A 54653-nucleotide genomic window follows, 5' to 3' on the forward strand; every position below is an offset into this window, starting at 1 on the left:
GAAGCTGCCCGCCCACCTGCGGATGCACTTCCGGGTGGTCGACGACAAGGGTCGGGAGATCGGTACCGGGGACGACCTCGCCCAGCTCACGGCGCGCCTGAAGAAGCGGGTGGACGCCTCGGTGTCCACCCGGGCGGACTCCCTCGCCCGCACCGACCTGTCCGGCTTCCCCGAGCAGGGGGTGCCGGCGGTGCACGAGTCCACCGTCGGCGGTCTGAAGGTCGCCGGGTATCCGGCGCTCGTGGCGCGCCGCGCGGCGGACGGCCGGCTCGATCAGGTGGACCTCGCGGTGCTCGCGACCGCCGACGAGCAGGCCCTCGCACATCGCGAGGGCGTCATCGCGATGCTGGACCGGGACCTGGGCGCCGACCTGGGCGCGGTGCTCAACGCCCTGCCGAACCCGACCAAGCTCGCCGTCGCGGGCTCGGACTACGCCTCGACCGCCGCGCTGCTCGCCGACGCCTCCCGCGCGGCGACGGTGCACCTGGCCGGAACCGCCGAGGTGCGCACCGCGGCGGAGTACGCGGCGCTGCTGGACCAGGTCCGCAGCGGGCACGACGCCCTCGCCGCGCAGGCCGTGAAGGATGCCGCGGCCGCGCTCGCGACCTCGGCGAAGCTCCACAAGGAGCTCTCCCGCGCGCCCTCGCTCTCCGTGCTCTCCCATCTCACGCAGATCCGCGAGCACGCCGCCTCGCTGCTCGGCGACGGCTTCATCTCCCGCACCGGGATCGCCCATCTGCCGGATCTGCGCCGTTACCTCGAGGCCGATGCGGTGCGGCTGGACAAGCTGCCCGGCAATCCCCGCCGCGACGAGCAGCTCGCCTGGCAGATCGCGGACCTCACCCAGCACTGGGCGACCCGCCGGGCGGCGCTGTCGGCCCGTCGACGGGCCGAGCCGGACGCGCGCGAGATCGACTGGATGCTCGAGGAGTTCCGGGTGAGCCTCTTCGCCCAGACCCTCGGCACCAGGCAGACGGTCTCGGACAAGCGGATCCGCTCGGCGATCGCGGCGCTGACCGCCTGAGCGCGACCGCGCAGAGGTCGTCCGATGTCGGCCGGCGCCTCCGCGCCGGGGTGACGGGCGCCTCTGGGCCGTGACCTCCGCGTGACCTGCGTCCCTCGGCGGGAGGCCTCCGACGACGCCCACGAAATCTTTACCGAAGACGTCGGTGGGGCCGCGGCGCGGCCGGCCCGTGCCCCGCGGGTCGCCGGCGACACCTGTCCAGGAGGCACTGCGACCGGGGAGGACGCCGCAGGGATCAGCCCGACGGGCACTTCCATGACAAAGTCATGTTCTGATCAAACCGCAGGTCGCAGGGTGATCCGGGGCGCCGGGAAGGTCTTCACAGCGCCCGGCCGGCATCGCTACGTTGGCTCCGCCCTGCCCCGGGAGCTCGACGAGCCCGGAGCTCCCCGCACCGAAGGAACCCCGATGCTCGTCTCCGCGACCACTGCGCTCTCGCGCCGCCACCTGATCCTCGCAGGCGCCTTCGGCGCCACCTCCCTCGCCGCGCTCGGCTCGCTGGCTCCCGCCCGTGCCGACGAGGTCTGGACCGAGGAGTTCATGACGCGGCCCGAGACCCGCGAGGGCTTCGCCCTGGACGCGATGGACGACTGGCAGGTCGAGAACGCGAAGTTCGTCATCGCGGTGATCAAGGGGCACGAGCTCGACGAGCAGGCCGCCGCGATCACCCTCGCCACCGCGATCGTGGAGTCCTGGCTGCGAAACTACGAGCCCGAGGTCGATCTCGACTCCGGCGGCCTGTTCCAGCAGCGCCCCTCGATGGGCTGGGGCACCTACGACGAGGTGCGCCACAAGAAGCGTGCGATCGACGCGTTCCTGGGCCTGGGCGATCACTCCTCGGCGCCGGGTCTCCTGGACCTGTCGCCCGACTTCCGCGAGTGGGCCCCGGGCGAGGCCGCACAGGCCGTGCAGGGTTCGGCCTACCCCGACCGCTACGCCGAGCAGATCCCGGCCGCCCAGACCCTCTGGGAGCGCTACTCCGCGGACGTCGACCCCTACACCGACTGACCCGCTCCCGCGCCGCCGGACCGGTCGCGTGCGGGCCCTTGTCGCCGGCTCGTCGCGACCTCCCAGGAGAGGACTGTTGCGCAGGTCGCGTCCTGTCCCCGCGGAGGCGTCGTCCTCGTTAGGCTGGGGAGCATGTCACCGATGCCATCCGTGAGTTACTCCATCACGATCCGACTGGAGTTCGCCGCACGTTCCGCGGCGGTCAGCGACATCACCGCACGCATCGAGAGCCGCGGGGCCACGGTCACCGCTCTCGACGTCTCCGCCTCCGGGGCGGAGCGCATGCGTGCGGACATCACCGTGCTCACCGCCGGGCACGACCACGCCATGGAGGTCGTGGACGAGCTGCGCGGCCTCGAAGGGGTCGAGCTCGGCAAGGTCTCCGACCGCACCTTCCTCGCACACCTGGGGGGCAAGCTCACCGTCGAGTCGAAGCTCCCGATCCGTCACCGTGACGACCTGTCCATGATCTACACCCCGGGCGTCGCCCGGGTCGTCAAGGCCATCGCCGAGAACCCCGAGGACGCCCGCCGCCTCACCATCAAGCGCAACACCGTCGCCGTCGTCTCCGACGGCTCCGCGATCCTGGGCCTCGGGGACCTCGGCCCGCTCGCCGCGATGCCGGTGATGGAGGGCAAGGCCGCCCTCTTCAAGCGCTTCGCGAACATCGACGCGTTCCCGATCTGCCTGGACGCCCACTCGGTCGACGACATCGTCGCCCACGTCAAGGCGATCGCCCCGGTCTTCGCGGGCATCAACCTCGAGGACATCTCCGCGCCGCGCTGCTTCGAGATCGAGGACCGCCTGCGCGCCGAGCTCGACATCCCCGTCTTCCACGACGACCAGCACGGCACCGCGATCGTGGTCGTCGCCGCTCTGCGCAACGCCCTGCGCGTGGTGGAGAAGGACATCTCCACCGCTCGCATCGTGCTGTCGGGCGCCGGCGCCGCGGGCACCGCGATCCTGCGACTGCTCCGGGCCGCCGGGGCGCGCGACGTGGTCGTCACCGACATCCACGGCATCGTCCACGAGCAGCGTGAGCAGCTCGAGGGGCGCCTCCCGTGGATCGCTGAGGTCACCAACCCCCGCGAGCTCACCGGCACCCTGGCCGACGCGGTCGTGGACGCCGACGTGTTCATCGGCGTCAGCGCCGGCAACATCCTCACCGCCGAGGACGTCTCCACCATGGCGGACCGCTCGATCGTGTTCGCGATGGCGAACCCGACCCCGGAGATCGATCCCGCCGAGGCGGTCAAGCACGCCGAGGTCGTCGCGACCGGTCGCAGCGACTTCGCCAACCAGATCAACAACGTGCTCGCCTTCCCGGGTGTGTTCCGCGGCCTGCTGGACGCCCACGCCACCCGGGTGAGCGACCGGATGCTGCTCGCGGCGGCGAAGGCCCTGGCCGACGTCGTCTCCGCCGAGGAGCTGAACCCCACGTACATCGTGCCGAGCGTCTTCCACGAGGGCGTGACCAAGGCCGTGGCGAACGCCGTCGAGCAGGTCGCCCGCGAGGAAGCCGGCACGGTGGACACCATCACCGGAGCGATGACCGCGGTCTACGCGGACGAGATCACGCTCGAGGGCTGAGCGTCCCCGACAGCGGAGGACAGGGCAGGTGCCGGACGGCACCTGCCCTGTTCCGCGCCCCGGCGGCGAGCGCCCGACGATGAGGTCCCGGCGGCACACCGATTACGTAGGCTGGTTACGTAATCGGTCCAAGATGTGTAACTTGGGAACATGTCGCCCGCATCACATGCTCGCTCCGGCCTCGATCTGCTCCTCGCCGACCCTGCGCTCCTGTCACCGGGCCGCGTCGGCCTGCTGACCCACTTCGCCGCCGTCACGGCGGACCTCTCCCGCGGCGTCGACGCCCTGGTCGCCGCCGGCATCGAGCTGCGGTGCCTGATCTCTCCGGAGCATGGGTACTGGGGGACCGGGCAGGCCGGAGTCGGCAACGACGAGGACACCGATCGCACCACCGGGCTGCCCGTCCTGGATGCATACGGCGTGCAGGGCGAGGAGCTGGACCGCCTGCTCGCCGGGGCGGGGCTGGACCGCGTGGTCGTCGACCTGCAGGACGCCGGCTGCCGCTTCTACACCTACATGTGGAGCATGGTCGACGTCATGGCGTCCTGCGCTCGGCTGGGACTCCCGGTGACCGTCCTGGACCGGCCCGCCCCACTGGCGACGACCGCGATCGGACCGGGACTGGATCCCGCCTGTGCGAGCTTCGTCGGCCGCCTCGGCGTGCCGCTCCGTCACGGCGAGCGGCTCGGGGGCATCGCGCGGATCGTCGCCGCCCACCACCTCGAGCAGGAGCTCGACCTCCAGGTGATCGACGCCCCGGGCGCCGACGGATCCGCCCCCTGGGTGGCACCCTCGCCGAACATGCCGACCCTGACCACCGTGGCCCTCTACCCGGGCACCGGCCTGCTCGAGGGAACCACCCTCAGCGAGGGGCGCGGCACCACCCGTCCCTTCGAGCTGTTCGGCGCCCCCTGGTGCGGTCCGGAGCTGGCCGCGCGGCTGCGGGAGCTCGAGCTCCCGGGCGTCGACTTCCGCGAAGCGGCGTACCGGCCCACCCATGCCGACTTCGCCGGGGAGCGGGTGCACGGCGCCCAGGTGCACCTGCGGGCCGACCTCGACGTCGCGGGCACGGGCACGAGCACGGAGGCGTTCGATCCGCTGGCCGTCGGGCACGCGATCATCAGCACCGCCGCCACCCTCCATCCCGACCGTCCCCTGTGGCGGGAGCAGGTCCCCGGCCGTCCCGACTTCATCGACCTGCTGTGGGGGTCCTCCGCGTTCCGCGAGGGCATCGAGGACGGCGCCGATCTCTCGGAGATCCTCGCGGCCTCGCCCGCGCCGATCGAGATGAGCGCATGACCGTGGTGCCCCTCGCGGACGCGGTTCCGCCTCCCGACGGGACCCGGCTGCGTCGGCTCCCGGCGACCGCTCGGACCGAGCGGGCCGAGGAGCTGGCAGCGCTCACGGCGAGCTCGGCCACTGCGGTGATCGGACCTCGGCGGATGCGCGACCTGCTTCGGGCCGCGCCCGACGAGTCCACCGAGGTGATCGTCGCCGAGCAGGAGGACCGCCTCCTGGGCTATGTCCACCTCAGCACCGGGGCCGACGTCACCTGGCTGGTCAGCGGCGCCGTCGTCCCCGAGCATCGGCGTCGCGGCATCGGCGGGGCCCTCCTGCAGGAGACGATGGCCGCCGCGCGGTCCGCCGGTGCCGAGTCGCTCCGGATCAGCGGCAGGCCCGCGGGATACGCGGTGCCCGGGATCGACCGTGAGCGAGATGGCGGGACCGCGGCCTTCCTCGAGAGGAGCGGAGCGCAGCAGGGGGCTCCCGCCCTGTCGATGACGCGTCCCCTGCTGGACCTCGAGCCCGCGACCGCCCGCCCTGGGACCACGGTCCGGGAGTGCCGCGAGAGCGACCTCCCCGCGCTGCTCGACCTGGTGGCCCAGGAGCTCGATCCCGGCTGGGCCGACGTGCTGCACGAGGCTGCCGGTGAGCAGCGCGGCCAGCAGCGGATCCTGATCGCCCACGGACAGGACGGCGACCTGCTCGGATTCGCCGGATGGGGTCTGGTGGGCCGGGACCCCAGCCGATTCGGGCCGTTCGGCGTCATCCCCGCCGCGCGCGGCCGCGGAGCCGGCGCCGCCCTGCTCGATGCCGCGCTGCGGCGGATGGCGGGGGAGGGCCTCGCCCACGCCTGGTTCCAGTGGACCGCTCCCGGGTCCCCGGCCCATCACCTCTACGCCTCGCGCGGCTTCACGACTCTGCGCACGTACACCCCGTACAGCCTGCCCCTCGCCGGCCCGCTCGGCGACCGCACCTCCCCGCCGGCCCACCAGGAAGGACCCCTCCGATGACACCAGAGGTCACCCGCCGCGCACTCATGCTCGGCACCGCGGGAGCCGCCGGGGCGACGGCTCTCGCCGGCTGCTCCTCCGCGCCGACCGCGGAGCAGGATCTGCCGGTGCGGATCCATGCCAACGACGCCACCACCTTCCAGCCGAACTTCAACCCCTACGGCGGCGTGCCGCTCCAGGGTGCGAGCGGCCTGATCTACGAGAACCTGCGACTCGCCACCGCGATGAACCCCGGGACGTCGGAACCCTGGCTGGCCACCGACTTCGCGTGGAACGAGGACGGCACCGAGATCACTCTGACGCTGCGGGACGACGTCGTCTTCACCGACGGTGAGCCGTTGGATGCAGAGGACGTCGTGTACACCTTCCTCCTGCACCGCGACGTCCCGGCGGTGAACACCGTCGCGCTCGACGTCGTCGACGCCACCGCCCCGGATCCCACCACGGTCCGGCTCCGGTTCGGTCGCACCTCCTTCGCTCAGGAGTCAGACATCCTCACCCGTCCGATCGTCCCCGAGCACGTGTTCTCGACCTTCGAGGACCCCTCGACGGAGCAGATCGCCGAACCGATGGGCAGCGGGCCCTACCTGCTGGACCGCTTCTCGGACCAGCTCTACACCTTCGTCCGCAACGATGACCATTGGGCGGCCGACGAGTTCGAGCCGCGCGAGCTGGCCTGGCCCTCCTTCACCACGCAGACCATGAACACCGCCATGCAGGCGGGCGAGCTGGATTGGTCGGGCGGATTCGTCGCCAACATCGACCGGATCTTCGTGGACCACGATCCGGAGCACCGCGGCTACTGGTACCCGGGCAACGGCTCGGTCAACCTCACCCTGAACCTCGAGAAGGAGCTGTTTCAGGACATCGAGCTGCGGCGCGGGATCAACCTGGCCGTGGACCGCCAGGAGATCGCCGAGATCGCCTACATGTCCTACTTCGGCCCCCCTCATCCCACCGGCCTGCCGCGGCCCACCTACGAGGAGTTCATCGCCGAGGAGTACCGGGATCTCGAGTTCGCCGTGGACGTCGACGGCGCGGAGAAGGTGCTCGACGACGCCGGCTACGAGCGCGGAGCCGACGGCATCCGGGTCGCGCCCGACGGCACCCCGCTCACCTTCGACCTGCCGATCCCCTCGGGATACAACGACTGGGTCACCACCAGCCAGATCCTCTCCTCGCAGCTCTCGAGGGTCGGGATCTCGCTGACCCCGCGCGGCATCTCCTTCGAGCAGTGGCTCGAGGCCCGTGACACCGGGAACTTCGAGGTGACCATCTCCACCGCCGCCGCCGGCCAGAACCCCTGGTACCTGTACCGCTCGATGCTCTCCTCGGAATACCGCACCGAGGGCGACGAGCCCGTGGTGGCGAACTTCCAGCGCTGGTACGACGAGGAGACCGACCATCTGCTGCGCCGCTTCTCCGAGACCGACGACCCCGAGGCGCAGCGCGCCTCGGTCGAGGCCCTGCAGCGGATCATGATCGACCAGCTCCCCACGCTGCCGATCATCACCGCCCCCAACTGGTTCAACTACAACACCGAGTTCTGGAGCGGGTTCCCGGACGAGAGCGACCCCTACGCGCTGGGCGCTCCCGTGCAGAACTCCGACCGGGTCATGGTGCTGCGCAAGCTGACCAGGACCACCCGCTGAGGCGGAGGAGAGAACGATGAGATATCTGCTGAAGAAGCTGGGCCTGTACGCCTTCATCGCCTGGGCGGCGCTGACCCTGAACTTCCTGATCCCTCGGATGATGCCGGGCGACCCGGTGCGCGTGCTGATCGCGGGCTCCGAGGGTCAGATCGAGCCCGAGGCGGCCGAGGCGATCGCCGCGCAGTTCGGGATCACCGACGATCCCCTGATCATCCAGTACGGCCGCTACCTCGCCGATCTGGCCCGATTCGACCTCGGGGTCTCCCTGAGCAACTACCCGGTGCCGGTCATCGACATCATCTCCGGGGCGATGCCCTGGACGGTGGCCCTGGTGGGGGTCTCCACCGTGATCAGCTTCCTGCTGGGCACCGGGCTCGGCGTGCTCCTGGCCTGGCGGCGCGGCACCTGGTCCGACCATGTGCTGCCGGCGCTCACCTTCCTCAACGCCATCCCGTACTTCTGGATGGCCCTGATCCTGGTGCTGGTGCTCGCCGTCACCTTCGGCTGGTTCCCGTACGCGGGCGCGTACGACCGCACCATGTTCCCCGAGCTGTCCGCGCCGTTCATCGGCTCGGTCCTGGCCCATGCGGCGCTGCCCGCCCTGACGATTGTCATCGGCTCCTTCGCGGGCTGGGTGCTGCAGATGCGGAACATGACCGTCACGATCCTCGGCGAGGACTACGTGTCCATGGCCGAGGCGAAGGGGCTGCCGAGGCGGAGCGTGCTGTTCGGCTATGCCGCCCGCAACGCCATCCTGCCGAGCGTCACAGGCTTCGCCCTCGCTCTCGGCGCGGTGGTGGGCGGATCGATGCTCACCGAGGTGATCTTCAACTATCCGGGCCTCGGCTACACCCTCTTCCAGGCCGTCTCCGCCCAGGACTTCCCGCTCATGCAGGGACTGTTCCTGATCATCTCGCTCGCCGTGATCGTCGCCAATCTCATCGCGGACGGCGCCTACGTCCTCCTCGATCCTCGTACCCGACAGGGGGCCTGAGCCATGACCATCTCCACCGTCATCCCCCGGGGCGGGAAGGTCCGCGCGGGCCTGATCATCGTGCTGGTGTTCGCGGCGTTCGCCGTCTTCGGCCCGATGATCTCCCGCTTCGATCCGAACCAGACCTCATTCGACATGCTCGAGGCGCCCTCGGCCCGGCACTGGCTGGGCACCACCCAGACCGGCCAGGACGTGTTCGCCCAGTTCATGACCGGTGCACGCACCTCGCTGCTGGTGGGGCTGCTGGCCGGCGTCGTCTCCCAGGTCGCCTCCGTGGCCGTCGGGCTGCTCGGCGGCTACCTCCGCGGGGCCGCAGATGACCTGCTGTACATCCTCACCGCGGTGTTCCTGGTGATCCCCGGCATGCCGCTGCTCATCGTGCTCACCGGATATCTGCCCTCGCGCGGGCTGCTGTCGATCGCGATCGTCATCGCGATCACCTCCTGGGCCGGATCGGCCCGCGTGATACGTGCCCAGACGCTCTCGCTGCGCAACCGCGAGTTCGTCGAGGCGGCCCGCGCGACCGGCGAGAGCCGACTGCGGATCATGTTCTTCGAGGTCCTGCCCAACATGCTCCCGCTGGTCGCCTCCGGCTTCCTCTTCTCTGTCATCGGCGGCATCCTCGCCGAGGCGGGCCTGGCCTTCCTGGGGCTCGGTTCGCTGACCACCACCAGCTGGGGCTCGATGCTGTACTTCGCCCAGAACTCCCAGGCGCTCCTCGCGGGCGCCTGGTGGTGGTACGTGCCGCCGGGCCTGGCGATCGCCGTGATCGGCGCCGGGCTCGCCCTGATCAACTTCGCGATCGACGAGTACTCCAATCCTCGGCTGCGCACCGGATCGGCGGCGGCGAAGGGCGGCGGCAGCCGTGCCGCGGGCGGAGATCCGGTCAGCGCCGACGCCCAGGCGTCGGGGATCGGTGCGACGGCGTCCGGCGGCTCGGACGCGGCGGGCGCCGCAGCAGAGCAGGCGGCCCGTGCGGCCGACGGTTCCCAGGAGCGCGAGGACCGACAGGACGAGCCCGAGGACGCCCCCAGCATCCAGCCCTCGCCGATGCCCGGCTCGTCGATCATCGAGGTCGACGGGCTGCGGGTGGACTACCCGACCGCCTTCGGCACCGTGCACGCCGTGCAGGACGTCTCGCTGGCCCTGCGCCGCGGGGAGATCCTGGGGCTGGCCGGCGAGTCGGGCTCGGGGAAGTCGACCCTGACCAACTCGATCACCCGCCTGCTGCGACCGCCGGCGGAGATCGTCGACGGCTCGATCACCTATCGGGCGGAGGACGGCACCCCGACTGACCTGCTGCACCTGGAGGATCGGGAGCTGCGCGCCCTGCGATGGAACGAGATCGCCGTCGTGTTCCAGAGCGCCATGAACGCCCTGAACCCGGTGACCTCGATCCACGCGCAGTTCGACGACGTCATCCGGGTGCATCGCCCCGGTCTGACCCCGACGCGGCGCACCGAGATCGCGAAGGAGCATCTGGAGAGGGTGGGGATCGACCCCGAGCGCATCGACGCCTATCCGCACGAGCTCTCCGGCGGTATGAAGCAGCGCGTCGCGATCGCGATCGCGCTGGTGCTGGAACCCGACGTGATCTTCATGGACGAGCCGACCACCGCCCTGGATCTGCTGGTCCAGCGGGACGTGCTCGACCAGATCGTGCGCCTGCGCCAGGAGTACGGGTTCGCGATCGTGTTCACCACGCACGATCTCGCCCTGCTGCTGGAGATCTCCGACTCGATCGCCGTCATGCGCCATGGCCGCCTCGTCGAGTACGGCCCGGCGGTCGACATCTATCGGGACCCGCAGCACCCGTACACCAAGAACCTGCTGTCCTCGCTCGCAGACCTGGGGAGCCTCGCATGACCACGACCGACACCACCCACGGCATCGAGGGCTCCGGCAGCTCGGGCAGCTCCGACGGTGACGACTCGGGACGCGTGGTCCTTGAGGGACGCCATCTGGTCAAGGAGTATCCCGCCGGCACCCGCCGCGGTCTGCTGCGACGTCAGGAGACGATGCGGGCCGTCGACGACGTCTCGCTCCGGCTCGTCCAGGGCCGGGTCACCGCCCTGGTGGGGCAGAGCGGCTCGGGGAAGTCGACCCTGGGAAGGATGCTGGCCCGGCTCATCCCCACCACCTCCGGCGAGATCCTGCTCGAGGGGCGCGCGGTGCCGGCCTCGACCAGCTCCGGCCACCGCGAGTACGTGGGCGACGTGCAGCTCACGCTGCAGGACCCCTTCGCCTCGCTGAACCCGCTGCGCCGCATCGCGTACACGCTGGGCCGGGCGGTGCGGATCCACCAGAGCGCGCGCGGCACCGAGGAGGTGCACGCGCGCTGCCTCGAGCTGCTCGAGCGGGTGGGCCTCACCCCGGCGGAGCGCTACCTGGACCGCTTCCCCCACGAGCTCTCCGGCGGGGAGCGCCAGCGCGTCTCCTTCGCGCGGGCGCTCGCGGCCTCGCCGAAGGTGCTGATCGCGGACGAGCCCGTCTCGATGCTCGACGTCACCATCCGCAAGGAGATGCTCGACCTGATCGACGCCCTGCGACGCGATGAGGATCTCGCGGTCCTCTACATCACCCACGACCTGGGCAGCGCACGGCGCTACTCGGACGAGGTGATGGTGATGCACCAGGGCCGGGTGGTGGAGTCCGGAGAGAGCCGCTCGGTGATCGACGACCCGCAGGAAGAGTACACCCGGCGTCTCCTCGCCGCGGCACCGGATCCGGCGTCCCGCCTGCGGTGAGTCGCGGGCGGGTCAGCCGACGGCGAGCCGCGCGAGCTCCCGTCGGGCGTGGTCGACGGTGAAACGGGTGCGCCGCGGGTGCACCCGGTTGGTCAGCAGCACGGCCACGGCGCCGGTCGACGGATCGGCGAGCACCGAGGTGCCGGTGAAGCCGGGATGTCCCACCACCTGCGGGATCACGGTGCCCGGTGCGGTCTCCTGGCCGATCCGCAGCCCGAAGCCCTGCCGCCACGGTGCACCGGTGCTGATCGTCCCCGACAGCTGATCCCTGGTCAGGAGGTCGAGCACCGGCGCCGAGAACGTCGGGCCCGGCGCCCTGCCGACCAGCACCCGGCCGAGCGCGAGCGCGTCCTCGAGGGTCGCGAAGAGCCCGGCGTTGCCCGCGCCGCCCAGCGACCAGGCGGTCTCGTCGTGGGTCGATCCGCGGACCAGCCCGCGGGGCGGATCGTCCTGGATCTCGGTGGCCGCGGCGCGGGAGGCCTGCTGGGCGGGCGGCGCCCAGCCCGCGCCCGTGGCCCCGGCAGGGTCGAGGACGCGACGCCGGGCGAGCTGCGGCAGCGACAGGCCGGTGAGCTCCTCGAGCAGGGTGCCCAGCAGGATGAAGCCGATGCAGGAGTAGGCGTGCGCCGTGCCCGGCTCCGCGTCGAGGGTCGCGCGCGAGATCGCCTCCAGCTTCGCCCGACGGTCCCCGGGGATCTGCCAGATCGACATCACCGGGGGCAGGCCGGCCGTGTGGGTGAGGAGCTGGCGCGCCGTGATCCGGGGATGCGGCGAGTCCAGGTGCTCGGCGATGGGGGCCTCGGGATCCAGCAGTCCGTCCTCGATGAGGGTGGCCGCGGTCAGCGTCGTGACCACCTTCGTCACCGAGGCCATGTCGAACAGGGTGTCCTCGTGCACCGGCCCGCCCTCGGCGGAACCGGTCGGCAGGCGGGTCCCGTCCCCGGAGAACAGCGTGGTGCTCCCGGCGACGGCGCGGGAGATCCCGCCTCCGGGGCGGTCCACGGCGGCGACGGCCGCGGCAGCTCCCTCGATCGCGACGCCGTCTGCAGGGGCCGCGGCCGCGGCGTCGGTCAGCCTGGTGACCAGGGCGGTGAGGGCCTCTGCGTCCTCGTGGGCAGGATCGGTGGGGGTGCTCATGCTCCGCGGTACTCCTCAAGGGCGTCGTAGGTGCGTCGCAGCGCGTCCACGCTCGTCTCTCGGGCCTGCCCTGCCACGGCCACGAACAGGCAGTCCACGACGAGCAGCTGGGCCGAGCGGGAGGCCATGGCGCCCGAGCGGTAGACGGATTCGCGCACGGTGGTGCGCAGCGGGATGTCGGCGTTCGCCACGACGGGGCCGCCGCTCCCGTTGGTCAGGGCGATGGTCGTGGCGCCGGCGCTCCGAGCGGTGGTGAGGAAGGCGGCGGTCTCCGTGGTGGTGCCGCTGTGCGAGAAGCCGATGGCGACCTCGCCGGGGCCCATCAGGGCGGCGGCGGCCAGCGCGTCGTGGGTGTCCCGCGGGCTGTGGGCGCGGCGGCCGATCCGCTGGAGCTTGCGCTCGAAGTCCCCGGCCACGGAGGCGGAGGCGCCGATGCCGTGCAGGAGCACCACGGGAGCGGCCGCGATCGCCGCGGTAGCCCGCTCGAGAGCATCCATGTCGAGGGAGGCGGCGGTCTCCTCGATGCCGAGCACCTCGGCCAGCGCGACGTCGGCGACGATCTCCGAGAGCGTGCCGCGCACGGGGAGGTCCGCGCCGTGCGCCCCGCCGACGGACGGGCGGCGCACCTGCTCGGAGGCCAGCTCGCCGGCGAGGGTGAGGCGGAGCTCGGCGTATCCCGTCATGCCGAGACGCTGGCACAGGCGCACCACCGTGGGCTCCGAGGTGCGGCACTCCGCGGCGAGCTCCGTGATGGTGGTCCGGAGGATCCGCTGGGGGTCGGCGAGGACCGCCTCGGCGACGCGGCGCATCGAGGGCGGCAGATCCTCCGTCATGCCCTGCAGGAGCGATTGTGTGCTCATGGCCTGATCGTAGGCGTCCTCCAGGAGTCGGCGGCGGGCTTCCGGGGGAGCGGGCCGAATCCCTCAGCGGACCCCGTTCTCGATGCTCTCGGGCAGCGGATCCTCCTGCGGGTCCAGCTCGGCCGCCTCGGCGGTGCGGCGGCGGTATCGCTCGCCGATCCACAGCCCCGCTCCCAGTGCGATGCCAAGGACGTCGAACAGCACGTCGCCCAGGTCGCCGCTGCGCTGGGGGAGCGCCACCCACTGGATCAGCTCGATGAGCAGCGCGTGCGCGATCGCGACCACCACCACCCAGCCCATGGGGAAGCGCCGGCGCGGGGCGAGCAGCCGGCCCGCGGCGAAGACCGTCAGGCCGAAGACGACCAGGTGCACCACCTTGTCCAGACCCGGGACGCCCGCGCCCGGGGTGCCCTCGGGCAGGGAGGGCAGGTAGAAGCCGAGGTTCAGCAGCAGCGCCAGGAGCAGCAGCCCGGCGCGCAGCGGCAGCGAGCCGCCGACCCGTCGGATCTCGTCGGGCAGGCGGCGGAGGAAATCGACCACGGCGTCCATGGGGAGGAGTGTTCCAGGGGGCGGCGGTGTCCCGCGGGAGGCAGGGCCGATAGGCTTCGCGGAGCACGACATCGATCGAGGGAGAGTGCCATGTCCTCCACGTCCGACCCGTCCCGGATGGACCCCTACAGCGACGACCCCGGCGCCGGCCCGGGCAGCACCGCGGTGCTGGACCGTCAGCTGCAGGAGCAGGACCAGAAGACCGACGACGGTGATCACGACCGGTTCGCGCACTACGTGCGCAAGGACAAGATCACCCAGGCCGCCCTCGGCGGCACCCCTGTGATCGCGCTGTGCGGCAAGGTGTGGGTGCCCGGCCGCGATCCTGAGAAGTACCCGGTCTGCCCGGAGTGCAAGGAGATCTACGAAGGCTTCCGTGAGCCGAACGACGGCGGGGACGGGTCCGGCTCCGGAGGGTCCGGCAAGGGCGGCTTCCGCGGCTTCTTCGGCGGGCGGCGCTGAGCCCGCGCCGCGCCCCGTCGGGACGCTCGCAGCGCGGCGACTTCCTCACATCCGTCGCGTCGGCGGGTCGTCACCCGTCGGCGGTACGGTTGTTCTCGCTGTGAACACGACCCCCTCGCTCTTCTCCACGAACGATCCCCGCCAGCCCTCCGAGGCCGCCGCGCGATCGCTCCCTGTCGCCTACCCCGAGCGCGCCGCCTGGGGCACCGTCTCCAAGCTCCGTGCCTGGCAGGCGGAGGCCCTCGAGCTGTACCGGGACCGCGCGCCCAAGGACTTCCTGGCCGTCGCGACCCCCGGCGCCGGCAAGACCACCTTCGCGCTGCAGATCGCGGCGGGCCTGCTGTCCGAGGGCACGGTCCGACGCATCACCGTGGTCGCGCCGACGGAGCATCTGAAGACCCAGTGGGCCGATGCCGCGGCGCGCGTGGGCATCTCCCTGGACCCGAACTTCTCCAACGCCCAGGGCGCGCACGGCTCGCACTACCAGGGCGTCGCGGTCACCTACGCGCAGATCGGCATGCACCCGGCGCTGCACCGCGCCCGCACCGAGGCCGATCGCACGCTGGTGATCCTCGACGAGATCCACCACGCCGGCGACGCGCGGACCTGGGGCGACGGCGTGCGCGATGCCTTCGACCCGGCCACCCGGCGCCTCGCCCTGACCGGAACCCCCTTCCGCTCGGACGACTCCCAGATCCCCTTCGTGGTCTACGAGGAGGACGGCGAGGGCTTCCTGCGCTCGAAGGCGGACTACACCTACGGGTACGGGGAGGCGCTGCGCGACCACGTGGTGCGCCCGGTCCTGTTCATGACCTACTCCGGGCGCATGCACTGGCGCACCAAGAGCGGCGACGAGGTCTCAGCCCAGCTCGGCGCGCTGGAGACCAAGGACATCACCCAGCAGGCCTGGCGCACGGCGCTGGACCCCAAGGGGGAGTGGATCCAGTCCGTGCTCTCCGCGGCGGACCGCCGTCTCACCGAGGTGCGCCGCCACGTGCCCGACGCCGGCGGACTGGTCATCGCCACCGACCAGAAGGCGGCCCGCTCCTATGCGGCGACCCTGAAGGACATCTGCGGCGAGGAGCCCACCGTGGTCCTCTCGGACGACGTCGGCGCCGGCAAGCGGATCGAGGCGTTCTCGGAGTCCGACGACCGCTGGATGGTCGCGGTGCGCATGGTCTCCGAGGGCGTGGACGTGCCGCGCCTGGCCGTCGGCGTCTACGCGACCTCGACCTCGACACCCATGTTCTTCGCGCAGGCGGTGGGCCGCTTCGTGCGCTCCCGGACCCGGGGCGAGACCGCGAGCGTCTTCCTGCCCACCGTCCCGATCCTCATGGGCCACGCCGCCGAGATGGAGGCCGAGCGTGACCATGTGCTCGACCGCCGGCCGAAGACGGGCGACGAGGAGACCGGGCTCGACGAGAGCCTCATCGAGCAGGCCAACCGCCCGGAGAAGACCTCCGACGAGCTGGAGATGAGCTTCGAGGCCCTCGAGTCCGAGGCCTCCTTCGACCGCGTGCTCTTCGACGGCGGCGAGTACGGGGCCGGCGGCACGATCGGCTCCGAGGACGAGCAGGAGTTCCTGGGCATCCCGGGCCTGCTGGACGCCGACCAGATGCGCACCGTGCTCCAGCAGCAGCAGGCCCAGCAGCAGGCCCGACGGCAGAAGAGCGGGAGCGCGGGCGCGCCCGTCACCCCCGGAGTCGTCGATCACCGGCAGCTGATGGACCTGCGCAAGGAGCTCAGCACCCTGGTCTCCGCCTGGTCCAAGAAGTCCGGCACCCCGCACGGCTCGGTGCACAACACCCTGCGCAGCCGCAGCGGCGGCCCGGCCGTCGCCCAGGCCAGCGCGGAGCAGATCCAGGAGCGCATCGGGATCGTGCGAGGCTGGTTCGTCGGCCGCCGCTGAGGCCCGCAGCTGGTGACAGTGCGCCTGCACCCGCTGTCGTCTCCGAGTCCTGCTGAGCCGAGCCGTGGTCGGGTACTGGCGTCAGGGCGATCTGTACGACGATATCGCCGTAGTCATCGCTGACGCGCCGGTCACCGACCAGCTGCGGGCCGGTGCGCAGGCGGGCCGTGCGCCGAGGGCTGGTGCGCAGGCGGGCCGTGCGCCGCGGAGGCCGGCGACCGGAGCAGACTGTGCGCCGAGGTAGGCCGATGTCCAGGTCAGAGCGGTTGCTGGGCCGAACTGGTCCCGGGGCGCACCAGATATCCCGCCCCGAGCTCCCGCCTCAGCCCAGCAGGCGCGCGGCCTCGGTGCCGTCGGTGATGGTGGGGATCGCGACAGGGCCGTCGGGGCCGTCGTCTGCGGCGATCCCGAGCTCCGCCACGGACTCGGCATGCCGGATCCGTGCCGCCTCGACCCGCTCGGGTGCCCGCAGGGTCTCGACGAGCTCCCCGCCCAGGATCAGGGGCTGCTGCAGCGGGCGCAGCGAGGTGCGCGCCCAGTCGGGATGCGAGGTCCCGGAGGTGAGCTCGGCGGTCAGCTCCCGCTCGAACTCGGCCACCTCCTCCTCGCCGGGCAGCACCAGCTCGGCATGGGCACGACCGCCCACCCGCATCCGGTAGGCGGCCTTGCCCGCGCCGAGGGTGGCCTTGGAGGCGGAGCGCTTGCCCACGGGCTGCATGGTGCCGTCGGCGCCCTCGCGCTCGACGAGCTTGTAGACGAAGCCCGGCGCAGGATGCCCGCCGCCGGTGACGAGCTTGGTGCCGATGCCGTAGCCGTCCAGCGGCACGTCCTTCAGCTCCTCGACACGATGCTCGTCCAGATCGCCGGTCGCCGTGATCCGGGTCCCGGTCGCCCCGAGCGAGTCCAGCAGCGCCCGCACCTGGACGGCCTGCTCGCCGAGGTCGCCGGAGTCCAGGCGCACCGCGCCCAGCTCGGGCCCTGCGAGCTCGACGGCGGTGCGCACGGCCTGCTCGACGTCATAGGTGTCCACGAGCACCGTCGTCCCGGCGCCCTGGGAGGCGAGCTGGGAGCGGAACGCCTCCTCCTCGCCGTCGAAGAGGAGGGTGAAGGCGTGTGCGGCGGTTCCGGCGACGGGCACGCGGTAGTGCGCTCCCGCGGCGAGGTTCGAGGTGGAGGCGAAGCCGACCAGGTACGCGGCCCGCGCGGCGGCGATCGCGGCGTCCTCGTGGACCCGTCGGCCGCCCATCTCGATGCAGGGCCGGCCGCGGGCTGCGGTGATCATGCGTGATCCGGCGGAGGCGACGCCGCTGTCGTGGTTCAGGATGGAGAGCACCACCGTCTCGAGCAGCACCGCATTCTCGAAGGTCCCCTCGATGCGCAGCACGGGCGAGTTCGGGAAGTACAGCTCGCCCTCCGCGTAGCCGTGCACGTCCCCGGCGAAGCGGAACTCGGCCAGGTGCTCGAGCGTCTCCTCCGTCAGCACCCCGGCCCCGCGCAGGTAGCGCAGGTCCGCGTCGTCGAATCGGAAGCCGGCGATCGCGTCCAGCACGCGTCCGGTTCCCGCGAGCGCGCCGTAGCGGCGCCCCTCGGGCAGGGAGCGGGTGAACACCTCGAAGACGCAGCGCCGCGACGCGGTGCCGGCCTCGCGGGCGGCCTCCAGCATCGTCAGCTCGTAGAGGTCGGTGAGCAGGGCAGAAGTCACGGTGTCCACCGTAGTGCGTGCCGGCGCGGCAGCCGAGCGGGCACGCCCCGTAGACTCGACCCGCCGCATCCCGAACCCGGGGGAGCGGGAGGATTCAGGAGGATGCGCATGCCGGTGGAGCTGCCGCGGGTCGACCCGCGGACGGAGTCGCTCACCGATCCGCTCGGCAGTGCGCAGGCGACGCTCGAGACGGATGGTCCCTGGTGCACCGTCGTCTGGAACGACGCGGTGAACCTCATGAGCTACGTCGAGTTCGTCTTCCGGCGCTACTTCGGCTACTCGCACCTGGTGGCCGAGCAGCTGATGATGCAGGTCCACGAGGAGGGCCGCGCCATCGTCTCGACCGGATCCCGGGAACGGGTCGAGACCGATGTGCAGGCGATGCATTCCTTCGGACTGCAGGCGACGCTGGAGAAGGCGGGGGAGGCCTGATGGCGCATGCGTTCCGACGCCGTGCGGACGGCACCCTGGCCTGCCGGCTCGATGGCGAGGAGAAGGCGATCATCGCCCAGGTCGCGCAGGAGACCGCGGATCTGATCCGCGGCGACCTGGGCATCGACACCGGGGGCGGGGCGCTGCGACGCGCCGCGCAGAGCGAGGATCCGCTGCGTCGCCTGGAGGCGGAGTTCGCCGGCCGTGATGCTCGGTCCCCCTCGGATTCCGCCGTGCGACGCCTCTTCCCCGAGGCCTCCGAGGACCCGGATCTCGCCGCGGAGTACCGACGCCTGGCCCAGCAGGACCTCGCCGAGGGCAAGCTCGCCGATCTCCGCCTGGTGATGCGGATCCTGGACCGCACGGGCGGCGGCCATGGTGAGGTGGTGCTCGACGACCCCGAGTCGATGGCCATGCTGCGGGCCCTCAACGACGTGCGGATCGTGCTCGCCGACCGGCTCGGACTCGAGCGGGACGGCGACTTCGACACCGTGCGGATGCTCCAGCAGATCGGGGAGCGGGTGGAGGACGCGCCGCCGGTCGGTGATGAGGAGCACGTCGGCTCCGACATCGTCATCGCGGTCTACGAGCTGCTGTCCTGGCTGCAGGAGAGCCTCCTGCGCGCGCTGGACTAGCCTCCCGCCTGGCCCGTCGGCCGAGGTCCAGTCCGTCGATCTCCCCGCGGCGGGACCACCGGAGTTGTGTTCGAACTGTGAAACGGCACGCAGTGAGCGTGCCGTCACTGCCCTTGACGGCTGTCGAGATTAGCCTTGCACGGATGAACAACGCGCCGATCGGGATCTTCGACTCCGGGGTGGGTGGCCTCACCGTCGCCCGCGCCGTCCTCGACCAGCTGCCCCAGGAGGAGCTGGTCTACATCGGCGACACCGCGAACGGCCCCTACGGCCCGCGTCCCATCGCCGAGGTGCGTTCGCTGGCGCTGGGGATCATGGACGAGCTGGTCGAGCACGGCGTGAAGATGCTCGTCATCGCGTGCAACACCGCATCCGCCGCCGTGCTGCGCGATGCCCGAGAGCGGTACCGGGTGCCGGTGGTCGAGGTGATCCAGCCGGCCGTGCGCCGTGCCGTCGCCGCGACCCGCAACCGCCGGGTGGGCGTGATCGCCACCCAGGGCACGGTCACCTCCCGCGCCTACGAGGACGCCCTCGCCGCCGCGCCCGAGCTGTCGCTCACCACGCAGGCCTGCCCCCGCTTCGTCGAGTTCGTCGAGAACGGCGTGGTCACCGGCCACGAGGTGCTCGAGGCGGCGGAGGAGTACCTGGCCCCGGTGAAGGCGGCCGGAGTGGACACCCTCGTGCTGGGCTGCACGCACTACCCGATGCTCGCCGGCCCCATCAGCTATGTCATGGGCCCGGACGTCACCCTCGTCTCCTCCGCCGAGGAGACCGCGCTGGACGTCTACCGCCAGCTCCAGGCCGCCGACGCGCTGCGCGAGACGGCCCGGGCGCCGCACCACGTCTTCGCCCAGACCGCCGTCGGCGCGGGCAGCGAGAACTTCGCGCGGCTCTCCCGCCGGTTCCTCGGCCCCACGCTCGAGATGACAGGCACTCTGCCGGTGGTGCCGGCATGAGGGTCCACGTCATCGGCTGCAGCGGCAGCTTCGCCGGCCCCGAGAGCGCCGCCTCGAGCTACCTCATCGAGCAGGAGGACGCCGACGGCCGCGTCTGGCGGGTGCTGATGGACCTGGGGTCCGGCGCGTTCGGGCCGTTGCAGAACGTCATCGATCCGGCGGACCTGGACGCGGTGATCATCTCCCACCTCCACCCGGACCACTACCTCGACCTCACCGGCCTCGAGGTGTTCTGGGCCTACCACTCCCGCACGGACCTCGGGAAGCTGCCGATCCACGCCCCGGCCCCGCTGCCCGAGCGGATCGCCGGCGTGCTGGGCCGCGAGGGTTGCATCCCCGATGGCGTCACCACCGCGCCCTTCGAGCACCTCCCCCTGAGCGACGGCGACCGTTTCACGATCGGCCCGCTGGAGATCGAGACCCGCGCCGTCATGCACCCGGTCGAGGCCTACGGCTTCCGGATCACCGGTGGCGGGGTCACGCTCGCCTACTCCGGCGACACCGATGCCTGCGAGGCGCTGGATGAGCTCGCCGACGGCGCCGACCTGTTCCTCTGCGAGGCCGGGTACATCGAGGGGCGCGACGATCGCTTCTCCGGTGTCCACCTCACGGGACGTCGTGCGGGGGAGTGTGCGGCCCGCGCGGGGGTCCGCCACCTGGCGCTGACCCACATCCCGGCCTGGACCGACCACGAGGTCCCGCTCGCCGAGGCGCGCGAGGTGCACAGCGGGCAGATCACGATGGTCCGGCCGATGGATATCCTCGACGTGTGACGATCGCCCGATCGGCCTGCCGCGTCGACGACGCGGCGGGGGATCGGACGGTGACCATCCGACGCCTTCCGAGGAAGGAGCTCCGTGAGCTCTTCGACCCAGACCCCTGCCGGCGACCGCATCGACGGCCGCACCCCTGACCAGCTGCGGGAGGTGCGCATCACCCGAGGCTGGCTCGACCAGGCCGAGGGCAGCGCCCTGATCGAGTTCGGCCGCACGCGCGTGCTGTGCGCGGCCTCCTTCACCGCCGGGGTGCCGCGCTGGAAGCAGGGCTCCGGCTCCGGGTGGGTCACCGCCGAGTACGCGATGCTGCCCCGCGCCACGAACTCCCGCTCCCCGCGGGAGTCGGTCAAGGGCAAGATCGGCGGCCGCACCCACGAGATCTCCCGCCTCATCGGCCGCTCGCTGCGGGCGATCATCGATCTCGATGCGCTGGGGGAGAACACCATCCAGCTGGACTGCGACGTGCTGCAGGCCGACGGCGGCACCCGCACCGCCGCCATCACCGGCGCCTACGTGGCGCTGGCCGACGCGATCTCGTGGGGCAAGCAGCACACCTCGCTGCCGGCCGCCTCGACCGTGCTCACCGACACCGTCAGCGCGATCAGCGTGGGCATCGTGGACGGCCGTCCGCTGCTGGACCTCGAGTACCGCGAGGACGTCACGGCGGAGACCGACATGAACGTTGTGGTCACCGGCTCCGGCTCCTTCGTCGAGGTGCAGGGCACCGCCGAGGGTGCGCCCTTCGACCGCACCGAGCTGGGGGCGCTGCTGGATCTCGCCACCGACGGCTGCGCGGAGCTGGCACGGATCCAGCGGGACGTCCTGGCGCAGCAGCGATGAGCGCGGCACGCACGGAGGTCCCCGCCGGCGCGCGGGTCATCCTCGCCTCGCACAATGCGAAGAAGCTGGCCGAGCTGCAGCGGATCCTCACCGCGGCCGTCCCCGGGCTCGCGCCCGAGCAGATCATCTCCTCGGCAGGGATCTCCCTGCCGGATGTGGTCGAGGACGCCGTGACCTTCGAGGGCAACGCCCTGCTGAAGGCCCGCTCCGCCGCGGAGGCCACCGGGCTGCTCGCCGTGGCCGATGACTCGGGACTCTCGGTCGACGTGCTCGGCGGGGCGCCGGGGATCTTCTCCGCCCGTTGGAGCGGCCGGCACGGTGACGACGAGGCGAACAACGATCTGCTCCTCGCCCAGCTCGGCGACGTCCCCGACGCCCACCGCACCGCGCGCTTCGTGTGCGCGGCGGCGCTGGTCGCGTCCGACGGCGCCGAGGTCGTGGAGCGCGGGGAGATGGTGGGCGTGCTGCTGCGCGAGCGCCACGGCGACGGGGGCTTCGGCTATGACCCGTTGTTCCGCCCGGACGGCGAGAGCCGCTCCTCCGCGGAGCTCAGCCCGGCGGAGAAGGATGCGATCTCCCATCGCGGGAAGGCCTTCCGGGCGCTCGCCGGGCATGTCGCCCCGCTGCTGGGCACGGCCGGCTGAGACAGGCTCTGCAGGAACGGGAAGGGAAGGGACGGGATGGGCCGTGCGCGGCCCGTCCCGTCTGCTCTCAGATCGCGCCGACGTGGGCGAGGGCGCGACGGACCAGCAGATCCCGGCCGCCCTCCGTCTCCTCCAGCGGCGAGGACTCCGCCACCAGCTCGTCGATCCCGAACCAGGTCAGCTCCAGCGCATCCTCCTGCGGAGCGGTCTCCCCGTCGATCGGCACCACGTAGGCCATCGAGATCGCGTGCTGGCGCGGATCGTGGAACAGGGAGACCCCAGGGGTGGGGAAGTACTCGGCCACCGTGAACGGCACCGGGGAGACGGGGATGCGGGGCATCGCCATGGGGCCCAGGTCCTTGTCGATGTGCCGGGCGATCGCCTCGCGGATCGTCTCGTGCACCAGCACCCGGCCCGAGACGATCGCGCGCACGATCCGCCCGGCGCCCGAGGCGCGCAGCAGCAGACCCACCTCCTCCACGGAGCCGTCCACGTCGGTGCGCACCGGGACGATGTCCACGTAGGGGATCGGCAGGCGCCGACGCAGCTCGGTGACCTGATCGGGTTCGAACCAGGATCCCTCGGAGTCCACGGCGGTGCGGCTGCTCATCGATCTGCTCCTTCAGCGGGGTGCGCGGTGGCGTGCGAGGCGGCATCGCGGGCTGCGATCGCCGCGGGGGTGAGATGCGACTTCTCCAGGATGAAACGGGGGTTCTCGGAGCGGTCGGCGACCTCGACCGTGTGGTCGACCGCCTGCCCGGCGACCATGCTGACGTGCCAGGTGGTGCCCTCGAGCTCGAGGACGGACAGGGTCGCGTTGGGGATCGAGGGCAGCGGCTGCTCGATGATCCCCGAGAGCAGGAAGCGGATCAGCGTGCCGTGGGCGACCAGCAGCACCTTCTTGCCGGGGTAGCGCTCCTCGAGCGCCTCGAGGGCGTCGTAGCCGCGGTCGGCCACGGCCTGGTGGTCCTCACGGCCGGGGAAGGCGCGCTCGGGGTACTTCTCCTCCATCTCCCGCACCGGCCTGCCCTCGGCCTCGCCCCAGTCGATCTCGACCAGGCGCGGCTCGGTGCCGCCGAAGGGGATGGCATGGTCCTCGCCGATGATCCGCGCGGTCTGCTCGGCCCGCTGCAGCGGGGAGGAGAGCACCACGTCCCAGTCCACGGCCGGCAGCGCGTCGAACGCGGCATGGGCCTGGGCGATGCCCGTGTCGTTCAGAGGGATGTCGGAGGACCCCTGGAAGAGATCCTGCAGGTTGTAGTCCGTCTGCCCATGACGGACGAGCCCGAACAGGGTCATGAAACGTCTCCTCGTCGCTGTGGTGATGCGTGCGCGAGAAGGGACTCGAACCCTCACGCCCTGGGGCACTGGAACCTAAATCCAGCGCGTCTACCGATTCCGCCACTCGCGCGCGAGTCCAGCCTAACGGGCCGTCGGCTGTGCTCCGGTAGGCTCGGGTGGTCGGTCGAGCGGGATCCCGACGGGTGCCCCTCGTGAGCGCCCTCGATCTCCCTCGTCCATCGCTGAACCACACGATCCACGATCCCCAGGAGTCCTTCATGAGCGCCCTCGCAGGCAAGACCGCCGTCGTCACCGGTTCGTCCCGAGGAGTCGGGGCCGCCACGGCGAAGCTGCTCGCCGCCGACGGTGCGAACGTCGTCATCAACTACCGCCAGAAGGCGCCGCGCGCGAACAAGGTGGTCAAGGAGATCGAGGAGGCGGGCGGCAAGGCCGTCGCCGTCGGCGCCGACCTCACCGATGCCGAGGGCGTGCGCACCCTCATGCAGACCGCCGTGGACACCTTCGGCGGCCTGGACCTGCTGGTCCTGAACGCCTCGGGCGGCATGGAGGCCGATCTCGGCGAGGACTACGCGATGCGCCTGAACCGCGACGCGCAGGACGACGCGCTCAGCGCCGGCCTCGAGCATCTCTCCACCGGCGGCCGCGTGGTCTTCGTGACCAGCCACCAGGCGCACTTCATCGACGAGGTCGAGACGATGCCCGAGTATGAGCAGGTCGCGCGTTCGAAGCGCGCCGGCGAGACGGCGCTCACCGAGCGGATCGGCGAGCTGTCCGAGAAGGGGATCTCCTTCGTGGTCGTCTCCGGCGACATGATCGAGGGCACCGTCACCGCGACGCTGCTGAACCGTGCCCGCCCCGGCGCTCTCGAGGAGCGCCGCGAGGCCGCCGGCAAGCTCTACTCCGTCGAGGAGTTCGCCGCCGAGGTCGCCGCGATGGCGTCGGCCGACGTCGAGACCGGTCACATCGAGCTCGTCGGCGGGGCCGACGACTTCCTCTCCCGCACCGCGAGGTGAACCCCGCGCGGGCCGGCGCGTGGCCATATGGTCCCGCCGTCCGCGATACGATCTGCAACAGCAAGCCCTGACGACCCCCGGAGGCAGTGGTGGCCAAGAAGAAGAGCCTGGACGACATGCGCAGCGAGGCCTATCGCCGGCAGGACAACCTGGCGTCGGACATCGATGAGCTCATCGATCGCGTCCATCCCGTGAACGCGGCGACGCGCTGGAAGAACGAGATCGTCGGTGCGGTGAAGGGTTTTTCCGCCGCCGGTGACGAGAAGTCCCCTGTGACGCCCGCCGTGGCGATCGCAGGCGGCGTCGCCGGCGTGGTCCTGATCGGAGCGGGCATCGCTGCGGCGATCGCCCTGTCCCGTCGCGAGCCCACCCGCGGGGAGAAGGTCGCCGCAGCCATGAAGGATGCGCGACGCAGCACCGAGCGCTCCGCGAAGCGGGCCTCGAAGTCCGTGAAGAAGTCGTCGCTGCCCCGCTCCAAGGAGGCCGAGAAGCACGCCTCGGAGCTCGGTGCGATCCTCCAGGAGGCCGCGAAGCGGGCCGAGAAGAAGGTCGCGACCCTCGGCGGCTGACCCTGCTGACTCCGTCGTGCGGAGCGATCGCTCCGGCACCGACGCGCGCTGACGCCCCGGGCTCCCTGTGAGCCCGGGGCGTCCGTCGTCGACGAAGCGTCAGCCAGGGTCGCGGGCGACATCCCCGTCGACGTACAGCCATGCCCCGCCCTCCCGCACGAAACGGGAGAGCTCGCGCAGCACCTGCCTGCCCCCGGGACCGCGGGAGATCGCCGTGAACTCGACGGTGCCGGCATCGTCGAACGGACCACCGGCGGAGGTCTCGTGGATCACCAGCCGCAGCCAGCGCACGTCCTCCTCCAGCGAGGCGGCGAGATCTTCTCGGTCCGGGCGCGTCCCTGGATGCCAGGAGCGCAGCAGATGCTCGAGGTCTCCCGTGGCGAAGGCCGTGTAGCGCGAGCGCATCAGAGCCTGCGCGGTGGCGGCCCGTCGCTGCTGGGACAGCACCGGTCCGCAGCAGGCGCCGAAGGTGTCCCCGCTGCCGCAGGGGCAGCGGTCGGTCTCGAGAGGTGGCGTCGGCGTGGTGCTCATCCCGGCAGTATCCCTCTCCGGTCTGTGCGGAGCGAGGAAGTGCCGGGGATGACAGGATCGGCCCATGACATCGGCCGAATCCCGCCCCCATGCGCCGCTGCCCAGCGGATATCAGCTGATTCCTGAGGCGCCGGGCGCCGAGGAGTACCTTCGTCTGCGCCGGGAGTCCGGTCTCAGCCCGCGCACCCGGGAGCAGTCGGCCGGCGCCCTCATGGCCAGCTGGGCGTGGGCGAGCGTGCGCACCGAGGACGGCGCGCTGGCGGCGATGGGACGGGTGCTCGGGGACGGCACCTGGTACTTCCACCTCGCGGACATCGCCACCGATCCCGCCCATCAGCGTCGTGGCCTGGGCAGGGTGGTGATGGAGGACCTCATCGCACGGATCGACGCGGCCGCACCGCCGCACCCGTACATCACGCTGCTCGCGGATCCGCCCGGGCAGAGGCTCTACGGATCGCTCGGCTTCGTCGACTCCTCACCGAGCGTGGGGATGCGCCTGCCGCGCTGAGCCCGGGCGGGAGGACGTCTTCGCGTCGCCACCCCCGCCTGCTGTCCGGCGTCATGCCGCCGGGCGCCGTCTCAGCGGCGCGACCAGCCCGGGGTGGAGGGGCCCACCGTCGGTCGCCAGCCGGTCTCGGACACGAACCGCAGCGAGGAGACCCGCAGCGAGCGCCGCTGCACGTCGAGACGGGTTCCGACGATCGCCTGGGTGATCTCCGGGTAGAACTTCGCGGGCTGCTCGGTGCCGGCCTCCATCGCGAGATCCTTCGCCCAGCGCTTCTTGAGGATCGGCTCGCCGCCGACGTTGTAGAAGCCGCTGCTCGCACGCAGGGCCGCCACGAAGGCGCGCCCGGCGTCGGAGTGGTGCAGCAGGGTGACGTAGGAGTCCGGCTTGCCCAGCAGGATCGGATCGCCGTTGCGGGTCGCCCTGAGCGCGTGGGTGGTGTGCTGGTCACGGCCGAACAGCTGGCCCAGCCGCAGGATCACGGCGCTGCGCCCGGAGGTCGCGAAGTCGACCGCGGCGCGCATCTCCTTGACCCGGGGCCGGAAGGCCTGGTTGCGCACGTTCAGCGGGAGGTCCTCGCTGATCCAGTCGGTGCCGTTGTCCGGGTAGAGGAAGATCGTGGATTCCTGGATGAGACGGCGCACACCGGCCTCGGCGGCGGCCTTCGCGATCGCGACGGAGGCCTCGAGGTGGAGGCGGTCGTCCTCGCGCCAGGACAGCGGGCGCAGGCCCGACATCCCGACCGGGACGTGGGCGAGGGCGTTGATCGCGACGTCGTGGCCGCGGAACGCGCGGGCCAGATCGTGAGGGTCGAAAACGTCGGCGACGACGGCGCTGCCGCCCCGCCCCTCGACGATCGGCACCCCGGAGTCGCGGCGGGTGATCCCGGTGACCTCGTGCCCGGCGGCGACCAGCGCCTCCACGGCTTCCTGCCCGAGCACGCCGGTGGCTCCGGTGACCGCGATCCTCACTCCGACCTCCTCCGGCGAGCGGTCCGGGGGACCCTCGCGCAAGACGCTCCTGGGAGGGTCGAGTCTAGAGGATCGGTGCTGGTCTCCGCACCGGCGCCCGTCCCTGCGACGGAACCGGCGATGCCGGCGGCCGACGGCAGGACCTGCTGTTCCCTCGATCACAGAGCGGCCTCTCGAGTTGGCGGCGCGGAGACTTGGGGGTAAAGTTCTTTCCTGTTCGCGCCATTAGCTCAGTTGGTTAGAGCAGCTGACTCTTAATCAGCGGGTCCGGGGTTCGAGTCCCTGATGGCGCACAGAGAGAAGAAGCCCCACCGGCCAGCCGGTGGGGCTTCTTCATGTCTCCGGCGAAACGGTCAGTGCGGACGGCGGTATGTGTGCGGGGTCGCGCGTGGAATCCTGAGGGCAATCCTCGCGGTGCGCGCTCATGGCGCACCACACCCCCGCCTCGTCCCTCAGGAGACTCGATGACCACGGTGTGGCCCTACCTGCGACTGGCGGCCGCCGCGCTCGGCGCGGCCGCGATCCTGCGACAGCTCGCGATCGCGGTCGGCAACGCCCGCGCCGCGGAGGGTGTCGCCGCCGGGCAGGTCGGCACCGTCGTGGCGAACTTCTTCAGCTACTTCACGATCATCTCGAACCTCTGCGCCGTGGTGGTCCTGGTCCTCCTGGGCGTGCGAGCACTGCGGCGACGCGACGTAGGCGTGGATCCCGCGTGGTTGGCGACGCTGCTGGTCTGTGCGAGCGCCTACATGATCGTCACCGGGGTGGTCTACAACCTGCTGCTGCGGTCGATCCCGATCGCCGGGATCTCTGACGTCTGGACCAACGAGACGCTCCACCTCATCGCGCCGCTGTTCCTGCTGATCGACGTGCTGGTGGGGCCACAGCGGCGCGCGCTGCCCTGGCGCGCCGTGCTCGTCGCCGCCGTGCTCCCGGTCCTCTGGGTGCTCTACACCATGATCCGCGCGAACTTCGTGGTCGGTCCTGCGACGGGGGACCCCTGGTGGTACCCGTACCCCTTCCTGGACCCGCACCTCGTGCCCGGCGGATATGTCGGCGTGGCCGGCTACATCGTCGGCATCGCGGCCGTCATCCTCGGGGTGGCCGCCGGAGTGGTCGCGGTGGGGCGCCGGCGGGGACGGCGTGACACTAACCAGGGCGCACGAGCGTCAGCCTCGCCCTCGACCGGCGCCGATCGACCGGCCGGGAATTGATCGGGCGGTTCGACGGGCGGGGTGGAGTCATAGTCTCTTGACAGCCGTTCTGAGTATACTCAGAATTGAGGTGGCTCTGTAATGTGCGTCAGGGGTGCCCTTGGTCGCGAACGGCGCCGGGGTGCCGCGCACGGCGACGCCCGGAGTCCGACCTCTGGAGGAGAACCGGATCATGCGAGCATTCGCCATCGATGCCCACAAGCAGTCCCTGCATGAGGTCGACGTGCCCGAGCCGGTCGTCGGCCCGCAGGACGTCCTCATCGGGGTTGCCGCGACCGCGGTGAACCAGCTCGACGAGAAGCTCCGGGAGGGCGAGTTCACGGCGATCCTCCCGTACCGCATGCCGCTGGTGCTCGGGCATGATCTCGCGGGCACGGTGCTGAGGGTGGGGGAGCAGGTGCAGGGCTTCGCTCCCGGCGACCGGGTGTTCGCCCGGCCGCGTGATCACCGGATCGGCACCTTCGCGGAGCGCATCGCCGTGGACCAGGCGGACGTCGCCCTCGCTCCCGTCTCGATCAGCCTCGCCGACGCCGCGTCCCTGCCCCTGGTGGCGCTCACCGCCTGGCAGGTGCTCGTGGTCCGCGGCGACGTCCAGCCGGCCCAGAAGGTCCTCATTCACGCCGGCGCCGGCGCCGCTGGCTCGATGATGATCCAGCTCGCCAAGCACCTCGGCGCGCAGGTCGCCACGACCGCCTCCGGGAAGAACGCCGACTTCGTGCGCGAGCTCGGGGCCGACGTCGTCATCGACTACCGCACCCAGGACTTCGAGCAGGAGCTCTCCGGATACGACCTGGTGCTCGACAGCCTCGGCGGGGAGAGTCTCGAGAAGTCCCTCCGCGTCCTGCGCCCGGGCGGACGGGCGATCGGCATCGCTGGTCCGCCCGACCCCGCCTTCGCGAGGAGGGCCGGGCTGAACCCCGTCCTCCGGCTGGTCATCGCCGCCCTCAGCGCGAAGATCCGTCGCCGGGCTAAGAAGCTCGGCGTCTCCTACGAGTTCCTGCTCATGGAAGCCAGCGGCGAGCAGCTCCGCACGATCGCCGGCCTCGTCGACGACGGCACCCTGCGGCCCGTCATCGGCCGGACGTTCTCCTTCGACGAGACCCCGCAGGCCCTCGCCTCGATGGCGCGCGGCGGATCGCGAGGGAAGACGGTGATCACCGTCCCCTGAGTCGTCGGCTCAGGCGACCTGGCCGGCTGGCAGGATCGCGGCGACCTGCGTCCGGATGCTCGTCACGAGCTCCTCGATGCTCGCTGCGGCGTTGTAGCTCGCGCCAAGCTCCAGGAGCAGGATGGCCGAGACCACGTGGGCCAGCGTCGCCGCCTCGTCGGCCGAGATCGCCGCGGCTCCGGCCAGGAGGGCGGCGGTGGCCTCCTCGGTCCGCTCGACGATGGCCAGTGCCTCGGCGTGGTGGGGCTCAGAGGGATCGCCGAAGACCATCTCCCGCAGATAGGTGCGGCCGTTGTCGACCTGGACCCGGCTGCAGTGCACGACGGGGGTGAGCAGCGCCATGACGCCGTCCAGTGGCGTGGTGGTCGCCGCGGCCGCCGCCTGCCCGCGCTCGAGCGCCACGGCGTAGTGGGTGTTCTGCACGAGGAGAAGCAGCTCGCCCTTGGTCCGCGCGTAGAGGAACAGCGTGCCGGTGCCGATGTCCGCCGCGTCCGCGATCTGCTGGGTGGTGACGTCGTCGACGCCGTACTGGGAGAACAGCTCGCTCGCGGCCGCGGTGATGCGCTCGAGCTTGGCCTGCTTGTTGCGCTCGCGACGACCGAGCGGCGGGGTCACCCCTGACATCGTCTCTCCTCCTGGAATAAACGCCGAGTCACCTCAGTTCTGAGTGTAGTCACTGTTGTGTGGACTCGGAGGTGCCGATGCTCATCCTCCCACCTAAGTGCCTGGCCGCCCGGCCCGGCACCGGTCGCAGTGACGACCCGCCCGACGTCAAGGAGTCCACTCAGTCATGACCACCGCTTCCCTCTGGCAGCCGCTCACCGTGGGCCGTCTCGACCTCCCGCACCGCCTCGCCCTGTCGCCCATGACCCGCAACCGGGCGAACCCCGACGGCACCCCCGGGGAGCACACCGCGACCTACTACCGTCAGCGCGCCTCGCTCGGCCTGCTCATCAGCGAGGGGACGCAGCCGTCTGAGGACGGCCAGGGGTACTTCGCCACCCCCGGGATCCACACATCCGAGCAGATCGAGGGATGGCGCGAGGTCGCCGACGCCGTCCACGAGGACGGCGGGCACCTGTTCATCCAGCTGATGCACGCCGGCCGGATCTCCCATCCGGACAACACCCCGCATCACCGACAGCCCGTCGGGCCGTCGGCGATCTCCGCCGAGCAGGACATCCACACCCCTCGCGGCGTCGAGAAGACCCCGGTGCCCCGTGAGCTCGCCACCGAGGAGATCGCGGGCGTGATCGACGAGTTCCGTCAGAGCGCAGCCTCCGCGATCGCCGCCGGGGCGGACGGCGTGGAGATCCACGCGGCCAACGGGTACCTGCTGCACCAGTTCCTGGCACCGAACGCGAACCAGCGCACCGACGAGTACGGCGGCTCGATCGAGAACCGGGCCCGCTTCGTCCTCGAGATCGCCCAGGCTGTCGCCGACGAGATCGGTGCGGACCGCACCGGCATCCGCATCTCCCCGGCCTTCCCGCTCGGCGGGCTCGAAGAGGGCGACGCCGGCGCCGTGCGCGCCCAGTACCGCTACCTGGTGGGCGAGCTGGTCCCGCTGAACCTCGCGTACCTGCACGTCCACCACCTCGGCGACGACGAGCTGCTGCGCTCCTTCCGTGAGATGTGGCCCACCGCGCTGCTCGTTGTCCGGTACGGACGCGACCGTGATGCCATCGCCGCCGATATCGACGCCGGCCTCGCCGACATGGCGCCGCTGGGCCGCTTCGCCCTCGCCAATCCCGACGTCGTCGAGCGACTGCGCACCGATGCGCCGCTGAACGACGCCGACCCCGCCACCCTCTACACGGGCGGCGCGAACGGATATATCGACTACCCGACCCTCGCTCACGCCTGACCCCACCAGACCAGATCCAGATCGAGAGAGAAGAGCTCATGACTTCACTGAACGGCGCCATCGTCCTCGTCACCGGTGCGAACGGCGGCATCGGCACCCACTTCGTCCGGGAGGCGCTCGCCCGCGGGGCCGCCAAGGTCTACGCCACGGCCCGCACCCCGCGCACGTGGGACGACGAGCGGATCGTGCCCCTCGCACTCGACGTCACCGACCCGGCCTCCATCCAGGCCGTGGCCGAGGCTGCGTCCGATGTGACGGTGCTGATCAACAACGCCGGCATCTCCGTGCCGAGCGCCGGTCTGCTCTCCCACAGCGACGAGGAGATCCGTGCGAGCGTCGAGACCAACTTCCTCGGCCCGCTGTTCCTGACCCGTGCGTTCGCCCCGCTGCTCGCCGCGAAGCAGGGCGGCACCGCGATCATCAACCTCCATTCGGCGCTGTCCTGGTACGCCGTCGCCGGGATCTACTCGGCCACCAAAGCCGCCCTGTGGTCGTCGACGAACTCGCTGCGCCTGGAGCTGCAGCCGGCCGGCGTGCAGGTCGTCGGCGTGCACGTGGGCTGGGTCGACACCGCGATGGCGGCGCACGTCACCGACGACAAGGTCGACCCCGCCGAACTAGTCGGCCAGGTGTTCGACGCGACCGAGGCGGGGGAGCACGAAGTCCTCGCGGATGTGACCTCCGTGCACGCCAAGGCCGGGCTCTCGGCCCCGCTCGAGGCCGTGTACCCGCAGCTGGCGACCGCGCAGCAGGCCTGAGAGCACGGCGGGCGCCGGCCTGCGGGACCTCGTTGTCCCGCGGGCCGACGCCCGCCGCCGTCTGCTCAGCGGTAGCGCTGCACCGCGACCGGATTCGCCTCGGCCAGATCGCGGATCTGCTCGTGCTCGGTGCGGGAGAGCACCTCGCCGAGAGCGCCCTGGGCGAGGATCCGCCCCTCTCCGAGGAATGCGATCTGCGGGCACAGCTTCTGCAGCAGCTCGATGTCGTGCGAGGCGATGAGCGTGCCGATGCCGAGCCGCTCGATGGTCGCGGCCAGGGTCGCGGCGATGCGGGCGCGGGAGTTGGGGTCCACGGCGGTCAGGGGCTCGTCCAGCACCAGGATCTCCGGGCGCGTGGCGAGCGCGGTCGCGAGGGCGACGCGCTGGGTCTCCCCTCCGGAGAGGGTGCGCATCGTGCGCGGCATCAGGTGCTCCTCGAGCCCCACGCTCTCCAGCAGCTCGGCAGGGGAGACGGCGTGGGTGCGTCCTCCCTTGCGGGCCTCCTTCGCGGCCAGCTCGAGTCGGGAGCGGACCGTCTCCCGCGGGTCGGAGATGTTCATCGCGTACTGGGAGACGAAGCGGACGGCCGCGCGGAACTGCCGGCGGTCCTTCCCGCGCAGCTTCGAGACCTCACGCCCGTTCCAGGTGGCGCGCCCTGACGAGGGCTTGTGCTCGCCGCTGAGGGTGGCCAGCAGCGTGGTCTTGCCCGACCCGGAGGGGCCGAGCAGGCCCAGCGGGGCCGCACCGGCGTCGATGGTGAGATCGATCCCGCGCAGCACCTCCTCGCCCGGGTAGCCGGCATGCAGGGAGCTGAGGGTGAGGCTGGACGAAGCTGGCATCGGGAACTCTCTCGCGGGGAACGGACCGGACGCACTCTAGCCAGTCCACCTGTGCCGCCCCGGCAAGGGCGGCCGGGATGGGCCGGCCGGGAGGGCTCCGGCTGCTCAGCGCGAGCGGCGAGCGGGTCCCGCGGCGGGGCGCGGCTCGAGGAAGAACCCGTCGACCTGCATCGCGATGTCCTTCATCGGGGCGTCGTCATGCGGCTCGCTCTGCAGCGGGCGCACGGTCTTCTCGCGCACGGCGAGGCTGAGCACCACGGCCAGCAGCGACCGGCCGGCGAAGGCGGGATCCGCTCCCTCGCGCAGCAGGCCCTGTTCGGCGAACCCGGTGAAGCAGTGCTCGAGGACGTGCTCATGCACCTTGCGCAGGCGGGCCATGCGGAAGCGGCCGTGGTGATAGGCGCTGACGGACTCCGCGTCGAGCGTGGCGAGCAGCCGGATCGGCAGCGAGGCCGGGTGCCAGTGCTCGGCGAGTCCCAGCAGCAGCGCGTTGCGATCCGAGCGGAGCTGCGGGATGCGCTCGAGCCCAGTCTGCGCGTGCGCCTCAAGCCGGTCGATGACCCCGTCGAGCAGGGCATCCTTCGAGTCGAAGTGATGCAGCATCCCCGAGTGCGAGATCCCGATGTGCTGGCTGATGTCCCGCAGGCTGGAGCCGTGATAGCCGTGCTCGGCGAACATGTCCGCCGCGCCGTCGAGGATCTCCTCGCGGCGACCGCGCGGCACCGGTTCGGTCGCGGCCTCGGGTGGCGCCGCCTCCGGGGAGCGGGCGGGCCCGGGCTCGCCCTCGAGCAGCTCGCGGCCGATGGTCCGTTCCGACATGGCTCTCCTCGTCCTGTGCGCCGGTGGCCGGTGATGCTCGGCCACCTGGGGACGCGAGCCCGGCCATGTGGTGGGCGTCACGTCCCGCTGCTCGTCACAGTACCCCACCGGGGCACCTGGGGGAGCCATCGATTGCCGGTGTCACCAGGGGGATCGCAGGACACTCGGGCGAATCGCCGTCGAAGCGCGCCGCAGCCGGGCGGGGGATCAGGAGCGGACGAGCCGTGAGATCGCCGCGGAGGCCTCCTTGAGCTTCTCCTCGGCCTCCTCGCCGCCGGCGCGCGCGGCATCGACCACGCAGTGCTGGAGGTGGTCCTCGAGCAGGCCCATCGCCACCCCGTCCAGAGCGCTCTTCATTGCGCTGACCTGGGTGAGGATGTCGATGCAGTACTGCTCCTCGTCGACCATGCGGTGGAGCCCGCGGGCCTGGCCCTCGATGCGCTTCAGACGTGCGAGGTACCGGGACTTGTCCGAGATGTAGCCGTGGTGGTGCTCGTGCGACGCCTCCGTCGGCGTGGTGTCCTCGAGCGGTGTCGGGTCGGTGGTGGTCATGGTGTTCCTCCCGGGAACGAGGCGGTCAGGGCGCCGGAACGGTCTGGTCGGTGGTGGTCTCGGGCTGAGTGGTGCTGCGGGAGCGGAAGGTGCGCAGACGCAGGCTGTTGCCCACCACGAACACGCTCGAGAAGGCCATGGCGGCCCCGGCGAGCATCGGATTCAGCAGCCCCAGCGCCGCCAGCGGGATCGCCGCGGTGTTGTAGGCGAAGGCCCAGAAGAGGTTGCCCTTGATGGTGCCCAGGGTACGACGGGACAGGCGGATCGCGTCGGCCGCGCTGCGCAGGTCGCCGCGCACCAGGGTGATGTCCCCGGCCTCGATCGCCACGTCCGTCCCGGTGCCCATCGCGAGGCCCAGATCCGCCTGGGCGAGTGCCGGGGCGTCGTTGACGCCGTCGCCGACCGTCGCCACCACGCGCCCCTCGGCCTGCAGCCGGGTGACCACGTCGATCTTGCCCTGCGGCAGGACCTCGGCGATCACCTCGTCGATGCCGACCTCGGCGGCGATCCGCTCGGCGACCGCGCGGTGATCGCCCGTGAGCAGGATCGGGGTGAGCCCCAGATCCTTCAGCTGGGCGATCGCCTCGGCGCTGGTGGGCTTGACCGCATCGGCGATGAGCAGCACGCCGTGCGCGGCGCCGTCACGGACCACCAGGACGGCGGTCTCGCCGCGGGTCCCGGCGGCCTCCATCGCCTCCGTGAGCGGGGCGGGCAGATCGTGGCCCTCGAGAAGGGACGGCCGGCCGACGAGGACCGTGCGCCCCTCGACCACGGCCCGCACTCCGCGCCCCTCCAGGTTCTCGAACCTGTCGGCGACGGGCAGGGCGCCGGTCTCGGCGGTGGCGGCTCGGGCGACGGCCTGGGCGATCGGATGCTCGGAGGCGTCCTCCACGGCGCCGGCGTCGCGCAGCAGCTCGGCGCGGTCCACGCCCGCGGCGGGGATGACGTCGGTGAGCGTCATCCTGCCGGTGGTCACGGTGCCGGTCTTGTCCAGCAGCACCGTGTCGACCCGTCGGGTGCTCTCCAGGACCTCGGGGCCCTTGAGGAGGATGCCCAGCTGGGCGCCGCGCCCGGTGCCCACCAGCAGTGCGGTGGGGGTGGCGAGGCCGAGCGCGCAGGGGCACGCGATGATCAGCACCGCGACGGCCGCGGTGAACGCCGTCTCCAGCGGGAAGCCCGCGATGATCCAGGCTCCGAGCACGATCACCGCAAGGGCGATGACGATCGGCACGAAGATGCCGGAGACCCTGTCGGCCAGCCGCTGGATCTCGGCCTTGCCGGACTGCGCGTCCTCGACCATCCGCGCCATCCGGGCCAGCTGGGTGTCGCCGCCCACGCGGGTGGCGCGCACCAGCAGGCGGCCTCCGACGTTCACGGTCGCGCCGGTGACGGCGTCGCCCTCGCCGACCTCGACCGGCACGGACTCCCCGGTGAGCATCGAGGCGTCGACCGCGGAGGTCCCCGAGGTGATCACGCCGTCGGTCGCGATCTTCTCGCCCGGGCGGACCACGAACGTCTCGCCCACGGCGAGATCGCCCATCGGGATGCGCGTCTCGACGCCGCCTCGGAGCACGGCGACGTCCTTCGCGCCCATGTCCAGCAGGGCCCGCAGCGCGGCGCCCGCCTGCCGCTTCGAGCGCTTCTCGAGGTAGCGGCCCAGCAGGAGGAACAGGGTCACGCCCGCGGCGACCTCGAGGTAGATGTTCGCCGAGCCGTCGGTGCGGCCGATGGTCAGCGAGAACTCATGGGTCATGCCGGGGTGGCCGGCGCTGCCGAGGAACAGCGCGTACAGCGACCAGAGGAAGGCCGCGAGGACGCCCACCGAGATGAGGGTGTCCATCGTCGCCGCGCCCTGGCGGAGGTTCAGCGCCGCGGCACGGTGGAACGGCCACGCGGCCCAGACGACCACCGGCGCGGAGAGGGCCAGCACCGCCCACTGCCAGTTGGTGAACTGCAGGGCGGGGATCATCGAGAGGAGGATGACCGGCACGGAGAGCACCGCGGCGCCGATCAGGCGCTGGCGCAGGGAGACCATCTCGGGGTCCTCCTGCTCCCCGTCGGCCTCCGGCGCCGCCTCCCGCGGCGCCGGCAGCGTCGCGCCGTACCCCGACTTCTCGACCGTCGCGATGAGCTCCTGCGGGTCGTAGCCGGCCGGAGCGGAGACGCGGGCCTTCTCCGTGGCGTAGTTGACCGCGGCGGAGACGCCGTCGAGCTTGTTCAGCTTCCGCTCGATCCGGTTCGCGCACGAGGCGCAGGTCATCCCGCTGATCTCGAGCTCGATGTCGGCGCCCGGCGGATGCTGCAGCGGAGACGGGGAGGTGGTCATCGTGCGGACCTTTCTCTCGTGGGGGACGGGTCGTGGTGGTGAGGTGTGCGATGGGGAACGGGCCGGTCAGCGACCCGACGGGGCCTTCGTCAGGCCCGCACCGCCGAGTAGCCCGCCTCGGTGACGGCCGCGAGCACGGCGGCGTCCTGGACGGCCGGGGCGGCGGAGACGCTGAGCAGGCCGGTCTCGTGGCTGACCTCGACGGACTCGACGCCGGGGATCTCGCCGACCTCCTCGCGCACGGACATCTCGCAGTGGCCGCAGGTCATGCCGGTCACCTGGAACTGAGTGGTGGTCGTAGCCATGGGGCGTGCTCCTTCGTCGTGGTGGCGATACCCTATTGGGGTATCCATTGCCTCATGTATACCCCTAAGGGGTATGTGAATTCAAGGGGAGCGACCTCGGCAGAACGGGTGCTGTGGCTCACCCGAGGTGCTTCGATGGGTGCATGAGCATCGATGCGACCGCCGTCATCCGTCAGGAATCCGAGAGGCTGGTCTCGGTCCTGACCGCCACCGATCCCGGGCAAAAGGTCCCCACCTGTCCCGACTGGACGGCGGACGACCTCCTGTGGCACGTCGCCGAGGTCCATGAGTTCTGGACCGCGATCCTCGCCGCGGGCGCCACCACCGAGGACGAGGTGATGGCGATCGAGGAGGCCAAACAGCCCCGTCCGGACGGCCGCGAGGCCGTGCTTGAGCGGCGCACCGCCGCGACCGCGGCCCTGATCGCCCAGCTCGAGTCCCATGCCGACGAGGATCCCGCCTGGTTCTGGTACTCCGCGGTCCAGGGAGTGGGTGCCACTCGTCGCATGCAGATCCACGAGTCGACCATCCACCGCGTGGACGCCGAGCTCACCGCGGGAGTGCCCGTCAGTGCGATCGACGCCGAGGTCGCCGCCGCAGGGCTGGACCACGTCCTGCAGGTCATGTGGCCCGCGGCCTACGAGTGGATCCCCGAGTGGGCGAGCCTCACGCCCATCGCCCTGGTCGAGATCCGACTCGAGGGCGGCGACGCCCGGTGGCTCGGCATCAGCCGCTGGACCGGGACCCGCCCGCGCGACGGCCAAGAGTTCGACGTGCCCGTCGGCCGACTGATCGAGGACGCGGCCGAGGCCGAGCAGTTGCCCCGGTCGAGCGCCACCGGATCGGCTCTCGCGCTGGGCCTGTGGGCCTGGGGGCGTGAGCGGGCTCTCGAGAAGCTGGCCACGGGCGCCGAGGAGGTCAGCCTCGAGGGGGATCCGACAGCGCTCGCTGCTCTGCGGGCGCTGCTCTCCGAGGGTCACGACTGATCTGCGGCGAATCCCTTCGACGGGCGAGCCGTCCTTCGAGCAGGTGGACGGCGCTCGCGATCGCGAAGAAGGCCGCCAGCACCACCACGGTGGTCACGAGCACCGTGGGCCAGGAGGACACGGTGGGGTCGAGGAACGCGTAGGGATACCAGCCGGTGATCCCGCCGCGCAGCCAGGTCCCGGCGAGGAACACCACCGGATAGGCCTGCCACCACAGGATCCGTCGGACCGACGGCGCGCGTCGCCGCGCGGTGAGCATCCAGTCCGCCGCTGCGGCCAGCGGGGCCAGACGGTGAAGAACGGTCCCGGTCCAGCCGATGTCCCAGCGCAGCAGCTCGTCCAGCGGCGCCACCAGCAGCGCGTAGATGATGCCCGTCACCGCGAGGTAGAAGGCGGCCGCACCGCGCAGGTCCGCGAACCAGGACGGTCGACGTCCTCCGATCACGACCCCCGCCACCAGCACTCCGGCCAGGAGCAGGTTGGACTGGTTGGTGAAGTACGAGATGTTCTGCGCGACGAGCCCGTCGTGGGCCGACTGGACGAGGGTGGTCAGCAGCGCGGCGAGGATCAGCAGCGCGAGGGTCAGGCGCGCGATGGCCGGGAGGTGCCTCATGCGCCGTGCGGCCAGTCGTCCCGCACGTCCGCGCCGCCCTCGACGACGTCCTCGCTCGCGCCGGGAAGATCCGTCCACGAATCCTGGGGGCGGTAGCCGAGCTCGAGCTGGGTGTTGGTGAGCGACCAGCGGCGGTTGGGGTTGTCGGAGATCGCGTAGAACAGCCCGTAGCGCACCTCCGCCTCGATCGCGCAGCGCACCACCGCGGTGCAGTCCCGTGGGCTCAGCCACATGGCCCGCAGGATGTCCTCCTGGGCCGCGAGCGGGTCCTCGGAGTACCAGCCGATGCGGAGGTTGATGACGTCCAGGCCGTGCTCGTCGTGGTAGAAGCGGCTGAGCGACTCGCCGAAGATCTTCGAGACCCCGTAGAGCGAGTCGGCGCGCGGCAGCTGATCGGGGTAGACGGGCCACTGCTCGTGGCGGTCGTACATCCCCATCGCGTGGTTCGAGGAGGCGAGCACCACGCGGCGCACCCCGGCCTCGCGAGCGGCCTCGAGCACGTTGCGCACGCCCACGATATTCGCCTCGAGCACGAGCTCCCAGCTCGACTCCGGGGAGGCGGCGCCGGCCATGTGCACGACCGTGTCGATGCCGTCCATCAGGGCGAGCACCTGCTCGTACTCCCCGAGCTCGGCGAGCTTCAGCTCCGCGCCCTCGGGGGCGTCCTCCGCGCTGCGGGCGTGGAGGACCAGCTCGTAGCCCTCGGCCAGGCTCGCGGCGAGGTGGGAGCCGACCCCGCCGGTGGCCCCGGTGATCAGTACACGTCTGCGTCGTTCCGAGTCGGTCATGGCGCCATTATGGTCCGCGAGGCGCCGACGGGGACGTCGGAACAGGCGGAATGCTCGCGACCGGCCCGGATCGGTGTCGGTCAGTCCTGCGGGCGCTCCGGGCTCAGTGCGTCCTCCGCGTGGTCCGGGCCCTCCTGGTCCTCCGGACGCTCCTCCGGACGCTCTGCCGGCGCCTCCGTCGACGGAGGGCTCTGCGGCATCGGCCGGATCTCGTCCCTCAGCCGTTCCATGCGGGCATCGAGGTCGGAGGCGACCCGGGCCGCGTCGTCGAGCTCGTCCCGCAGCGACAGCGGGAGGTTCCGCCGGTACTTGTAGGACAGCTTGTGCTCGGTGCTCGCCCAGAAGTCCATCGCGATCGTGCGGATCTGCAGCTCCACGGGCACCATCTCGACGTGCTCGGAGAGATAGACGGGCACCTGCACGATGAGATGCAGGGACCGGTACCCGTTGGCCTTGGGGTGGGCGATGTAGTCCTTGACCGTGAGCACCTCGAGGTCCCGCTGCCGGCTGAGCATGTCCGCGATCCAGTACACGTCCGAGACGAAGCTGCAGGTGATCCGGATGCCGGCGATGTCCATGACGCGTTCCCGGATCGCGGGGATCGTCATCTCGCCGCCGGTGCGCACGGCCTTCTCGATCAGGGACTCGGTGGACTTCAACCGGGTGCGGACGTGCTCGATGGGGCTGTAGTCATGGAGCATCTCGAACTCGCGCCGCAGGATGTTCACCTTCGTCTGCACCTCGTCGATGCCGAACTGGTAATGCATCTGCAGGGCGGTGAGCTCGTCGTACACCTGCCTCATCCGCGAGGCGAGCTGCTCGGGATCCGCGTCGGCGCGCAGCAGCTGCTCCTGTCGGGCCGCGACGAGCGCACCCACCTCGGCAGAGGTCTCGGTGTCGCTCGACGGTGCGTCGTCCATGCGCGGGGTTCCTTCCGGGCGGTTCGGTACCCCGACGATGCCAGATCCTCCTGGGGAGGTGGTGGATCTCCGGTGGCGACGACGCGGACGATCCGCGGAGAGGGCGCCGTGACCGATGACCCCTGCTCGGCGGTCAGTGCTCGAGGTACAGCACTCAGTGCTCTGCGCTCAGCTCTGCGCTCAGCTCTCTGCGGTCAGTCCTCTGCGCCCGGTCCTCTGTGGTCAGCGCAGCGCATCCCGAGCGGCCCGCAGATCGTTGAAGGTGTAGAGATGCGGTCCCAGCAGGGCCGGCCCCGGCGTCGTCCTCGTTTCGACGCGCAGCTCCTCGAGCAGTGGAGCGGGGTCCCAGCGACCGGGTGCGAGCAGACGGCGCACGCCCGAGCCCTCTGCCGAGAGCATCCTCAGCGACCGGCCCACCCCGATCCGGGGCCCGATCGACAGCAGGCGCGCCGTGCCGACCCCGGCGGCCAGCCCCGGGCGCAGCGGAAGCCCGATGCCGGCCACGTGCAGACGCTCCCGCCAGGTCAGCAGCGGCTCCGCCTCGAAGCACATCTGGGTCACCAGGTACGAGACGTACCGGGCCTTCTCCCGCAGCAGCCGCAGCGACTCCGCCTCGTCCACGAAGGGGTGGCCCTCGGGGTGGGTGCCCGCACCGAGCACCAGGCCGGGGGACGCCTCGGCGAGCACCTCCAGCAGGTCGAGCGCGCCGTGGAGGCTGCCCGCCGGATGCGGGGCGTCCCCGGCGATGACGAACACCTCCGCGATCCCGGCCTCCGTCAACCGTGCCAGGTGCTCCCCGACCTCGCCGCCGTCGTGCAGCATGCGGGCGGCGAGATGGGGGATGGCCGTGAACCCGCACCGGGCGAGCGCGCACGCGGCCTCGAGCGTCGCGTCCAGTCCCTGGGCGGGGGAGGCGGTGACGGTGACCCGGGATCCTGCCGGAAGCATCTGCGCGACCTGATCGACGATGCCCGGCAGCGGGATCACCTCGAACTGCGGGGCGCCCTCCGCGGCTGCCGGGCCGGTCTGCGAGGTCATGAGGTCAGTCTCCACCGTCGAGGGCGGTGACGTCGCTCTTGGGCTGCTCCTTCGTCGGGTCGATGAAGGGCTTGGGGACCACGGTCGCCTCGACGAGGTCCTGCCCTGAGGGGAGTGAGGCACCGGGCCGCTCGCCGACGTCGACGGAGAAGACGGTGCCGATCTCGGAGAGGTCGCTGCGCACCAGGGCGAGGCCGATGTTCCGCTCCAGACGCGGGGAGAAGCACGCCGAGGTCACCCGGCCCACCTCCTCGCCGTCGTGGAGGACGGGGAAGGCGTCGATCATCGACCCGTCGTTGTAGGTCCCCAGGGGAGCCCCTCCGAGCTCGAGGCCCACCAGGCGGCGCGTCGGCCCGTCGGCCTTGATGCGGGCCAGGGCCTGCTTCCCGATGAAATCGGCCTCCTGCTCGAGATCCACCATCCAGTCGTAGCCCATCCCCACCTCGAAGGGGTTGGTGTCCACCGTGATGTCGGCGCCGTGGGCGAGCATGCCGCCCTCGATGCGCCGGATGTGGCAGGGTCCGATGACCCGCAGATCGTGCGGCTCGCCCGCCGCGAGGACGAGCTCCCACAGCCGCTCCGCGTCCCGGGAGGCGTGGTGGACGTAGATCTCATAGCCGATCTCCCCGGTGTACCCGGTGCGGGAGACGGTCACGTCGATGCCGTCGATCGTGAAGTCGTGCAGGTAGTAGTAGCGGATGTCCTTCACGGCGTCCCCGAGGAGATCGCGCATGAGGGCATAGGACTTCGGGCCCTGCACCTGCACCGGCCCCACGTCGATCTCCTCGATGCTCACGTCCATCCCGGCGTGGGTGGCGACGCCTCGGGCCCAGAGCAGGATGTCGCTGTCGGCGAGGGAGAGCCAGAAGCGGTTCTCCTCGAGGCGCAGCAGGATCGGGTCGTTGAGGATCCCGCCGTGCTGATCGGTGAGGAAGACGTACTTGCACTGCCCGACCCTGCACTTCGAGAGATCGCGGGTGACGAGCAGGTTGGTGAAGTCGAAGGCATCGGGACCGGAGATCTCGATCTGGCGCTCGACGCCGACGTCCCAGAGGGTGACGCCCTCCAGCAGCGCCCAGTATTCGGCGACGGGATCGCCGTAGTGCCGGGGGTGGTAGGTGTGGTTGTACACGCTGTACATCGCGACCCCATGACGCCGAGAGGCGTAGAAGAACGGGGACTTGCGGATGCGGGGGTACAGCAGCACGTGGGGATTCGGGTTCACGGTCATCGTGGCCTCCAGGAATCGTGTCCGTAGTCCACTGTGGCATTAGGGTGCGTTCTACGCAATGGCATGCGTGATGCGCATGAAGGAGAGGGCTGTGAGATGGCGACAGGTGGCGTGCAGTCGGTGGAGAGGGCGGCGCAGGTGCTCGAGATCCTGGCGCGCGACGGGCGCTGCGGCGTGGGGCGGATCGCCCAGGAGCTGGGCGTGCACCAGTCCACCGCCTCCCGTCTGGTCGCCGCTCTCGTGCAGCACGATCTCGTCGAGCGTCCGGTCGAGGGCGGCCCCGTGCAGCTCGGGATCGGCATCCTCCGCCTCGCCGCGGCGACCAGGCCCCGCCTCGACCTCGCCGCCCAGGGCGGCCCGGTGTGCGATGCGCTCGCCGAGCGGCTCGGGGAGACGGTGAACCTCGCGGTGTACCGCTCGGGCGCGGCCGTGAACGTCTACCAGGCCCAGGGCCACCGCACCGTGGCCCTGCACAACTGGGTGGGCGACGCGACCGTCCTGCACGCCACCTCGAGCGGCAAGATCCTCCTGGCGCACCTGGCCGAGGAGCGGCGCGAGGCCGTCCTGGCCGGGAGCCTGGAGCGCTTCACCCCGCGCACCCTCACCGACCCCGCCGTGCTGCGCATGCAGCTGAGCGAGGCGGGGGAGCAGGGCTGGGCGCTCGCCGAGGAGGAGTTCGAGGAGGGCCTCAACGCCGTGGCCGCCGAGATCCGTGGCGCCGAGGGCGACGTGGTCGCGGCGCTGTCCGTGGCCGGTCCCGCCTATCGGCTCTCCCGCGTGCGCCTGCCGGAGATCGCGTCCGAGGTGCAGGCCGCGGCCGCGGAGATCTCCCGGCGCCTCGGACATCGCCCCGAGGTCATCGGAGCGAGGTGAGCCCCGGGCGCTCGGCGCGCCGTCGGCTCAGCCCTTCATCCGCGAGTCCTCCGGATCGAAGGCGGGAGTGCGGCCGACGGACAGCACCTCCGCCGCCAGCCGCGCGCCGAGCAGCTCGACCTGCACGGACGTGCCCTGCGTCGCCTGCTCGATCGGCAGATACGCGAGCATCAGGTAGCGACCCACCGACGGTGCCGGGCCGGCGGAGGTGACATAGGAGCATCGTCCCCGGGCATCGACCAGCACCTCGCCGTCCGGAGAGAGGATCGGCTCACCGCCGCTCGGGCAGCGGGCCGCTCCCGCCTCGGCCGGTTCGCCGGTCAGGGCGAGGGTGCACAGCATCGCGGCCGGCCCGCGCTCGCGGGCGGACAGGTAGGCGTCGCGGCCGATGAAGTCGGCGCGCTTGACCTTCGGCAGTGCCAGGTCCGCCTCGACCGGGTCGTGCTCGCCGGTGAGCTCGGCGCCCATCAGCCGGTAGCCCTTCTCCAGTCGCCCCGTCGTCCCGTACACGCCGATCCCGGCCGCGATCGCGCCCAGCTCCGTGCCGGCCTCCCACAGCCGGTCCCACAGCCTCGGGGCGATCTCTGAGGCGGTGTGCAGCTCCCACCCGGACTCGCCCACATAGCTGATGCGCAGCATCGAGGTGGGGACTCCGGCGAGCACCGCGTCCTCGGCGGTGCCGAAGGCGAAGGCGTCGGCGGACAGATCGGTCCGGGTGAGCGCCTGGACGAGGTCCCCGGCGAGGGGACCCCACACGCCGATGGTGGTCAGGGCCGAGGTCGAGTCCGTCAGGTGCACCGACCCGTCGGCCGGGAGATGCCGTCGCAGCCATGCCAGGTCGCGTCCGCCCTCGGCGCCGCCCGTGATCACGCGGAACTCCTGCTCGCCGCGCCGCACGATCGTGAGATCGCTGCGGAAGGTCCCCGCTGCGGTGAGCAGGGGCGTGTAGACCACTCGGCCCACGGGCACATCGATGCGCGCCATCGCCAGGTGCTCGAGGAACGCCAGCGCTCCCGGGCCGGTGACCTCGAGGAACGCGAAGGCGGCGAGGTCCACGAGCGCGACCCGTTCCCGCATCGCGAGGTGCTCCGCCTCGATGAGCGGCGACCACCAGCGGGCGTCCCATTCGTGGGTGCGCTCCTCGAGACGATCTCCGAACTCCTCCAGCAGCGGCTGGTTGGATGCGTACCACTGGGGTCGCTCCCACCCGGCGGCCTCGTGGAACACCGCGCCGAGCGCCGCGGAGCGCGAGTGCAGGGGACTGGTGCGCAGGGGTCGGTCCGAGAGCCACTGCTCGCGCGGGTGGCTGATCCCGTACACCTTGGGGAAGCCCTCTTCGGCGCGGGCCCGCACGTGCTCGCGGGTGCGCTGCGCCGGGTGGAACCGCGCGATGTCCGAGCCGTGGGCGTCGATCTCGCTGGTGCCGTCCGTGAGCAGCTCCGCCACCATGCGCCCCACTCCGGCGGCCTCCTTGATCCATACCGCGGCAGCGGTCCACAGCCCGGCCACCTCCGGGGTCTCGCCCACCAGGGCACCGCCGTCCGGGGTCAGGGAGAGCAGGCCGTTGAGCGCGGCGCGCCGAGGGGGCTCGGGATCGGTGAGCAGGGAGGGGAAGAGCTCGCGGGCGTGGGCGAGCTGGGCGGTGAAGTCCTCCTCGGTGAACGGGAAGCTGGTGGGGCTCGCCTGCCCGGGATGGTTCCCCACGGGTGGGATCTCCCCGGGATCGTGGAGCAGCGGGCGGTGCGCGTAGGAGCCGATCTCGAGGTCCGCGCCGCGCTGTCGCTCGTACATCAGGTTGTCCATGTCGCGCAGCAGCGGGAAGCTCACCCACTCCTCGGTCGCGGCGAGGGCGGGGATCGGGCCAACGTCGATCATCTGGTGCACGGCAGGGGTGAGGGGGATCGTGGCCCCGGCGAGCGCCGCGACCTGGGGGCTCCACACGCCGCAGGCGATCAGCACCCGCTCGGTCTCCACGTCTCCGCGATCGGTGAGCACGCGCCGCACCCGGCCCGAGGCGGTCTCGATGCCCGTCACCTCGGTCTGCTCGAGAGTGGTCAGCGCTCCGAGGGCCGCCGCGCGCTCGCGGAACAGCTCGCCGGCGCGCAGCGGGTCCACGATGGCGCCGGTCGGGGTGTAGAAGCCGCCGAGGAACAAGTCGGCCTCGCAGTGGGGCACGAGCTCCTGGATCTCGGCGGGGGAGAGCAGGTGCGCCTCCACGCCCCAGGAGCGTGCCGAGGTCAGACGCCGCGTGAGCTCCTGCATCCGCTCGGGGCTGCGGGCGCCCTCGATGCCGCCGCAGCGGGTGAGCACCCCGAGCTCCCCGTACTGGCGCAGCGAGTCGACGGTGAGGTCGGTGATCTCCTTGGAGTGGTCCACCGGGAACACGAAGTTCGAGGCGTGCCCGGTGGAGCCGCCCGGATCCGGCAGAGGACCCTTGTCGATCTGCACGATGCGGCGCCACCCGTGCTCCGCGAGGTGGGCGACGGCGGCGTTTCCCACCACCCCCGCTCCGATGACGACGATGTCTGCGCGGTCCGGCAACTGTGCCATGGCGTCCTCCGACCTGCCCGTGGCCCTCCCACGGTAGCCGTGAAGCCGGGCCGTGCCCAGAGGCACGGGGCGCCGATCTGAGGAGGCCCAGTGGGTAGGCACCTTGCGGACGGCTGCGACCAGCAGGGGCAGGGCACTCTAGGATCGCAGCATGCTGCTCATCGCCCAGGCCTCGCAGGACGAGATCCTCGCCGCCTTCGCCGCTCTTCCCGTCCCTGAGGATTCTGTCCAGGGGTGGAGCGTGGGTCCGACCGCGCCGAGCGGGTGGACCGCCGCCCGGGTCGAGGAGGAGGCGGCGCTCCCGGAGTCCTGGGACCTGGTGGTCCTCGGCGAGGTCGGAGATCCGCGCGTGGTGCGCGTACGCGCCGGGGGAACGGAGCAGAGGTTCGTCTGGGACGCCCACGACGCGAGCATCCCTGCGGAGGCTCCCGCCGCGATCTCGGCGACCCTCAGGATGCCCGAGGTCGCGGAGCCGTTCCGCCTCGCTCTCGAGGAGCACCTGCTCGGGGAGACGACGGCGGAGGAGGAGGACCTCGCCCTCTCCCAGGTCGCCGAGGCCGTCCACGGGGAGGCGAGCGGTCTGCCGGAGCTGGGGGACTTCACCGAGCGGGATGTCCTGCTGGACCGCGGCGACGCAGAGCGGCGCCGCGGCCTCGCCGAGGAGTTCGCCCGCGACGGTGGAAGGTGGGTGCTCACGGAGATCGGTGGAGACTGGTTCACGGTGCATGACCCTGACGCCCCGGGGCTCGGCCCTGGTGCCCTCGACCTCGACAGTGCGCCGGGCGCGGACCGTCCGGTGCTCCAGCTGTCCCGCGGCGGCGGCTCGGGCGTCGTCCTCGAGGATCGCGACGACCTCCTGGAGGCGATCCACTGGAACAGCGTCTGGGTGGAGCAGTTCGACGACACCGCAGAGCGCTCCGCGGCCTGCGACGCGCTGGCTGCGGCCTTCGGCCCGGTGACGGGACAGCAGCGGCTGCGCGAGCTGTGCCGCGCGCACGATGTCGACGGCGATCCGCTCGCCCAGCTGCTCGAGCTGCTGAACATCCCCCGCGCGGCGCTGCTGGTGCTGGACGGTGATCCGTCGGCTCCCGAGCCGTTGGCGGTCGAGGCCCCGGGTGGTCTGCTGGGCGGGCTGAAGCGGCTCTTCGGCGGCCGCCGCTGAGGCGGGCCGACGGGTCCCGCGATCCGTCGGACGGCGGGCCCGGACACGACGACGAAGGCCCCGGTGAACACTCACCGGGGCCTTCCTCTTCTCGGGGTGATCGACGGGATTTGAACCCGCGACCGCCTGGACCACAACCAGGAGCTCTACCAACTGAGCTACGACCACCATGTGCGGATCGAGACCCGCAACGAGAGACAAGCATACCGTCTCCGCAGAGCGATCTCGCCCGTGAGAGCGCTGTAGGAGTGTGAGACGCATTGCATCGCCCAGCAGGGCTCCCGCAGACTGGCGACATGATCGTCGCCTTCTCCGTCCAGCCCACCGGTGAGCCCTCCGACCCGACCCTCGTGCGCGAGCTCGCCGACGGGTCCGACGCCGCGAGCGTCCACGACGCCGTCGCCGCTGCGGTGCGGATCGTGCGGGAGTCCGGTCTGCCCACGCGCACCAGCTCGATGTTCACCGAGATCGAGGGGGAGTGGGGCGAGGTGATGGACGTGGTGCGCCGCGCGACGGAGGAGGCCGGGCGCTATGGCTCCCGCGTCTCGCTCGTGCTGAAGGTCGACATCCGGCCCGGTCACGAGGGCGAGCTGGACGGGAAGGTCCAGCGGGTCGAGCAGATGCTCGGCGACCCGGAGGCCTGAGACCCGCCGATCCGACGCGTTCAGATCTCGGTCCCGTCGCTCAAACCCGGGATGGTCACAGGGCCGACAGGGTCCCGTCCACGAAACGGTAGATGTTCTCGTGCTTGACCCCGAACCGGCCGCCGAGCGGTCGGATGTGCGGTTCGACGGTGAACAGCTCCACGCTGTCCAGCCGCGCCCGGTTCCCGAGCTCGAGGTAGATCCGTGCAGAGCTCTCGCGCGCGATCGAATGGCCCAGGTTGCCGCGGAAGTCGAGGTTCTCGAAGCCGTGCGCGGCGATGCGGCTGTTCATGGCGTGGGCGAGGGCCTCGAAGGTCATGTCGGGCTGCGCGATGCGCAGCAGCTCGTCGTGGAGCGCATGCTCGACCGCCACGGCATCGCTCCACTCCCCGCGGCGGCTCTCGCGCGCATCGGCCAGTGGGACGCCGTCCTCGAGCACGAGGGTGCGGGCGAAGTCGCCCCAGATGCCGCGGCGCTGGGGGCTGAGATCCACGGTGATCAGCTCGGACTCGCCCAGGATGTGCTCCGGGGTGCGGTACTCCCTGCCGGACACGGACAGGACGGTGTCCTCGCCGGCGAAGACGAAGGCGCCGATGCCCCAGTACCAAAAGGAATCCGCCCCCAGCTCTCGCAGGGCGTCCTCGCCCAGACGACGGAGCTCGTGGAGGGACTGGCCGGGACGGAGCGATGCCCGGGCGCTCTCCATCGCGGCACGCGCCATGTCCTGCATCGCGGCATGCTCCTGCACGACGCTGTCCGGACAGGTCGGCATCGGCTCGGAGCTCGGGGACGTCATCACGCCACCGGCGCCAGCGCGTCGTACTCCCGGAAGCGGGGCAGTCGTTGCAAGAGCACGGTGACCAGCACGATCACCACCAGACCGCCCAGAAGCGGCGGGAACCACAGCGCCGTGAGCGAGGCGAGGGTCCCGGCGTAGAGGGCGCCCACCCGCGGCCCGCCCGCGACCACCACGATGAAGATGCCCTGGAGTCTGCCGCGCATCGTATCGGGCACCGCGGCCTGCATCATCGTGTTGCGGTAGATCGAGGAGATGTTGTCCGCCCCGCCGGAGACGGCCAGGGCCAGGCATGCCGCCGCGATGAGCGCCAGGTGCGGGGTGCTCGCGTCGGCGCCCGGGAAGAACGTGCTCACCAGGAGCACCGCGCCGAACATCGCGATCGCGGCGCCGTACACCTGGATGGCCCGCGCGATCCCGCGACCGTGCCAGCGGTACCGGGACGCCCTCCCGGAGAAGACGCTCGAGAGGAAGGTGCCCGCCGCGACGGAGGCGGTCAGCACCCCGGTGGTGATCGCGCCGCCTCCCAGCAGCACCGTGCCCAGCGCCGGGAAGAGTGTCAGCGGGTTGCCGAAGGTCATCGCGATGATGTCCATCAGGTACTGGGTGCGGATATTGGCCGAGCGGCGCAGGTAGCGCCAGCCGTCCACCAGCGAGGCGAGGCCGGGGCGCACGATCTCCCCCTCGGGTCGCAGCGCGGGCAGGCTCCACAGCCCCAGGAACATCGCCAGCATGAGGACCACGTCGATCGTGTACGTGAGCCCGTAGCCGGTGGCCGCCACGAGCACGCCCGCGAGCGCCGGGCCCACCATCACCATCACCCCGATGGTGATGCCGTTCAGCGCCGAGGCCGCCGCCAGCAGGTCCGCGGGGATCAGCCGCGGCACGATGGCGGTGCGCGTGGCCATGCCCACCGAGTTCGCGGCCGAGTTGATCACGCTGAGCAGGTACAGCCAGGCGATGGTCTCCAGCCCGGCCCAGGTCAGCGTGGCGAGCAGCGCGGTGGAGAGCAGGGTGATCACGGCGGCGGCGAGCGCGACGCGGCGCCGGTCGAAGGCATCGGCGAGCATCCCGCCGTAGAGTCCCGCGACGATCATCGGCACCAGGCCCGCGACCGCGACCATGGAGACGGCGAAGGTGCTGCCCGTCAGGGCGAACACGTGCAGCATCACGGTGACGATCGTGAGCTGACCGCCGAGGCCCGCGAGGGTCGACCCGATCCACAGCTTCGTGAACGCGCTGCTGGCGCGGAAGGGGCGCAGGTCCAGGAACGCTGAACCGCGGGAATCAGCGGAAGGGGGCACAGGAGGAGAGTACGCGGCGATCGCGGTGGGGCCGACGCGGTGGATGCGGCCCCGACACGACGAACGGGCCCCGCCCGCCTCCAGGAGGAGGGGGGCGGGGCCCGCGGTTCGAGGTGGTCCTCGCCGTCTGCTCAGCTGTGCAGGTCGTGGTCCAGCAGGCCGTCCCGCAGGGCCGCGGCGAGCACGGGCGTCACGGGCAGGCGGGGGATGAGCGTGGCCTGGAAGGCGTGGTAGATGTCGGGCTTGCCCGGCCAGGTCACGCCCTGGACCTCGTTGTCCGCGTCGAGCTCGTGGAACCACGAGCCGCTCTCGGGGTCCAGCAGATAGGTGGAGATGTACTCCCACCACTGCTCGTAGCGCTCGGCCCAGATCCGGTCACCGGTCACCTGGTGCATGACGGCGGCGGCGCCGATCGCCTCGGCCGCGACCCAGTGCATCCGCTCGCTGGAGACGGGGGTGCCGTCCCAGTCCACGGTGTAGACCCAGCCGGGCTGCCCGTCGGCCCCGAAGGCCGCGGCGGACTTCTCCATCAGCGCGGTGGCGGCCTCGAGCATCCACTCCGGGGCCTCGCCGTCGGCCGCGATGAGCGCGGCGCGCGCATGCAGCACCAGGCGGGACCACTCGATCCAGTGCCCGATCGTCGCACCATAGGGGCGGAACGGATGGGCCGGCTGGTCCTTGTTGTAGTCCAGCAGCGGGGACCAGTCCACGTCGAAGTGCTCGGGCAGCGCCCAGTCGTTGGAGCGGGCGAACTCGTCGATCGCGCGGGTCGCGATGCCGACGGCGCGGTCCAGCCAGCGGCGCTCGCCGGTGACGTCCGCCGCGGCGAGCAGCGCCTCGACGGTGTGCATGTTCGCGTTGATCCCGCGGTACTCCTCGCACTCCTCGAAGGCAAGGTCGAAGGTGTCCACGCTCATGCCCGCGGACTCCTCGAAGAACTTCTCGTCCAGCACGGCGAGAGCCTCGTCCAGCAGCTCGCGCGCTCCGGGACGCCCGGCGGCGGTCGCGCTCGCGGCGGCGAGCACCACGAAGGCGTGCGCGTAGGCCTGCTTGGAGTCGTCCACCGCGGCGCCGTCGGCCACGGCGGAGAACCAGCCGCCGTGCTCGTCGTCGTGGAACACCCCGCGCAGGGAGTCCAGGCCGTGATCGGCCAGGCGCCCCAGGCCCGGGCGGCCCAGCAGGTGGCCCAGCGCGAAGGAGTGGGTCATCCGGCAGGTGATCCACAGCTCCGAGGGGCGGGAGAGATCGGGTTCGCCGTCCTCATCGAGCCAGGCGAAGCCGCCGTCCTCCCGCACGGACTCGGAGCCGAACTGCAGCAGCTCGTCGGCCTCGCCGGCGAGCCACTCGCGGTGCGAGGCGCGATCCAGCCACGGCACGTGCGGCGCGGGCGCCGGGGCGGCGGCTGCGCCCGGCTCCTCGCGCAGCTCGAAGCTGCGGGAGGCCTCCTGGGCCTGGGAGGTGGTGGGGCCGGGCTCGTCCACCAGGAGCACCTCGCGGTAGTACTTCAGCTCCTGGATCGACTCGCGGATGTCCGCGAGCGCGCGGTGGCCGCCGTGCTTGGCGGGGATGTTGTAGTAGACCCGCGGGAACCAGCGCTTGGCGAGCTCCTTGAGGCTGGAGACGTCGATGGTGCGGTACGAGAGCCACTGCGCGAACTCGGGCACGTCGCGGTCCAGGAACACGCGGTCGGTGCCCACGCTGTTACCGGCCAGCGGCGCCTTGCCGGGCTCGGGGCAGTACCGGCGCACGTAGGCGAGGCACTGGGCCTGGGCGTCCTCGAGCGTGGTGCCGCCGTCGAGCTCCTCGAGGAGCCCGGAGACGGTGTGCATGTTCACCACGAAGGGATCCATGCCCTGCAGGGACTCCGCCGGGGGCTTGATGACGACGTCGACACCGTCCCCGAGGATGTTCAGATCGGCGTCGGTCACGAGGACGGCGATCTCGACGAGCGCGTCGCGCTTCTTGTCGAGGCCTGTCATCTCGCAGTCGACCCAGATGATGCGGTCGTTGATGGCACGTGTGGAGCTGGAGGTCACCGGACAACAGTATCGCGGGCACGCTCGCGAACGGCTCCGGCCGGGGAGTCCACGACGGTGCAGAAGGTTACTATCGGGTCATTCGGGATCGATGACGAGCCGACGAGGCGTCCAGGAGGACCGCGCTGTGAACATGTACTTCCGACTCCTGCTGTTCCTCCTGCGCGTGCGGAGGAAGTCGCCGCTGAGCATCTGGGACACCTCCCACGCGAGCTTCCGCGTGAACCCCGCGGACCTCGACGTGCAGCGCCACATGAACAACGGCCGGTACCTCTCGATCATGGATCTGGGGCGGATGGACCTGATGCTCCGCTCGGGGTTCTGGAAGAAGGTCACCGACCAGGGCTGGTATCCGGTGGTGGCGGGGCAGACCATCACCTACCGCCGGTCCCTCACCCTGGGGCAGAAGTTCGACGTGGCCACGCGCGTGATCGGGTACGACGAGCGCTGGATCTACATGGAGCAGGTCTTCCGGCGCGGGAGCACGGTCATCGCCGATGCGATCGTCCGCGCCCGCTTCCTGCGCACCTCGGGCGGCTCGGTCGACGTCCAGGAGGTGCTCGCCCTCACCGGGGACGCCCCCGAGGATCAGGTGCTCCCGGAGTGGGTGGGGCGGTGGAACCGGGAGTCCTCCGCCCACAGCAGGGGCCTCGGCGAGAACTCCCGCGAACGCTGAGGCTCGCCAGCGCGCTGGATCCGATCGCCGTCGGCCGTGTGGATGACGGTCTGTGACGAGACCATGGCCCCTCGCGCGGTGCCGCCCCTACGTTGTGCCCATGACGATCTCCGACACCGCGCCCACCGCCCTCTCCGATGCCGACCTCGCCGCCAGCGCGGGCGAGCGCGCCGACCGCCTCACCGCCGCCGGTGCGGCGTGGAGCGAGCGGATCGACGCCCGCCGCGAGTCCGCTCATCTGACGTACACCGTCCACGGCAGCGGCGTGGGCGCCGTCGCCTCCGCCCTCCGGGCCGGTCGCCACGAGTTCGCGGTCGACGAGCCGGCCGCGCTCGCCGGGGACGACCTCGCCGCCAGCCCGGTCGAGGTGGCTCTCGGCGCGCTGATCTCCTGCCAGGTGGTCGTCTATCGCCTGTACGCCCACGCGCTCGGCATCCAGGTCGACGACATCGACGTGACCGCCGAGGGCGACCTCGACGCGGCCCGACTGTTCGGCAAGGACGACTCCGTGCGCGCCGGCTTCGAGTCCGTGCGGCTGACCGTGCGCCTCACCGGTCCCGAGACCGCGGAGCGCTACGAGGAGCTGCGGGCCGCGGTGGACGCGCACTGCCCCGTGCTCGACCTCTTCCAGAACCCGACCCCCGTCACCACCACGGTGGAGGTCACCGCCGCCTGACGGCCTCGCCGGCCTGCTGCACCGAACGGGCCCGGAGCCACTCCACGAGAGAGACCACGAGCAGGATGCCCACGACGGTGAGCAGGATCCACTGCTCGAACACCACGGCCAGCACCGCGGCGAGCAGCAGCGCCACGAGATAGATGAGGTTCAGGACCCGCAGCGAGAGCCCCAGCAGGCGCGCCCCGAACCGGGTGCGGGCCAGGCGCAGCAGGAGCAGCAGGGCGATCACGCCGAACGTCAGGAATCGCAGCATGACCGGGGCTCCTGGATCGGTGGTGGGTGAGCGGTGCCCCCAGCAGGACTCGAACCTGCAACCTACGGATTAGAAGGCCGTTGCTCTATCCATTGAGCTATGGAGGCTGACGGCGCACGAGTCTACCGAGGTTCCGGTCCCCGGCGGTGCAACCTCAGCGGCCGGACCAGCGACGCCGATCACTGCGGCGGTCCTGCCGCTGCTGCGGGGCCGGAGCACCCGGCCCCGCCTGGCACCGGGGGCAGAACCACAGCACCCGCGCCTCGGTCCCCTCGAGGCGGGGATCGGCGAGCTCGCCGCGCTCGATCCGGGTGCGGCAGCGTCGGCACTGCCGTCCGCCCCGCCCGTACACCCACAGGTCCCCGTCGCGGCCCAGCATCCCGCCGGTGGTGACCCGCACCGTGCGGTCCCGGTTCAGCACCAGCAGGCGGTGGGCGAGGTCGACCAGCTCCCCGAGATCTCCGGCCTCGCCCGTGGGCGCGGCCGGGTGGACGCGGCGCAGGAAGCACAGCTCGCTGCGGTAGATGTTGCCGACCCCGGCGAGGTTGCGCTGATCGAGCACGGCGAGGCCCACGGGCCGTTCCGGCTCCGCGGCGAGGTTCTCCACCGCTCGCGCGCGATGCTCCGCGCCCCAGGTGGGATCCAGCAGATCGGGGCCCAGGTGCCCCACCAGGGAGCCCTCGTCGGCCGTGCGGACCAGGCGCACCTGCTTGACGTCGTACGCGACCGCGCGCGACTGCTGACCGTCCTCGTGCCGGGCGGTCAGGACGATCCGGATGGTGTCCGCCGGGCGGGGTCCGGCGCTGGTGTCGCTCGAGCGCAGCGCCTTCCCGTCCACGTGCCATATCCCGTCCATCATCAGATGGCTGTGCAGGGTCATCGGCGGCGTGCCCGGGGAGGGCGAGAGCAGGCGGATCAGCAGATGCTTGCCGCGCGGCCGCACCTCCTGGACCCTCCACCCGGTGAGGTCCGCGGTCGCGGCCTGCGGGACGCGCAGGTCGCAGCTCGTGATCGTGCCGCCTGCGAGGGCCTCGTGCAGGATCCGGCACTGCCGCGCGACGGTGTCCCCCTCGGGCATCAGCGGTCTCCTGCGCGCAGGCGGATCGACTTCGGGGAGCGGTAGCAGCCGGCCTCCACCAGGGCGGCGCCGACCG

The 54653-nt window shown here is 71.5% G+C and carries 56 protein-coding genes and 4 tRNA genes (2 of these 60 running past the window's edge); 31 read left to right on the forward strand and 29 right to left on the reverse strand.

Annotated features, from left to right (window positions below; all coding sequences use genetic code 11):
• The 9 genes from hrpA to CFK41_RS06575 form a co-directional block, all read left to right on the forward strand.
• Positions 1-1024, forward strand: partial view of an ATP-dependent RNA helicase HrpA gene (gene hrpA, locus CFK41_RS06535; RefSeq protein ID WP_096798928.1) — the final stretch only. Its footprint begins 2918 nt before the window's first position; 1024 of the gene's 3942 nt are visible here — the last part of the coding sequence; the start codon falls outside the window, past its left edge; the stop codon is at positions 1022-1024.
• Positions 1025-1432: 408 nt separating this feature from the next.
• On the forward strand, positions 1433-2032 hold the full coding sequence (locus tag CFK41_RS06540) for a hypothetical protein (RefSeq protein ID WP_096798929.1): 600 nt from the start codon (positions 1433-1435) through the stop codon (positions 2030-2032).
• Positions 2033-2164: 132 nt separating this feature from the next.
• Complete coding sequence (locus CFK41_RS06545; protein WP_096798930.1) at positions 2165-3622, forward strand: NAD-dependent malic enzyme; 1458 nt, start codon at positions 2165-2167, stop codon at positions 3620-3622.
• Between the two features lie 150 nt (positions 3623-3772).
• Positions 3773-4921 (forward strand): exo-beta-N-acetylmuramidase NamZ family protein, encoded by a 1149-nt coding sequence (locus CFK41_RS06550; RefSeq protein WP_096798931.1) that lies wholly within the window; start codon positions 3773-3775, stop codon positions 4919-4921.
• A complete protein-coding gene (locus tag CFK41_RS06555) occupies positions 4918-5916 on the forward strand; it encodes a GNAT family N-acetyltransferase (protein ID WP_096798932.1) in 999 nt (332 codons plus the stop codon). The genes CFK41_RS06550 and CFK41_RS06555 overlap by 4 nt, the downstream gene beginning before the upstream one ends.
• Complete coding sequence (locus tag CFK41_RS06560; protein WP_096798933.1) at positions 5913-7568, forward strand: ABC transporter substrate-binding protein; 1656 nt, start codon at positions 5913-5915, stop codon at positions 7566-7568. The genes CFK41_RS06555 and CFK41_RS06560 overlap by 4 nt, the downstream gene beginning before the upstream one ends.
• A 16-nt stretch (positions 7569-7584) precedes the next feature.
• Positions 7585-8562 (forward strand): ABC transporter permease, encoded by a 978-nt coding sequence (locus CFK41_RS06565; protein WP_096798934.1) that lies wholly within the window; start codon positions 7585-7587, stop codon positions 8560-8562.
• 3 nt (positions 8563-8565) lie between these two features.
• The gene (locus CFK41_RS06570) at positions 8566-10428 is read left to right on the forward strand and encodes a dipeptide/oligopeptide/nickel ABC transporter permease/ATP-binding protein (RefSeq protein WP_096798935.1); all 1863 of its coding nucleotides are present in this window, start codon (positions 8566-8568) and stop codon (positions 10426-10428) included.
• On the forward strand, positions 10425-11309 hold the full coding sequence (locus tag CFK41_RS06575) for an ABC transporter ATP-binding protein (RefSeq protein ID WP_096798936.1): 885 nt from the start codon (positions 10425-10427) through the stop codon (positions 11307-11309). The genes CFK41_RS06570 and CFK41_RS06575 overlap by 4 nt, the downstream gene beginning before the upstream one ends.
• 12 nt (positions 11310-11321) lie before the next feature.
• Here the strand turns inward: CFK41_RS06575 and CFK41_RS06580 are convergent, their stop codons facing one another.
• The 3 genes from CFK41_RS06580 to CFK41_RS06590 all read right to left on the reverse strand — a co-directional run bounded on the left by CFK41_RS06580 (position 11322) and on the right by CFK41_RS06590 (position 13855).
• Positions 11322-12446, reverse strand: coding sequence for a serine hydrolase domain-containing protein (locus CFK41_RS06580; protein ID WP_096798937.1), 1125 nt, complete (start codon positions 12444-12446; stop codon positions 11322-11324).
• Positions 12443-13306: a MurR/RpiR family transcriptional regulator gene (locus tag CFK41_RS06585; protein ID WP_096798938.1), complete on the reverse strand. Its 864-nt coding sequence runs from the start codon at positions 13304-13306 to the stop codon at positions 12443-12445. The genes CFK41_RS06580 and CFK41_RS06585 overlap by 4 nt, the downstream gene beginning before the upstream one ends.
• A gap of 63 nt (positions 13307-13369) precedes the next feature.
• Positions 13370-13855, reverse strand: a complete 486-nt coding sequence (locus CFK41_RS06590; RefSeq protein WP_096798939.1) for a VanZ family protein — start codon at positions 13853-13855, stop codon at positions 13370-13372.
• 90 nt (positions 13856-13945) lie between these two features.
• Between CFK41_RS06590 and CFK41_RS06595 the strand changes: the two genes are divergently transcribed.
• Positions 13946-14317 (forward strand): DUF3039 domain-containing protein, encoded by a 372-nt coding sequence (locus tag CFK41_RS06595; protein ID WP_096798940.1) that lies wholly within the window; start codon positions 13946-13948, stop codon positions 14315-14317.
• Between the two features lie 100 nt (positions 14318-14417).
• Positions 14418-16226, forward strand: coding sequence for a DEAD/DEAH box helicase (locus CFK41_RS06600; protein WP_151904697.1), 1809 nt, complete (start codon positions 14418-14420; stop codon positions 16224-16226).
• A gap of 322 nt (positions 16227-16548) precedes the next feature.
• Here the strand turns inward: CFK41_RS06600 and CFK41_RS06605 are convergent, their stop codons facing one another.
• A complete protein-coding gene (locus tag CFK41_RS06605; protein WP_169928795.1) occupies positions 16549-17928 on the reverse strand; it encodes a nicotinate phosphoribosyltransferase in 1380 nt (459 codons plus the stop codon).
• Positions 17929-18036: 108 nt separating this feature from the next.
• Between CFK41_RS06605 and clpS the strand changes: the two genes are divergently transcribed.
• The 6 genes from clpS to rdgB all read left to right on the forward strand — a co-directional run bounded on the left by clpS (position 18037) and on the right by rdgB (position 22211).
• Positions 18037-18360 (forward strand): ATP-dependent Clp protease adapter ClpS, encoded by a 324-nt coding sequence (gene clpS, locus CFK41_RS06610; protein WP_096798942.1) that lies wholly within the window; start codon positions 18037-18039, stop codon positions 18358-18360.
• Positions 18360-18995, forward strand: coding sequence for a DUF2017 domain-containing protein (locus tag CFK41_RS06615; protein ID WP_096798943.1), 636 nt, complete (start codon positions 18360-18362; stop codon positions 18993-18995). The genes clpS and CFK41_RS06615 overlap by 1 nt, the downstream gene beginning before the upstream one ends.
• Before the next feature lie 143 nt (positions 18996-19138).
• Entirely contained in the window at positions 19139-19951 is an 813-nt protein-coding gene (gene murI, locus CFK41_RS06620) for a glutamate racemase (protein ID WP_096798944.1), read from the forward strand.
• Complete coding sequence (locus tag CFK41_RS06625) at positions 19948-20724, forward strand: MBL fold metallo-hydrolase (protein ID WP_096798945.1); 777 nt, start codon at positions 19948-19950, stop codon at positions 20722-20724. Before murI ends, CFK41_RS06625 begins: the two co-directional genes overlap by 4 nt.
• Before the next feature lie 84 nt (positions 20725-20808).
• The gene (rph, locus tag CFK41_RS06630; protein WP_096798946.1) at positions 20809-21567 is read left to right on the forward strand and encodes a ribonuclease PH; all 759 of its coding nucleotides are present in this window, start codon (positions 20809-20811) and stop codon (positions 21565-21567) included.
• Positions 21564-22211, forward strand: a complete 648-nt coding sequence (gene rdgB / locus CFK41_RS06635; protein WP_096798947.1) for an RdgB/HAM1 family non-canonical purine NTP pyrophosphatase — start codon at positions 21564-21566, stop codon at positions 22209-22211. The genes rph and rdgB overlap by 4 nt, the downstream gene beginning before the upstream one ends.
• A gap of 67 nt (positions 22212-22278) precedes the next feature.
• Here rdgB and CFK41_RS06640 read toward each other — a convergent pair whose 3' ends face one another.
• From CFK41_RS06640 to CFK41_RS06650, 3 genes are all read right to left on the reverse strand, one after another.
• Positions 22279-22821 carry a DUF4916 domain-containing protein gene (locus CFK41_RS06640; RefSeq protein ID WP_096798948.1) on the reverse strand — a complete coding sequence of 181 codons (543 nt, stop codon included), beginning with the start codon at positions 22819-22821 and terminating at the stop codon, positions 22279-22281.
• Positions 22818-23510 (reverse strand): histidine phosphatase family protein, encoded by a 693-nt coding sequence (locus CFK41_RS06645; protein ID WP_096798949.1) that lies wholly within the window; start codon positions 23508-23510, stop codon positions 22818-22820. Before CFK41_RS06645 ends, CFK41_RS06640 begins: the two co-directional genes overlap by 4 nt.
• 30 nt (positions 23511-23540) lie before the next feature.
• Positions 23541-23622, reverse strand: a tRNA-Leu gene (locus CFK41_RS06650).
• Between the two features lie 148 nt (positions 23623-23770).
• Between CFK41_RS06650 and CFK41_RS06655 the strand changes: the two genes are divergently transcribed.
• A complete protein-coding gene (locus CFK41_RS06655) occupies positions 23771-24526 on the forward strand; it encodes an SDR family oxidoreductase (protein ID WP_096800975.1) in 756 nt (251 codons plus the stop codon).
• 89 nt (positions 24527-24615) lie between these two features.
• Entirely contained in the window at positions 24616-25095 is a 480-nt protein-coding gene (locus CFK41_RS06660) for a hypothetical protein (protein ID WP_096798950.1), read from the forward strand.
• 99 nt (positions 25096-25194) lie between these two features.
• Here CFK41_RS06660 and CFK41_RS06665 read toward each other — a convergent pair whose 3' ends face one another.
• Positions 25195-25626, reverse strand: a complete 432-nt coding sequence (locus tag CFK41_RS06665; protein ID WP_096798951.1) for a YchJ family protein — start codon at positions 25624-25626, stop codon at positions 25195-25197.
• Positions 25627-25690: 64 nt separating this feature from the next.
• On the opposite strand from CFK41_RS06665, the gene CFK41_RS06670 reads away from it, so the two are divergent.
• Positions 25691-26134, forward strand: coding sequence for a GNAT family N-acetyltransferase (locus CFK41_RS06670; RefSeq protein ID WP_096798952.1), 444 nt, complete (start codon positions 25691-25693; stop codon positions 26132-26134).
• A 71-nt stretch (positions 26135-26205) separates the two neighbouring features.
• On the opposite strand, the gene CFK41_RS06675 is transcribed toward CFK41_RS06670, so the two are convergent.
• Positions 26206-27102 (reverse strand): NAD-dependent epimerase/dehydratase family protein, encoded by an 897-nt coding sequence (locus CFK41_RS06675; protein WP_096800976.1) that lies wholly within the window; start codon positions 27100-27102, stop codon positions 26206-26208.
• Between the two features lie 219 nt (positions 27103-27321).
• Between CFK41_RS06675 and CFK41_RS06680 the strand changes: the two genes are divergently transcribed.
• The 3 genes from CFK41_RS06680 to CFK41_RS06690 all read left to right on the forward strand — a co-directional run bounded on the left by CFK41_RS06680 (position 27322) and on the right by CFK41_RS06690 (position 29484).
• Positions 27322-27395: transfer RNA gene (locus tag CFK41_RS06680), tRNA-Lys, on the forward strand.
• Between the two features lie 171 nt (positions 27396-27566).
• Positions 27567-28316 (forward strand): Pr6Pr family membrane protein, encoded by a 750-nt coding sequence (locus CFK41_RS06685; protein WP_096798953.1) that lies wholly within the window; start codon positions 27567-27569, stop codon positions 28314-28316.
• 172 nt (positions 28317-28488) lie between these two features.
• The gene (locus CFK41_RS06690; protein ID WP_096798954.1) at positions 28489-29484 is read left to right on the forward strand and encodes an NADP-dependent oxidoreductase; all 996 of its coding nucleotides are present in this window, start codon (positions 28489-28491) and stop codon (positions 29482-29484) included.
• Between the two features lie 9 nt (positions 29485-29493).
• Here the strand turns inward: CFK41_RS06690 and CFK41_RS06695 are convergent, their stop codons facing one another.
• The gene (locus CFK41_RS06695) at positions 29494-30108 is read right to left on the reverse strand and encodes a TetR/AcrR family transcriptional regulator (RefSeq protein WP_096798955.1); all 615 of its coding nucleotides are present in this window, start codon (positions 30106-30108) and stop codon (positions 29494-29496) included.
• Positions 30109-30274: 166 nt separating this feature from the next.
• Between CFK41_RS06695 and CFK41_RS06700 the strand changes: the two genes are divergently transcribed.
• Positions 30275-31351 (forward strand): alkene reductase, encoded by a 1077-nt coding sequence (locus tag CFK41_RS06700; protein WP_096798956.1) that lies wholly within the window; start codon positions 30275-30277, stop codon positions 31349-31351.
• 38 nt (positions 31352-31389) lie between these two features.
• Positions 31390-32109, forward strand: coding sequence for an SDR family oxidoreductase (locus tag CFK41_RS06705; protein ID WP_096798957.1), 720 nt, complete (start codon positions 31390-31392; stop codon positions 32107-32109).
• Positions 32110-32174: 65 nt separating this feature from the next.
• On the opposite strand, the gene CFK41_RS06710 is transcribed toward CFK41_RS06705, so the two are convergent.
• The 5 genes from CFK41_RS06710 to CFK41_RS06730 form a co-directional block, all read right to left on the reverse strand.
• Positions 32175-32948 carry an ABC transporter ATP-binding protein gene (locus tag CFK41_RS06710; protein ID WP_096798958.1) on the reverse strand — a complete coding sequence of 258 codons (774 nt, stop codon included), beginning with the start codon at positions 32946-32948 and terminating at the stop codon, positions 32175-32177.
• A gap of 105 nt (positions 32949-33053) precedes the next feature.
• Entirely contained in the window at positions 33054-33767 is a 714-nt protein-coding gene (locus CFK41_RS06715) for a TetR/AcrR family transcriptional regulator (RefSeq protein WP_096798959.1), read from the reverse strand.
• A gap of 207 nt (positions 33768-33974) precedes the next feature.
• Positions 33975-34319, reverse strand: a complete 345-nt coding sequence (locus tag CFK41_RS06720; protein WP_096798960.1) for a metal-sensitive transcriptional regulator — start codon at positions 34317-34319, stop codon at positions 33975-33977.
• Between the two features lie 25 nt (positions 34320-34344).
• Positions 34345-36645, reverse strand: a complete 2301-nt coding sequence (locus tag CFK41_RS06725; protein WP_096798961.1) for a heavy metal translocating P-type ATPase — start codon at positions 36643-36645, stop codon at positions 34345-34347.
• 89 nt (positions 36646-36734) lie between these two features.
• Positions 36735-36950, reverse strand: a complete 216-nt coding sequence (locus tag CFK41_RS06730; protein ID WP_096798962.1) for a heavy-metal-associated domain-containing protein — start codon at positions 36948-36950, stop codon at positions 36735-36737.
• Positions 36951-37093: 143 nt separating this feature from the next.
• On the opposite strand from CFK41_RS06730, the gene CFK41_RS06735 reads away from it, so the two are divergent.
• The gene (locus tag CFK41_RS06735) at positions 37094-37936 is read left to right on the forward strand and encodes a maleylpyruvate isomerase N-terminal domain-containing protein (RefSeq protein ID WP_096798963.1); all 843 of its coding nucleotides are present in this window, start codon (positions 37094-37096) and stop codon (positions 37934-37936) included.
• On the opposite strand, the gene CFK41_RS06740 is transcribed toward CFK41_RS06735, so the two are convergent.
• The 5 genes from CFK41_RS06740 to CFK41_RS06760 all read right to left on the reverse strand — a co-directional run bounded on the left by CFK41_RS06740 (position 37869) and on the right by CFK41_RS06760 (position 42526).
• A complete protein-coding gene (locus CFK41_RS06740; RefSeq protein WP_169928796.1) occupies positions 37869-38549 on the reverse strand; it encodes a Pr6Pr family membrane protein in 681 nt (226 codons plus the stop codon). The two genes, CFK41_RS06735 and CFK41_RS06740, sit on opposite strands and share 68 nt — an antisense overlap.
• Entirely contained in the window at positions 38546-39337 is a 792-nt protein-coding gene (locus tag CFK41_RS06745; protein WP_096798964.1) for an NAD-dependent epimerase/dehydratase family protein, read from the reverse strand. Before CFK41_RS06745 ends, CFK41_RS06740 begins: the two co-directional genes overlap by 4 nt.
• 80 nt (positions 39338-39417) lie before the next feature.
• Positions 39418-40257, reverse strand: a complete 840-nt coding sequence (locus CFK41_RS06750) for a GTP pyrophosphokinase (RefSeq protein ID WP_096798965.1) — start codon at positions 40255-40257, stop codon at positions 39418-39420.
• A 222-nt stretch (positions 40258-40479) separates the two neighbouring features.
• Entirely contained in the window at positions 40480-41295 is an 816-nt protein-coding gene (locus CFK41_RS06755) for a methylenetetrahydrofolate reductase (RefSeq protein WP_096800977.1), read from the reverse strand.
• Positions 41296-41299: 4 nt separating this feature from the next.
• On the reverse strand, positions 41300-42526 hold the full coding sequence (locus CFK41_RS06760; RefSeq protein ID WP_096798966.1) for a glycine cleavage T C-terminal barrel domain-containing protein: 1227 nt from the start codon (positions 42524-42526) through the stop codon (positions 41300-41302).
• A 96-nt stretch (positions 42527-42622) separates the two neighbouring features.
• On the opposite strand from CFK41_RS06760, the gene CFK41_RS06765 reads away from it, so the two are divergent.
• The gene (locus CFK41_RS06765) at positions 42623-43399 is read left to right on the forward strand and encodes an IclR family transcriptional regulator (RefSeq protein ID WP_227873236.1); all 777 of its coding nucleotides are present in this window, start codon (positions 42623-42625) and stop codon (positions 43397-43399) included.
• 27 nt (positions 43400-43426) lie between these two features.
• On the opposite strand, the gene CFK41_RS06770 is transcribed toward CFK41_RS06765, so the two are convergent.
• Positions 43427-45949: a GcvT family protein gene (locus CFK41_RS06770; protein WP_096798968.1), complete on the reverse strand. Its 2523-nt coding sequence runs from the start codon at positions 45947-45949 to the stop codon at positions 43427-43429.
• A 151-nt stretch (positions 45950-46100) separates the two neighbouring features.
• Here CFK41_RS06770 and CFK41_RS06775 point away from each other — a divergent pair, with 151 nt between their 5' ends.
• Positions 46101-47111 (forward strand): hypothetical protein, encoded by a 1011-nt coding sequence (locus tag CFK41_RS06775; RefSeq protein ID WP_096798969.1) that lies wholly within the window; start codon positions 46101-46103, stop codon positions 47109-47111.
• 95 nt (positions 47112-47206) lie between these two features.
• Here the strand turns inward: CFK41_RS06775 and CFK41_RS06780 are convergent.
• Positions 47207-47279: transfer RNA gene (locus CFK41_RS06780), tRNA-His, on the reverse strand.
• Between the two features lie 128 nt (positions 47280-47407).
• Between CFK41_RS06780 and CFK41_RS06785 the strand changes: the two genes are divergently transcribed.
• A complete protein-coding gene (locus CFK41_RS06785; RefSeq protein WP_096798970.1) occupies positions 47408-47755 on the forward strand; it encodes a thiamine-binding protein in 348 nt (115 codons plus the stop codon).
• 55 nt (positions 47756-47810) lie between these two features.
• On the opposite strand, the gene CFK41_RS06790 is transcribed toward CFK41_RS06785, so the two are convergent.
• From CFK41_RS06790 to orn, 3 genes are all read right to left on the reverse strand, one after another.
• On the reverse strand, positions 47811-48551 hold the full coding sequence (locus CFK41_RS06790) for a M24 family metallopeptidase (protein WP_227873237.1): 741 nt from the start codon (positions 48549-48551) through the stop codon (positions 47811-47813).
• The gene (locus CFK41_RS06795; RefSeq protein ID WP_096798971.1) at positions 48551-49855 is read right to left on the reverse strand and encodes an MFS transporter; all 1305 of its coding nucleotides are present in this window, start codon (positions 49853-49855) and stop codon (positions 48551-48553) included. Before CFK41_RS06795 ends, CFK41_RS06790 begins: the two co-directional genes overlap by 1 nt.
• A gap of 131 nt (positions 49856-49986) precedes the next feature.
• Positions 49987-51891: an oligoribonuclease gene (gene orn / locus CFK41_RS06800; RefSeq protein WP_096798972.1), complete on the reverse strand. Its 1905-nt coding sequence runs from the start codon at positions 51889-51891 to the stop codon at positions 49987-49989.
• 91 nt (positions 51892-51982) lie between these two features.
• Here orn and CFK41_RS06805 point away from each other — a divergent pair, with 91 nt between their 5' ends.
• Together CFK41_RS06805 and CFK41_RS06810 are read left to right on the forward strand one after the other, a co-directional pair.
• Positions 51983-52567 (forward strand): acyl-CoA thioesterase, encoded by a 585-nt coding sequence (locus tag CFK41_RS06805; RefSeq protein WP_227873238.1) that lies wholly within the window; start codon positions 51983-51985, stop codon positions 52565-52567.
• A 100-nt stretch (positions 52568-52667) separates the two neighbouring features.
• Positions 52668-53243 (forward strand): OsmC family protein, encoded by a 576-nt coding sequence (locus CFK41_RS06810; protein WP_096798973.1) that lies wholly within the window; start codon positions 52668-52670, stop codon positions 53241-53243.
• Here CFK41_RS06810 and CFK41_RS06815 read toward each other — a convergent pair.
• From CFK41_RS06815 to CFK41_RS06830, 4 genes are all read right to left on the reverse strand, one after another.
• A complete protein-coding gene (locus CFK41_RS06815; RefSeq protein WP_096798974.1) occupies positions 53230-53499 on the reverse strand; it encodes a hypothetical protein in 270 nt (89 codons plus the stop codon). The genes CFK41_RS06810 and CFK41_RS06815 overlap by 14 nt on opposite strands.
• A 34-nt stretch (positions 53500-53533) precedes the next feature.
• Positions 53534-53606, reverse strand: a tRNA-Arg gene (locus CFK41_RS06820).
• 47 nt (positions 53607-53653) lie between these two features.
• Positions 53654-54577, reverse strand: coding sequence for a DNA-formamidopyrimidine glycosylase family protein (locus CFK41_RS06825; protein ID WP_096798975.1), 924 nt, complete (start codon positions 54575-54577; stop codon positions 53654-53656).
• A protein-coding gene (locus CFK41_RS06830; protein WP_096798976.1) for an ATP-dependent helicase crosses the window boundary here: on the reverse strand, positions 54577-54653 show its end. Its footprint extends 4618 nt past the window's final position; 77 of the gene's 4695 nt are visible here — the last part of the coding sequence; the start codon falls outside the window, past its right edge; its stop codon occupies positions 54577-54579. The genes CFK41_RS06825 and CFK41_RS06830 overlap by 1 nt, the downstream gene beginning before the upstream one ends.

Source organism: Brachybacterium ginsengisoli (assembly GCF_002407065.1).
Lineage (GTDB): Bacteria > Actinomycetota > Actinomycetes > Actinomycetales > Dermabacteraceae > Brachybacterium > Brachybacterium ginsengisoli.

Coding starts and splice junctions, on each gene's coding strand:
- CFK41_RS06690 (WP_096798954.1), top strand. CDS start 28,489: ATGCGAGCATTCGCCATCGATGCCCACAAGCAGTCCCTGCATGAGGTC.
- CFK41_RS06700 (WP_096798956.1), top strand. CDS start 30,275: ATGACCACCGCTTCCCTCTGGCAGCCGCTCACCGTGGGCCGTCTCGAC.
- CFK41_RS06695 (WP_096798955.1), bottom strand. CDS start 30,108: ATGTCAGGGGTGACCCCGCCGCTCGGTCGTCGCGAGCGCAACAAGCAG.
- CFK41_RS06765 (WP_227873236.1), top strand. CDS start 42,623: ATGGCGACAGGTGGCGTGCAGTCGGTGGAGAGGGCGGCGCAGGTGCTC.
- CFK41_RS06685 (WP_096798953.1), top strand. CDS start 27,567: ATGACCACGGTGTGGCCCTACCTGCGACTGGCGGCCGCCGCGCTCGGC.
- CFK41_RS06590 (WP_096798939.1), bottom strand. CDS start 13,855: ATGGACGCCGTGGTCGATTTCCTCCGCCGCCTGCCCGACGAGATCCGA.
- CFK41_RS06540 (WP_096798929.1), top strand. CDS start 1,433: ATGCTCGTCTCCGCGACCACTGCGCTCTCGCGCCGCCACCTGATCCTC.
- CFK41_RS06580 (WP_096798937.1), bottom strand. CDS start 12,446: ATGAGCACCCCCACCGATCCTGCCCACGAGGACGCAGAGGCCCTCACC.
- CFK41_RS06825 (WP_096798975.1), bottom strand. CDS start 54,577: ATGCCCGAGGGGGACACCGTCGCGCGGCAGTGCCGGATCCTGCACGAG.
- CFK41_RS06560 (WP_096798933.1), top strand. CDS start 5,913: ATGACACCAGAGGTCACCCGCCGCGCACTCATGCTCGGCACCGCGGGA.
- rdgB (WP_096798947.1), top strand. CDS start 21,564: ATGAGCGCGGCACGCACGGAGGTCCCCGCCGGCGCGCGGGTCATCCTC.
- CFK41_RS06735 (WP_096798963.1), top strand. CDS start 37,094: ATGAGCATCGATGCGACCGCCGTCATCCGTCAGGAATCCGAGAGGCTG.
- CFK41_RS06565 (WP_096798934.1), top strand. CDS start 7,585: ATGAGATATCTGCTGAAGAAGCTGGGCCTGTACGCCTTCATCGCCTGG.
- CFK41_RS06760 (WP_096798966.1), bottom strand. CDS start 42,526: ATGACCGTGAACCCGAATCCCCACGTGCTGCTGTACCCCCGCATCCGC.
- CFK41_RS06595 (WP_096798940.1), top strand. CDS start 13,946: ATGTCCTCCACGTCCGACCCGTCCCGGATGGACCCCTACAGCGACGAC.
- CFK41_RS06555 (WP_096798932.1), top strand. CDS start 4,918: ATGACCGTGGTGCCCCTCGCGGACGCGGTTCCGCCTCCCGACGGGACC.
- CFK41_RS06705 (WP_096798957.1), top strand. CDS start 31,390: ATGACTTCACTGAACGGCGCCATCGTCCTCGTCACCGGTGCGAACGGC.
- CFK41_RS06775 (WP_096798969.1), top strand. CDS start 46,101: ATGCTGCTCATCGCCCAGGCCTCGCAGGACGAGATCCTCGCCGCCTTC.
- CFK41_RS06755 (WP_096800977.1), bottom strand. CDS start 41,295: ATGACCTCGCAGACCGGCCCGGCAGCCGCGGAGGGCGCCCCGCAGTTC.
- CFK41_RS06715 (WP_096798959.1), bottom strand. CDS start 33,767: ATGTCGGAACGGACCATCGGCCGCGAGCTGCTCGAGGGCGAGCCCGGG.
- CFK41_RS06575 (WP_096798936.1), top strand. CDS start 10,425: ATGACCACGACCGACACCACCCACGGCATCGAGGGCTCCGGCAGCTCG.
- CFK41_RS06740 (WP_169928796.1), bottom strand. CDS start 38,549: ATGAGGCACCTCCCGGCCATCGCGCGCCTGACCCTCGCGCTGCTGATC.
- CFK41_RS06655 (WP_096800975.1), top strand. CDS start 23,771: ATGAGCGCCCTCGCAGGCAAGACCGCCGTCGTCACCGGTTCGTCCCGA.
- CFK41_RS06645 (WP_096798949.1), bottom strand. CDS start 23,510: ATGACCCTGTTCGGGCTCGTCCGTCATGGGCAGACGGACTACAACCTG.
- CFK41_RS06710 (WP_096798958.1), bottom strand. CDS start 32,948: ATGCCAGCTTCGTCCAGCCTCACCCTCAGCTCCCTGCATGCCGGCTAC.
- CFK41_RS06640 (WP_096798948.1), bottom strand. CDS start 22,821: ATGAGCAGCCGCACCGCCGTGGACTCCGAGGGATCCTGGTTCGAACCC.
- CFK41_RS06665 (WP_096798951.1), bottom strand. CDS start 25,626: ATGAGCACCACGCCGACGCCACCTCTCGAGACCGACCGCTGCCCCTGC.
- CFK41_RS06745 (WP_096798964.1), bottom strand. CDS start 39,337: ATGACCGACTCGGAACGACGCAGACGTGTACTGATCACCGGGGCCACC.
- CFK41_RS06770 (WP_096798968.1), bottom strand. CDS start 45,949: ATGGCACAGTTGCCGGACCGCGCAGACATCGTCGTCATCGGAGCGGGG.
- CFK41_RS06720 (WP_096798960.1), bottom strand. CDS start 34,319: ATGACCACCACCGACCCGACACCGCTCGAGGACACCACGCCGACGGAG.
- CFK41_RS06790 (WP_227873237.1), bottom strand. CDS start 48,551: ATGACGTCCCCGAGCTCCGAGCCGATGCCGACCTGTCCGGACAGCGTC.
- CFK41_RS06750 (WP_096798965.1), bottom strand. CDS start 40,257: ATGGACGACGCACCGTCGAGCGACACCGAGACCTCTGCCGAGGTGGGT.
- CFK41_RS06625 (WP_096798945.1), top strand. CDS start 19,948: ATGAGGGTCCACGTCATCGGCTGCAGCGGCAGCTTCGCCGGCCCCGAG.
- CFK41_RS06615 (WP_096798943.1), top strand. CDS start 18,360: ATGGCGCATGCGTTCCGACGCCGTGCGGACGGCACCCTGGCCTGCCGG.
- CFK41_RS06670 (WP_096798952.1), top strand. CDS start 25,691: ATGACATCGGCCGAATCCCGCCCCCATGCGCCGCTGCCCAGCGGATAT.
- clpS (WP_096798942.1), top strand. CDS start 18,037: ATGCCGGTGGAGCTGCCGCGGGTCGACCCGCGGACGGAGTCGCTCACC.
- CFK41_RS06585 (WP_096798938.1), bottom strand. CDS start 13,306: ATGAGCACACAATCGCTCCTGCAGGGCATGACGGAGGATCTGCCGCCC.
- CFK41_RS06545 (WP_096798930.1), top strand. CDS start 2,165: ATGTCACCGATGCCATCCGTGAGTTACTCCATCACGATCCGACTGGAG.
- CFK41_RS06725 (WP_096798961.1), bottom strand. CDS start 36,645: ATGACCACCTCCCCGTCTCCGCTGCAGCATCCGCCGGGCGCCGACATC.
- CFK41_RS06810 (WP_096798973.1), top strand. CDS start 52,668: ATGACGATCTCCGACACCGCGCCCACCGCCCTCTCCGATGCCGACCTC.
- CFK41_RS06805 (WP_227873238.1), top strand. CDS start 51,983: ATGACGAGCCGACGAGGCGTCCAGGAGGACCGCGCTGTGAACATGTAC.
- murI (WP_096798944.1), top strand. CDS start 19,139: ATGAACAACGCGCCGATCGGGATCTTCGACTCCGGGGTGGGTGGCCTC.
- CFK41_RS06570 (WP_096798935.1), top strand. CDS start 8,566: ATGACCATCTCCACCGTCATCCCCCGGGGCGGGAAGGTCCGCGCGGGC.
- CFK41_RS06815 (WP_096798974.1), bottom strand. CDS start 53,499: ATGCTGCGATTCCTGACGTTCGGCGTGATCGCCCTGCTGCTCCTGCTG.
- CFK41_RS06785 (WP_096798970.1), top strand. CDS start 47,408: ATGATCGTCGCCTTCTCCGTCCAGCCCACCGGTGAGCCCTCCGACCCG.
- CFK41_RS06550 (WP_096798931.1), top strand. CDS start 3,773: ATGTCGCCCGCATCACATGCTCGCTCCGGCCTCGATCTGCTCCTCGCC.
- CFK41_RS06730 (WP_096798962.1), bottom strand. CDS start 36,950: ATGGCTACGACCACCACTCAGTTCCAGGTGACCGGCATGACCTGCGGC.